Annotated in this window: 50 protein-coding genes, 1 pseudogene and 1 riboswitch (2 of these 52 only partly in view); of the genes and pseudogenes, 31 read left to right on the top strand and 20 right to left on the bottom strand. The window is 75.3% G+C overall.

Annotated elements, in window-relative coordinates; translation table 11 throughout:
* On the top strand, positions 1 to 241 hold the 3' portion of the coding sequence (groES, locus tag H2O74_RS13165; RefSeq protein ID WP_199422729.1) for a co-chaperone GroES. The gene continues 56 nt to the left of window position 1, outside the view; the window shows 241 of its 297 coding nt (coding positions 57-297); its start codon lies beyond the left edge, outside the window; its stop codon occupies positions 239 to 241.
* A gap of 136 nt (positions 242 to 377) precedes the next feature.
* Here the strand turns inward: groES and H2O74_RS13160 are convergent, their stop codons facing one another.
* Positions 378 to 668 (bottom strand): WhiB family transcriptional regulator, encoded by a 291-nt coding sequence (locus H2O74_RS13160; protein ID WP_182111994.1) that lies wholly within the window; start codon positions 666 to 668, stop codon positions 378 to 380.
* 319 nt (positions 669 to 987) lie between these two features.
* Here H2O74_RS13160 and H2O74_RS13155 point away from each other — a divergent pair, with 319 nt between their 5' ends.
* The 4 genes from H2O74_RS13155 (at position 988) to H2O74_RS13140 (ending at position 5238) form a co-directional block, all read left to right on the top strand.
* On the top strand, positions 988 to 1983 hold the full coding sequence (locus H2O74_RS13155) for a MerR family transcriptional regulator (RefSeq protein WP_182111993.1): 996 nt from the start codon (positions 988 to 990) through the stop codon (positions 1981 to 1983).
* Positions 1984 to 2109: 126 nt separating this feature from the next.
* Entirely contained in the window at positions 2110 to 2757 is a 648-nt protein-coding gene (locus tag H2O74_RS13150) for a response regulator transcription factor (RefSeq protein ID WP_182111992.1), read from the top strand.
* Between the two features lie 73 nt (positions 2758 to 2830).
* Positions 2831 to 4351 (top strand): IMP dehydrogenase, encoded by a 1521-nt coding sequence (gene guaB, locus H2O74_RS13145; RefSeq protein WP_182111991.1) that lies wholly within the window; start codon positions 2831 to 2833, stop codon positions 4349 to 4351.
* Complete coding sequence (locus tag H2O74_RS13140) at positions 4348 to 5238, top strand: inositol monophosphatase family protein (protein WP_182111990.1); 891 nt, start codon at positions 4348 to 4350, stop codon at positions 5236 to 5238. Before guaB ends, H2O74_RS13140 begins: the two co-directional genes overlap by 4 nt.
* Positions 5239 to 5275: 37 nt before the next feature.
* Here the strand turns inward: H2O74_RS13140 and H2O74_RS16725 are convergent, their stop codons facing one another.
* Together H2O74_RS16725 and H2O74_RS16720 are read right to left on the bottom strand one after the other, a co-directional pair.
* Complete coding sequence (locus tag H2O74_RS16725; protein WP_255491629.1) at positions 5276 to 5716, bottom strand: hypothetical protein; 441 nt, start codon at positions 5714 to 5716, stop codon at positions 5276 to 5278.
* A 128-nt stretch (positions 5717 to 5844) separates the two neighbouring features.
* Positions 5845 to 5994, bottom strand: a pseudogene (locus H2O74_RS16720) (DNA polymerase III subunit epsilon); the annotation flags it as partial.
* 162 nt (positions 5995 to 6156) lie between these two features.
* Here H2O74_RS16720 and H2O74_RS13130 point away from each other — a divergent pair.
* The 9 genes from H2O74_RS13130 (at position 6157) to H2O74_RS13090 (ending at position 16469) form a co-directional block, all read left to right on the top strand.
* A complete protein-coding gene (locus H2O74_RS13130) occupies positions 6157 to 6705 on the top strand; it encodes a type 1 glutamine amidotransferase domain-containing protein (protein ID WP_182111989.1) in 549 nt (182 codons plus the stop codon).
* 64 nt (positions 6706 to 6769) lie between these two features.
* Positions 6770 to 7894, top strand: coding sequence for a GuaB3 family IMP dehydrogenase-related protein (locus tag H2O74_RS13125; protein ID WP_182111988.1), 1125 nt, complete (start codon positions 6770 to 6772; stop codon positions 7892 to 7894).
* A gap of 146 nt (positions 7895 to 8040) precedes the next feature.
* Positions 8041 to 8802: a DeoR/GlpR family DNA-binding transcription regulator gene (locus tag H2O74_RS13120; protein WP_182111987.1), complete on the top strand. Its 762-nt coding sequence runs from the start codon at positions 8041 to 8043 to the stop codon at positions 8800 to 8802.
* A 62-nt stretch (positions 8803 to 8864) separates the two neighbouring features.
* Positions 8865 to 9905 (top strand): zinc-dependent dehydrogenase, encoded by a 1041-nt coding sequence (locus H2O74_RS13115; RefSeq protein ID WP_182111986.1) that lies wholly within the window; start codon positions 8865 to 8867, stop codon positions 9903 to 9905.
* Positions 9906 to 10049: 144 nt separating this feature from the next.
* Complete coding sequence (locus tag H2O74_RS13110) at positions 10050 to 11720, top strand: PTS mannitol transporter subunit IICB (RefSeq protein WP_182111985.1); 1671 nt, start codon at positions 10050 to 10052, stop codon at positions 11718 to 11720.
* Positions 11717 to 12175, top strand: a complete 459-nt coding sequence (locus tag H2O74_RS13105) for a PTS sugar transporter subunit IIA (protein ID WP_182111984.1) — start codon at positions 11717 to 11719, stop codon at positions 12173 to 12175. The genes H2O74_RS13110 and H2O74_RS13105 overlap by 4 nt, the downstream gene beginning before the upstream one ends.
* Complete coding sequence (gene pfkB / locus H2O74_RS13100) at positions 12175 to 13125, top strand: 1-phosphofructokinase (protein WP_182111983.1); 951 nt, start codon at positions 12175 to 12177, stop codon at positions 13123 to 13125. Before H2O74_RS13105 ends, pfkB begins: the two co-directional genes overlap by 1 nt.
* A gap of 47 nt (positions 13126 to 13172) precedes the next feature.
* Complete coding sequence (gene ptsP / locus H2O74_RS13095) at positions 13173 to 14864, top strand: phosphoenolpyruvate--protein phosphotransferase (RefSeq protein WP_182111982.1); 1692 nt, start codon at positions 13173 to 13175, stop codon at positions 14862 to 14864.
* Between the two features lie 9 nt (positions 14865 to 14873).
* The gene (locus tag H2O74_RS13090; RefSeq protein ID WP_182111981.1) at positions 14874 to 16469 is read left to right on the top strand and encodes a succinic semialdehyde dehydrogenase; all 1596 of its coding nucleotides are present in this window, start codon (positions 14874 to 14876) and stop codon (positions 16467 to 16469) included.
* Between the two features lie 54 nt (positions 16470 to 16523).
* Here H2O74_RS13090 and H2O74_RS13085 read toward each other — a convergent pair whose 3' ends face one another.
* The 3 genes from H2O74_RS13085 to H2O74_RS13075 form a co-directional block, all read right to left on the bottom strand.
* Positions 16524 to 17774 carry an acetate/propionate family kinase gene (locus H2O74_RS13085; protein ID WP_182111980.1) on the bottom strand — a complete coding sequence of 417 codons (1251 nt, stop codon included), beginning with the start codon at positions 17772 to 17774 and terminating at the stop codon, positions 16524 to 16526.
* Positions 17771 to 19879 (bottom strand): phosphate acetyltransferase, encoded by a 2109-nt coding sequence (gene pta / locus H2O74_RS13080; protein ID WP_182111979.1) that lies wholly within the window; start codon positions 19877 to 19879, stop codon positions 17771 to 17773. The genes H2O74_RS13085 and pta overlap by 4 nt, the downstream gene beginning before the upstream one ends.
* 98 nt (positions 19880 to 19977) lie before the next feature.
* Positions 19978 to 22464, bottom strand: a complete 2487-nt coding sequence (locus H2O74_RS13075) for a phosphoketolase (protein WP_182111978.1) — start codon at positions 22462 to 22464, stop codon at positions 19978 to 19980.
* A 203-nt stretch (positions 22465 to 22667) separates the two neighbouring features.
* On the opposite strand from H2O74_RS13075, the gene H2O74_RS13070 reads away from it, so the two are divergent.
* Positions 22668 to 23582, top strand: a complete 915-nt coding sequence (locus H2O74_RS13070) for an SURF1 family protein (RefSeq protein ID WP_182111977.1) — start codon at positions 22668 to 22670, stop codon at positions 23580 to 23582.
* Here the strand turns inward: H2O74_RS13070 and arfB are convergent.
* Genes arfB through H2O74_RS13055 form a run of 3 tightly spaced genes read right to left on the bottom strand, consistent with a single transcriptional unit; the run spans position 23539 to position 25442 of the window.
* Complete coding sequence (gene arfB, locus H2O74_RS13065) at positions 23539 to 23973, bottom strand: alternative ribosome rescue aminoacyl-tRNA hydrolase ArfB (RefSeq protein ID WP_182111976.1); 435 nt, start codon at positions 23971 to 23973, stop codon at positions 23539 to 23541. The two genes, H2O74_RS13070 and arfB, sit on opposite strands and share 44 nt — an antisense overlap.
* Before the next feature lie 30 nt (positions 23974 to 24003).
* Positions 24004 to 24543, bottom strand: a complete 540-nt coding sequence (locus tag H2O74_RS13060) for a DinB family protein (protein WP_182111975.1) — start codon at positions 24541 to 24543, stop codon at positions 24004 to 24006.
* 26 nt (positions 24544 to 24569) lie between these two features.
* Positions 24570 to 25442 (bottom strand): AraC family transcriptional regulator, encoded by an 873-nt coding sequence (locus H2O74_RS13055; RefSeq protein WP_182111974.1) that lies wholly within the window; start codon positions 25440 to 25442, stop codon positions 24570 to 24572.
* 38 nt (positions 25443 to 25480) lie between these two features.
* Here H2O74_RS13055 and H2O74_RS13050 point away from each other — a divergent pair, with 38 nt between their 5' ends.
* On the top strand, positions 25481 to 26053 hold the full coding sequence (locus H2O74_RS13050; protein ID WP_182111973.1) for a TIGR03086 family metal-binding protein: 573 nt from the start codon (positions 25481 to 25483) through the stop codon (positions 26051 to 26053).
* A 59-nt stretch (positions 26054 to 26112) separates the two neighbouring features.
* Here the strand turns inward: H2O74_RS13050 and H2O74_RS13045 are convergent, their stop codons facing one another.
* The 3 genes from H2O74_RS13045 to H2O74_RS13035 all read right to left on the bottom strand — a co-directional run bounded on the left by H2O74_RS13045 (position 26113) and on the right by H2O74_RS13035 (position 31166).
* Positions 26113 to 27507, bottom strand: coding sequence for an HNH endonuclease signature motif containing protein (locus H2O74_RS13045; RefSeq protein ID WP_182111972.1), 1395 nt, complete (start codon positions 27505 to 27507; stop codon positions 26113 to 26115).
* Positions 27508 to 27622: 115 nt separating this feature from the next.
* Complete coding sequence (locus tag H2O74_RS13040; protein WP_182111971.1) at positions 27623 to 29356, bottom strand: ABC transporter ATP-binding protein; 1734 nt, start codon at positions 29354 to 29356, stop codon at positions 27623 to 27625.
* Positions 29337 to 31166: an ABC transporter ATP-binding protein gene (locus tag H2O74_RS13035; RefSeq protein ID WP_182111970.1), complete on the bottom strand. Its 1830-nt coding sequence runs from the start codon at positions 31164 to 31166 to the stop codon at positions 29337 to 29339. The genes H2O74_RS13040 and H2O74_RS13035 overlap by 20 nt, the downstream gene beginning before the upstream one ends.
* Before the next feature lie 224 nt (positions 31167 to 31390).
* On the opposite strand from H2O74_RS13035, the gene H2O74_RS13030 reads away from it, so the two are divergent.
* The 4 genes from H2O74_RS13030 to guaA all read left to right on the top strand — a co-directional run bounded on the left by H2O74_RS13030 (position 31391) and on the right by guaA (position 34432).
* Positions 31391 to 31858 (top strand): hypothetical protein, encoded by a 468-nt coding sequence (locus H2O74_RS13030; protein WP_182111969.1) that lies wholly within the window; start codon positions 31391 to 31393, stop codon positions 31856 to 31858.
* 150 nt (positions 31859 to 32008) lie between these two features.
* Positions 32009 to 32332, top strand: a complete 324-nt coding sequence (locus H2O74_RS13025) for a DUF3817 domain-containing protein (protein ID WP_182114277.1) — start codon at positions 32009 to 32011, stop codon at positions 32330 to 32332.
* Positions 32329 to 32814: a hypothetical protein gene (locus tag H2O74_RS13020; RefSeq protein ID WP_182111968.1), complete on the top strand. Its 486-nt coding sequence runs from the start codon at positions 32329 to 32331 to the stop codon at positions 32812 to 32814. Before H2O74_RS13025 ends, H2O74_RS13020 begins: the two co-directional genes overlap by 4 nt.
* Positions 32815 to 32824: 10 nt before the next feature.
* Complete coding sequence (gene guaA, locus H2O74_RS13015) at positions 32825 to 34432, top strand: glutamine-hydrolyzing GMP synthase (protein ID WP_182111967.1); 1608 nt, start codon at positions 32825 to 32827, stop codon at positions 34430 to 34432.
* A gap of 1 nt (position 34433) precedes the next feature.
* Here the strand turns inward: guaA and H2O74_RS13010 are convergent, their stop codons facing one another.
* Positions 34434 to 35888, bottom strand: coding sequence for a GGDEF domain-containing protein (locus H2O74_RS13010; protein WP_182111966.1), 1455 nt, complete (start codon positions 35886 to 35888; stop codon positions 34434 to 34436).
* Positions 35889 to 35981: 93 nt separating this feature from the next.
* Here H2O74_RS13010 and H2O74_RS13005 point away from each other — a divergent pair, with 93 nt between their 5' ends.
* Together H2O74_RS13005 and H2O74_RS13000 are read left to right on the top strand one after the other, a co-directional pair.
* The gene (locus tag H2O74_RS13005) at positions 35982 to 37148 is read left to right on the top strand and encodes a glycosyltransferase family 4 protein (protein ID WP_182111965.1); all 1167 of its coding nucleotides are present in this window, start codon (positions 35982 to 35984) and stop codon (positions 37146 to 37148) included.
* A gap of 71 nt (positions 37149 to 37219) precedes the next feature.
* Entirely contained in the window at positions 37220 to 37669 is a 450-nt protein-coding gene (locus H2O74_RS13000; protein ID WP_182111964.1) for an aromatic ring-opening dioxygenase LigA, read from the top strand.
* A gap of 75 nt (positions 37670 to 37744) precedes the next feature.
* On the opposite strand, the gene H2O74_RS16715 is transcribed toward H2O74_RS13000, so the two are convergent.
* Positions 37745 to 38230, bottom strand: a complete 486-nt coding sequence (locus H2O74_RS16715) for a hypothetical protein (RefSeq protein ID WP_255491627.1) — start codon at positions 38228 to 38230, stop codon at positions 37745 to 37747.
* On the bottom strand, positions 38227 to 39762 hold the full coding sequence (locus H2O74_RS12990; RefSeq protein WP_182111963.1) for a PspC domain-containing protein: 1536 nt from the start codon (positions 39760 to 39762) through the stop codon (positions 38227 to 38229). The genes H2O74_RS16715 and H2O74_RS12990 overlap by 4 nt, the downstream gene beginning before the upstream one ends.
* Before the next feature lie 180 nt (positions 39763 to 39942).
* Here H2O74_RS12990 and H2O74_RS12985 point away from each other — a divergent pair, with 180 nt between their 5' ends.
* From H2O74_RS12985 to pcrA, 4 genes are all read left to right on the top strand, one after another.
* Positions 39943 to 41226, top strand: a complete 1284-nt coding sequence (locus tag H2O74_RS12985) for a PspC domain-containing protein (RefSeq protein WP_370525755.1) — start codon at positions 39943 to 39945, stop codon at positions 41224 to 41226.
* Positions 41223 to 41900, top strand: a complete 678-nt coding sequence (locus tag H2O74_RS12980) for a response regulator transcription factor (protein ID WP_182111962.1) — start codon at positions 41223 to 41225, stop codon at positions 41898 to 41900. The genes H2O74_RS12985 and H2O74_RS12980 overlap by 4 nt, the downstream gene beginning before the upstream one ends.
* A gap of 91 nt (positions 41901 to 41991) precedes the next feature.
* Positions 41992 to 43563, top strand: a complete 1572-nt coding sequence (locus tag H2O74_RS12975) for a methyl-accepting chemotaxis protein (protein ID WP_182111961.1) — start codon at positions 41992 to 41994, stop codon at positions 43561 to 43563.
* A 55-nt stretch (positions 43564 to 43618) separates the two neighbouring features.
* The gene (gene pcrA / locus H2O74_RS12970) at positions 43619 to 46138 is read left to right on the top strand and encodes a DNA helicase PcrA (protein WP_182111960.1); all 2520 of its coding nucleotides are present in this window, start codon (positions 43619 to 43621) and stop codon (positions 46136 to 46138) included.
* Positions 46139 to 46533: 395 nt separating this feature from the next.
* On the opposite strand, the gene H2O74_RS12965 is transcribed toward pcrA, so the two are convergent.
* From H2O74_RS12965 to H2O74_RS12955, 3 genes are all read right to left on the bottom strand, one after another.
* Positions 46534 to 47160 carry an OmpA family protein gene (locus H2O74_RS12965; RefSeq protein WP_182111959.1) on the bottom strand — a complete coding sequence of 209 codons (627 nt, stop codon included), beginning with the start codon at positions 47158 to 47160 and terminating at the stop codon, positions 46534 to 46536.
* Positions 47157 to 47795 carry a hypothetical protein gene (locus H2O74_RS12960; protein ID WP_182111958.1) on the bottom strand — a complete coding sequence of 213 codons (639 nt, stop codon included), beginning with the start codon at positions 47793 to 47795 and terminating at the stop codon, positions 47157 to 47159. The genes H2O74_RS12965 and H2O74_RS12960 overlap by 4 nt, the downstream gene beginning before the upstream one ends.
* Before the next feature lie 70 nt (positions 47796 to 47865).
* Positions 47866 to 48261 (bottom strand): hypothetical protein, encoded by a 396-nt coding sequence (locus H2O74_RS12955; RefSeq protein ID WP_182111957.1) that lies wholly within the window; start codon positions 48259 to 48261, stop codon positions 47866 to 47868.
* A gap of 171 nt (positions 48262 to 48432) precedes the next feature.
* Between H2O74_RS12955 and sucC the strand changes: the two genes are divergently transcribed.
* From sucC to H2O74_RS12940, 3 genes are all read left to right on the top strand, one after another.
* The gene (sucC, locus tag H2O74_RS12950) at positions 48433 to 49605 is read left to right on the top strand and encodes an ADP-forming succinate--CoA ligase subunit beta (protein WP_182111956.1); all 1173 of its coding nucleotides are present in this window, start codon (positions 48433 to 48435) and stop codon (positions 49603 to 49605) included.
* Between the two features lie 42 nt (positions 49606 to 49647).
* On the top strand, positions 49648 to 50538 hold the full coding sequence (sucD, locus tag H2O74_RS12945; RefSeq protein WP_182111955.1) for a succinate--CoA ligase subunit alpha: 891 nt from the start codon (positions 49648 to 49650) through the stop codon (positions 50536 to 50538).
* A 70-nt stretch (positions 50539 to 50608) separates the two neighbouring features.
* Positions 50609 to 52090 carry a DUF6350 family protein gene (locus H2O74_RS12940; protein WP_182111954.1) on the top strand — a complete coding sequence of 494 codons (1482 nt, stop codon included), beginning with the start codon at positions 50609 to 50611 and terminating at the stop codon, positions 52088 to 52090.
* Between the two features lie 18 nt (positions 52091 to 52108).
* Here H2O74_RS12940 and H2O74_RS12935 read toward each other — a convergent pair whose 3' ends face one another.
* Positions 52109 to 52609 carry a hypothetical protein gene (locus tag H2O74_RS12935; RefSeq protein ID WP_182111953.1) on the bottom strand — a complete coding sequence of 167 codons (501 nt, stop codon included), beginning with the start codon at positions 52607 to 52609 and terminating at the stop codon, positions 52109 to 52111.
* Positions 52610 to 52723: 114 nt separating this feature from the next.
* On the opposite strand from H2O74_RS12935, the gene purN reads away from it, so the two are divergent.
* Positions 52724 to 53356, top strand: coding sequence for a phosphoribosylglycinamide formyltransferase (purN, locus tag H2O74_RS12930; RefSeq protein WP_182111952.1), 633 nt, complete (start codon positions 52724 to 52726; stop codon positions 53354 to 53356).
* Between the two features lie 24 nt (positions 53357 to 53380).
* Positions 53381 to 53468: riboswitch (ZMP/ZTP riboswitch) on the top strand.
* Positions 53469 to 53524: 56 nt separating this feature from the next.
* Complete coding sequence (purH, locus tag H2O74_RS12925; RefSeq protein ID WP_182111951.1) at positions 53525 to 55162, top strand: bifunctional phosphoribosylaminoimidazolecarboxamide formyltransferase/IMP cyclohydrolase; 1638 nt, start codon at positions 53525 to 53527, stop codon at positions 55160 to 55162.
* Between the two features lie 41 nt (positions 55163 to 55203).
* On the opposite strand, the gene H2O74_RS12920 is transcribed toward purH, so the two are convergent.
* On the bottom strand, positions 55204 to 56050 hold the 3' portion of the coding sequence (locus H2O74_RS12920; protein ID WP_255491626.1) for an NAD(P)/FAD-dependent oxidoreductase. It continues 371 nt past the right edge of the window; only the last 847 of its 1218 coding nucleotides appear in the window; its start codon lies off the right edge, out of view; the stop codon is at positions 55204 to 55206.

The raw sequence follows: 56050 nt of genomic DNA, 5'->3' as shown, positions 1-56050 counted from the left end.
AGAGCAGACGACGGCCTCCGGTCTGGTCATCCCGGACACCGCGAAGGAGAAGCCCCAGGAGGGCGAGGTCCTCGCGGTGGGTCCGGGCCGCGTCGACGACAACGGCCAGCGCGTGCCGCTGGACGTCGCTGTCGGCGACACCGTGATCTACAGCAAGTACGGCGGCACCGAGGTCAAGTACTCGGGCGAGGAGTACCTCATCCTCTCGGCTCGCGACATCCTGGCCGTCGTCGTCAAGTGACGTCGGCCGCGCGCTGATCACCGCGCGCGCAGCACGCACGACGAAGCCCCGCACCAGCTGGTGCGGGGCTTCGTCGTGTGTCTGCCTGCCGGTGCCGAGCCGTACGCCGACGACGGCTCGGACCGGCCGGGAACGCTCAGCCGGCCTTGCGGAGCCGGTTCGCGAGCACGGCGGCGCGCTCCTCCTCGGAGAGCCCGCCCCACACGCCGTACGGCTCGCGGACGGCCAGCGAGTGCTCGCGGCACGTCTGCATCACGGGGCACGTGGCGCACACGGCCTTGGCGGCCTCGGCGCGGCGGCGCCGTGCGGAACCTCGCTCGCCCTCGGGGTGGAAGAAGAGGGTCGGGTCCGCGTCGCGGCACTTGCCCTCGTACTGCCACTCCCACAGGTCCATGACCGGGCCGGGCAGGCGCGAGATCTCCGTCATCGGGTCCTCCAGTAGTTCTCGGGTTGAGCCGCTGCGGGCACAGACCCAGTGGCGGTCATCGCGTCGGCGATGCGCCCAACCTAGAACCGCGTCAGAAGTTGGTCAACCCCCTTGGTCGAACTTGTTCGGCGGCGGGGCGCGCCTGCGGCAAGACCGCGCAGGCCGGTGCGCCGGTGGAGCGATTCCCGGGGGGCGCGACGCGTTCGGTCCCGCCGGTCCGGCGGGCCGGGTGGCGTACCGTGTCAGGAGTTGGGCACAATCGCGTCATGGTCATGACGCGAACCGTCGCGACGAGGACACGGGCGGAGGTGCTGGCGTCATGACCGGTCCCCAGGGCGAGCCGAGCCAGGAGCAGGGGACGGCCGCGTCAGGGCCCTCGCTCACCGTGGCCGCCGTCGCCCGCCGCCTCGGCGTGGCCCCCGCGACGCTGCGCACGTGGGACCGCCGCTACGGCCTCGGACCCTCGGAGCACATGGCCGGGGCGCACCGCAGGTACTCCGCGCACGACCTGTCGCGGCTGCTCGTCATGCGCCGCCTCACGCTGGAGGGCGTCGCGCCCTCGGAGGCGGCACGCGCGGCCCTGGAGAGCGACGAGGCCCCGGCGACCGCGCCGACCGGCCCCACGACCGCCGAGGTCCTCGACGCCTACTCCGACGCGGTCCCGATGGCGCCCGACCCCGCCGGCCTGGTCGCCGCGGCCGGCCACTTCGACAACGCCGCCGTGCGGTGGATGCTCGCGCGGGTGCACGCCCGGGACGTCATCGCCTGGTGGTCCGAGCTCGTGGCGCCGGCGCTCCAGCTGCTCGCCGAGCGCGCCGTCCTCGAGCGTCCCGGCGAGAGCGCGGCGCCCGTGCTGGAGGCGGCGGCCTTCGCCGAGCTCCGCAGCCGGGCCGCCGTCGCGACCGCCCGGCAGGGCTCGGCCTCCGGCGCGACCGGCACGCCGGACCGTCCGCGGCCGGCGGTCCTGGTGGTGCCGACCGCCGGCGGGGCCGACCTGCTCGCGCACTGCCTGGCCACGGCGCTGCAGGCCAGCGGGGTGCGGGCGCGCGTGCTGTCCGCCGGCGGGGAGGCTGCGATGGCGACGGCCGTGGAGCGCCTGGCGCCCGCGGCGGTCCTGCTGCACGTGGGGCCGGACGACGAGGCGGCCGAGCGCGCGGACCGCCTCGTCCGTGCGGTCGACGCCGCGCGTCCCGGGCTCCCGATCTTCGTGCAGCGCGAGGGCGCCGCCGCCTTCGAGCCGTCGACGGGGGTGCCGGTGCACCGGGTGCGCACCCTGACCGGCGCGCTCCACGAGGTGCTCGCGGTCGTCGGCTGAACGGTTCACCCGGGCGCAGGGCTAACGTCCGGGCCCCCGCCGGTCGATGAGGTCCTGGCGCGGCACCTCGCCGTCGCACCGTCGCCACGGCCCCTCGGGTGCCGCACGCGGACCGGAAGGAGGACGATGGCAGGCATCGTCGTGTGCCACGGCTCGTCCGCCGTGCGCGACCGGATCGTCTCCGCAGCCCACGGGGTGCCGGCGCTCGCGCCCGCCCGCGGCGCGGCCACCGCGGAGGAGCTCGTCGCCCTGGCGCGGCGCTCGTCGCCCGCCCTCGTGCTGCTGGACGCACACCTGCCCGGTGCCGGTCCGATCGAGGCCATGCGGCGCCTGCGCGCCGTCGGGGCCACGCCCGTCGTCATCATGCTCGCCGTCCCGGGCGACGAGATCACCCTCGACCGGGCGATCGCGCTCGGCGCCCGCGGCTACCTCGCGCCCGACGTGGACCGCAGCGAGCTCGTCGCCGTCGCCGCCCACAGCCTCACATCGGCCCACGTGCCCCAGCAGGCCGGGCACGCGCAGCGCACGGAGCAGGCGCCCGCGCCGCGTGCCGACGGCGACGCCGCCCCCGGCCCCGCCGTCGAGCTCACGAAGCGCGAGCTCGAGGTGCTGGCGGGCATGAGCCACGGCCGGTCCAACGCGCAGATCGGCGGGGAGCTCTTCCTGTCCGAGGACACCGTCAAGACCCACGCGCGCCGGCTCTTCCGCAAGCTCGGCGCGTCCGACCGTGCGCAGGCGGTCGCCATCGGCCTGCGCCGGGGCCTCATCCGCTGAGCCCGGCCCGACCCGGGCCGACGGTGCGTGGACGCCCGCCCCGGCCGCGCGGCGCGGCGCCTACCATCGAGAGGTGGACACGGAGACCTCGCCAGCGCACCCGGACCCCTTCGGCTTCATCGGCCTGACGTACGACGACGTCCTCCTGCTGCCCGGCGAGACGGACGTGATCCCGAGCGAGGTCGACACGACCTCGCGGCTGACGCGCGAGCTCAGCGTCGCCGTCCCGCTCGTCTCCGCCGCCATGGACACCGTGACCGAGGCGCGCATGGCGATCGCCATGGCGCGGCAGGGCGGCGTGGGCGTGCTCCACCGCAACCTGTCCATCGCGGACCAGGCGCACCAGGTGGACCTCGTCAAGCGCTCCGAGTCCGGCATGGTGACGGACCCCGTGACGGTCGGCCCGGAGGCCACGCTCGCCGAGCTCGACGCCCTGTGCGGCAAGTACCGCGTCAGCGGCCTCCCGGTCGTCGACGAGCAGCAGCGCCTGCTCGGCATCATCACCAACCGCGACCTGCGCTTCGTGGCGCCCGGCGACTTCACGACGCTGCGCGTGCGCGAGGTGATGACGCCGATGCCGCTGGTCACCGGCCCGGTCGGCATCTCGCGCGCGGACGCGGCGGCGCTCCTGGCCAAGCACAAGGTCGAGAAGCTGCCCCTGGTCGACGAGGACGGCGCGCTCCAGGGCCTCATCACCGTCAAGGACTTCGTGAAGTCCGAGCAGTACCCGCTGGCCACCAAGGACGGCGAGGGCCGGCTCGTGGTCGGCGCGGCGGTCGGGTTCTTCGGCGACGCCTGGGACCGCGTCACCGCGCTCGTCGAGGCCGGCGTGGACGTGCTCGTCGTCGACACCGCGAACGGCCACGCGCGCCTCATGCTCGACATGGTGCGCCGCATCAAGTCCGACCCGGGCACCCGCCACGTCCAGGTGATCGGCGGCAACATCGCGACGCGGGCCGGCGCGCAGGCGCTCGTCGACGCGGGCGTGGACGCCGTCAAGGTCGGCGTCGGGCCGGGCTCGATCTGCACCACACGCGTGGTCGCCGGCGTCGGCGTGCCGCAGGTCACCGCGATCTACGAGGCGGCCCAGGCGTGCAAGCCCGCGGGGGTCCCGGTGATCGGCGACGGGGGCCTGCAGTACTCCGGCGACATCGCCAAGGCGCTCGTCGCCGGCGCGGACACCGTCATGCTGGGCGGCCTCCTCGCGGGCTGCGACGAGAGCCCCGGCGACCTCGTGTTCGTCAACGGCAAGCAGTTCAAGCGGTACCGCGGCATGGCGTCGCTCGGCGCGATGCAGTCGCGGGGCGACCGGCGCTCGTACTCCAAGGACCGCTACTTCCAGGGCGACCTGTCCGACGACGAGATCATCACCGAGGGCATCGAGGGCCAGGTGCCGTACCGGGGCCCGCTCGCCGCGGTCGCGCACCAGCTCGTCGGCGGGCTGCACCAGTCGATGTTCTACGTCGGCGCCCGCACGGTGCCCGAGCTCCAGGCCCGCGGTCGGTTCGTCCGGATCACGCCCGCGGGGCTCAAGGAGTCGCACCCGCACGACGTCCAGATGATCTCCGAGGCCCCCAACTACTCGTCCCGATGACGGCGACCGGATCCCGCACCGACCCGCTCGCCGGCATCCCGGTCGAGGCCGTCACCGCCCTTGTCGAGGAGGTCGCCCGCACGGTCGTGCGGCCCCGCTTCCGGGACCTCGCCAGGGGCGACGTCAGCGAGAAGGGCCCCGGCGACCTCGTGACGGTCGTCGACGTCGCGGCCGAGGTGGCACTCGCCGAGGGACTCACCCGGCTGACGCCCGGCGTGCCGGTGGTCGGGGAGGAGGCCGTCGCGGCGGACCCCGCCCTGCTCGACGTCGTCGCGGACGCGGACCGCGTCTGGGTGCTCGACCCCATCGACGGGACGCAGGCGTTCGTCGACGGCGCGCCCGACTACGCCGTGATGGTGGCCCTCGTCGCCGGCGGGGAGTCCGTCGCCGGCTGGATCTGCCTGCCCGAGCAGGGACGCACGTACGTGGCGGTGCGGGGCGGCGGCACCTGGCTCGACGGCCGGCGCCTCACCGCGGCCGACGCCGACCTCCACGCCCTGCGCGGCGCCGCGGCGACGAAGTTCCTGCCGCGCGGTCCCGCGGAGCTGCCCGACGGCGTGCTCGCGCGCGTCGAGGCGGGCATCGCGGCGCTCGGGCCCGGGGCGGCGACGAGCGACCGGCTGTGGTCCGGCGCGGCGTACGGACGGATCCTCGCGGGCGAGGCGGACTTCGCCTTCTACTGGCGCACCAACCCGTGGGACCACGCCGCGGGCGCCGTGCTGGTGCGCGAGGCGGGCGGCGTGAGCCGCCGACCGGACGGCTCGGACTACCGCCCGGGCGACGACGGCGTCGGGCTGGTCGTGGCGTCGTCGGCGGAGGTGGCCGACGCCGTGGTCGCGGCGCTGCGTCCCGTGCTCCCCGCGGGCGAGGAGCCGGCCGCACGCTAGGGGTGCGCCGCCGCCGGGGTGTGTCCCCGGCGTCCCGTCACGCCGCGAGCGGGCGGGCGCGGCGCAGCGGCCAGGACAGGTCCGCGGTCCGGCGCTCGCGACCCGGTTCGGGTGGGCGCGCGTTGTAGCCCTGCGCCCAGGCGCGGTGCGCGTCGACCTGGAGGTCGTGGAGGTCGTCGAGCGCCATCGTCCCGATGGCCGGGAACGCGCGCGCCAGCGCGTCGAGCACGCCGATCGTGGCCGCGACGTCGACGTCGGCCGTGTGCAGCGCGCCCACGGGCCGCACCGCGTAGTGGTCGCACAGCGTGCCCAGGCGCCGCGCGCCCTCCCGTGCGCGGTCGAGGTGCCGGTCGAGCACGAGCGGGTCGAGGACGACGCGCACGTCCCGGCCGAGGCGCTCGCCCAGCGACGCGAGGCCGTGACGACGCAGCTCGGCGTCGAGCAGGGACAGGTCGAACGACGCGTTGAACGCGACCACCGGCTCGCCGTGGGAGAGCGCGTCGGCCAGCTCGCCGGCGATCTCCTCGAGCGCCGGTCCGGGGGCCGGCCGTGGCGCCGTGCGTGCTCGCTCGTGATCCCGTGGACCGCGGTGGCGTCCGGTGGGATCGGCACGCCGGGGTCGACGAGCCAGGTGGTCACCGAGGTCGAGCGTCCCTCGCGGCGCACCACCGCCGCCGTGACGATCCGGTCCTCACCGACGTCGACGCCGGTGGTCTCCGTGTCGAACCCGACGACGGGGGCCTGCGTCCAGCTCATCCGCACCTCCTGCGGCCAGCCTCGCAGCCGGCGCCGACACCCGCGGGGCAGGCGCGCCGGGCGCCCGCACGTCACGCGCGCCGCACGGGCGCCCGAGGTGCGGGGTGCGCGGCGGTGCCGCAGGCTCGTCGTGACCCCATCCCCACGGACGAGAGGACGAGCATGAGCCACCTCACCGGCAAGACGATCGTGTTCCTCACCAGCACCAAGGGCGTCGAGGAGCCCGAGCTCACCGAGCCGTGGAAGGCCGTGCAGGAGCACGGCGGCACGCCCGTGCTCGTGGCGCCGGAGGCGGGCGAGGTCACGGCCGTGAACAACGACCTCGAGCCCGGCGGCACCTACCCGGTCGACCGGACCGTCGCCGACGTCGGCGTGGACGACCTGGACGGCCTCGTGCTGCCCGGCGGGACCGTCAACGCGGACTCCCTGCGCCTGGAGGCCGACGCGATCGCCCTGGTCAAGGCCGTGGCGGAGGCGGGCAAGCCCATCGCCGCCATCTGCCACGGGCCCTGGGCGCTGGTCGAGGCCGGCGTCGTCGAGGGCAAGACCCTGACCTCCTACCCGAGCCTGCGCACGGACGTCCGCAACGCGGGCGGCACGTGGACCGACGGCGAGGCCGTGGTGTGCCGCGAGCGGTTCCCGCTCGTGACGTCGCGCACCCCGGACGACCTGCCGGCCTTCAACCGGGAGCTGCTCGCGCTCTTCGAGTGAGCCCGGACCGACCGCAGGGCGGGCGCCGGGGCGTCCGGCCCCCGCCCGCCGGTAACCTGGGGCCGTGAGCAACGAGATCGAGATCGGCCGCGGCAAGCGCGGGCGCCGCGCCTACTCCTTCGACGACGTCGCCGTCGTGCCCTCGCGCAGGACGCGCGACCCGGAGGAGGTGTCGGTCGGCTGGCAGATCGACGCCTACCACTTCGACCTGCCGGTCGTCGCGGCCCCGATGGACTCGGTGATGAGCCCCGAGACCGCCGTCGCGCTCGGCCGTCACGGCGGCCTGGGCGTCCTCGACCTCGAGGGCCTGTGGACGCGCTACGAGGACCCGACGCCGTTCCTCGAGGAGATCGGGACGCTCGACGCGTCCGCCGCGACCGCGCGGATGCAGGAGATCTACGCGGCGCCGATCATCCCGGAGCTCATCACCCAGCGGCTCCAGGAGGTGCGCAGCGCCGGCGTGACGGTCGCGGGCGCGCTGTCGCCGCAGCGGACCCAGCAGTACTGGAAGCACGTGGTCGACGCGGGCGTCGACCTCTTCGTCATCCGGGGCACCACGGTCTCCGCCGAGCACGTGTCCAGCCGGGCCGAGCCGCTCAACCTCAAGCGCTTCATCTACGAGCTCGACGTCCCGGTCATCGTCGGCGGTGCGTCCACCTACACGGCGGCGCTGCACCTCATGCGCACCGGCGCGGCGGGCGTCCTCGTCGGCTTCGGCGGCGGTGCCGCCCACACCACGCGGACGTCGCTCGGCATCCACGCGCCCATGGCGACCGCGGTGGCCGACGTCGCCGCGGCGCGCCGGGACTACCTCGACGAGTCGGGGGGCCGGTACGTGCACGTGATCGCCGACGGCGGCGTCGGACGCGCGGGCGACCTCGTCAAGGCCGTCGCGTGCGGCGCGGACGCCGTGATGCTCGGCGCGGCGCTGGCGCGCGCCGCCGAGGCGCCGGGCCGGGGCTGGCACTGGGGCCCCGAGGCGCACCACCCGGAGCTCCCGCGCGGCGAGCGCGTCGGCGTGGGCACCGCCGGGACGCTGCAGGAGATCCTCTTCGGCCCGGGCAAGCAGGCGGACGGCACCCTGAACCTGGTCGGTGCCCTGCGTCGCGCGCTGGCCACCACCGGCTACTCGGACCTCAAGGAGTTCCAGCGGGTCGAGGTCGTCGTCTCGCCGTACCAGCCGCACTGAGACGCCCGACGCACCACCGACAGAGCGCCGCGCCCCCACGGGGGCGCGGCGCTCTGTCGTTCTCGGCGGCGGGCGAGGGTTGACGCCGGACTGAAACGGAAGTAGACAAAGCCATATCAACACCCGAACGGGCGAGAGGCCAGGGCGTGTACGCGACGGAGCGGCAGCAGGAGATCCTCGTCCGGGCGCGCCTCGACGGCCGCGTCGAGGTCAAGGACCTCGCCGAGCAGCTCGACGTCACGCCCGAGACGGTGCGCCGCGACCTGACCACGCTCGAGCGCCGCGGGGTCCTGCGCCGCGTCCACGGCGGGGCGATCCCGGTCGAGCGGCTCGGCATCGAGCCGGCGGTCGCCGACCGCGAGGGCCGCATGGCGGGGCAGAAGGAGCGCATCGCCAAGGCGGCGCTCGACGAGCTCCCCGACGGCGGCGCCATCGTCCTCGACGCCGGCACGACGACGATCCGCCTGGCCGAGATGCTCCCGACGGACCGGGAGCTCACCGTGGTGACGCACGCCCTGCCGGTCGCGATGGTCCTCGCGTCGCGCCCCAGCATCACGCTGCACCTGCTGGGCGGCACCGTGCGCGGCCGGACGCTGGCCGCCGTCGGCCCGTGGGCCGAGCGCGCGATGGCCGACGTCTACGCGGACGTGGCCTTCCTCGGGACGAACGGGCTCACGGTGGAGCGCGGGCTCACGACCCCGGACCTCGCGGAGGCCGGCGTCAAGCGCGCCCTCGTCGCCGCCGCGCGCCGCACGGTGGTGCTCGCCGACCACACCAAGGTCGGGCGGGCCGACTTTGCGCAGGTCGCGCCGCTGTCGGTGGTGGACACCGTCATCACGGACTCGGAGCTCGAGCCCGACCTGGCCGAGGAGATCGAGGCGGCGGGACCGCGGGTGGTCCGCGCATGAGCGACGGCGCCCCACCGGCGCCACCCACGACGTCGCCCGGCGGCGTCCGACGAAGGAGAGAGATGGACGTCTTCCGCTTCTACGCCCCCGGCGACGTGCGCCTGGAGGACGCGCCCGAGCCCACGACGGCGCCGGGTGAGGTCAAGATCCGGGTCCGGGCGTGCTCGATGTGCGGCACCGATGTGAAGATCTCCACCTCGGGGCACCAGCGCATCGTCCCGCCGCGCGTCATGGGTCACGAGATAGCGGGCGAGATCGTCGAGGTCGGCGAGGGCGTCGACGCCTGGGCACCGGGGGACCGGGTCCAGGTCATCGCGGCGATCCCGTGCGGCCGCTGCGACTACTGCCGGGCGGGCGCGATGACGATCTGCCCGAACCAGGTCTCCATGGGCTACGACTTCGACGGCGGTTTCGCGCCGTACATGATCGTGCCGCGCGAAGTCCTCGCCGTGGACGGCCTCAACCGCATCCCGGACAACGTCTCCTTCGCCGAGGCCAGCGTCGCCGAGCCGTTCGCGTGCGCGATCAACGCGCAGGAGATCGCCGACGTGCGCAAGGGAGACGTCGTGGTCGTCGTCGGCTCCGGCCCGATCGGCTGCCTGCACGTCCGCCTCGCCCGGGCCCGCGGGGCGGCGCGCGTGCTGCTCGTCGAGCTGAGCCGCGAGCGCCTCGACCTGGCGGCCGCCGTCGTGCGGCCGGACGCGGCGATCTGCGCCTCGGACACCGACCCCGTGGAGGCCGTGCGCCACCTCACCGACGGCCGCGGTGCGACGGTCGTCATCACGGCCGCCGCGTCGGGCGCGGCGCAGGAGCAGGCGCTGCAGATGCTCGCCCCGCAGGGGCGCGTGAGCTTCTTCGGCGGGCTGCCCAAGGACCGGCCGACCATCACGCTCGACTCGAACCTCGTGCACTACAAGGAGCTCACCATCGTCGGGGCCAACGGCTCGAGCCCCGAGCACAACCGCCGGGCGCTCGCGCACATCGCCGACGGCAGCGTGCCGGTCGCCGACCTCATCACGCACCGGCTGCCGCTCGACCGGGTCGCCGAGGGCATCGACGTCGTCCGCACGGGCGCCGGCATCAAGGTCACGATCGAGCCGTGACGACGCCGGCCGCCTGGCGGCCGGCGGTGGGTGGGACCCGGGGCGGTGCGCCGCGCCGGCAGCGAAGGAGCAGGTCGATGACGATCACCGCCACCCCGGGCCCTGCCGGGACGCGCACCACCACGAAGGGAGTGTGAGTCGCCCATGTCCGCAACGACGGCCGAGGCCCCCCGCACCGTGAGCCGGGGCAAGGCTGCCCAGGTCCGCGTGCAGAGGCTGGGGGCGTTCCTCAGCAGCATGATCATGCCCAACCTCCCGGCCTTCCTGGCCTGGGGGCTCATCACCTCGCTGTTCATCGCCGTGGGCTGGACGCCCAACCCGATCCTCGGCGGCTACGGCAACGCCGACGTCATCGGCTGGCAGGGGGCCGCCACCGCCCTCGCGCAGGCCGAGGACGGCACCACGTTCCAGCAGTACGTCGGCCTGGTCGGGCCGATGATCACCTACCTGCTGCCGCTGCTCATCGCCAACGCGGGCGGCCGCGTGGTCTACGGGGACCGCGGCGCCGTCGTCGCGTCGATCGCCGCCCTGGGCATGATCGTCGGCAGCGCCGTGCCGATGTTCCTGGGCGCCATGATCGTCGGGCCGGCCGCCGCCTGGGTGATCAAGAAGGTCGACGCGCTCTGGGCAGGGAAGATCAAGGCCGGCTTCGAGATGCTGGTCGACATGTTCGCGGCCGGCATCGTCGGCGCCGCGCTCGCCGTGCTCGCCTTCTTCGGGATCGCGCCGATCGTCAGCTCCCTGTCGAGGTTCCTCGAGTCGGTCGTCGGCTGGCTCGCGGACAACAACCTGCTGCCGGTCATGAGCATCATCGTCGAGCCGGCCAAGGTGCTGTTCCTCAACAACGCGATCGGCAACGGCGTCCTCGTGCCGCTCGGCGCGCAGCAGACGGTCGCCGAGGGCCAGTCCCTGCTGTACCTCGTCGAGTCGAACCCCGGGCCCGGCCTGGGCATCCTGCTGGCCTTCACCTTCTTCGGGGTCGGGGCCGCGAAGAGCTCGGCGCCCGGCGCCGCCGTCGTCCAGTTCCTCGGCGGCATCCACGAGGTCTACTTCCCGTTCGTGCTCATGAAGCCGGCGCTGATCCTCGCGGCGATCGCGGGCGGCGCGACGGGCGTCGCGACGAACATGGTGCTCGGCACCGGGCTGCGTGGCCCGGCGGCGCCCGGGTCGATCATCGCCGTCCTGGCGGCGACCCCCCGGGGTGCGTTCGTCGGCGTGATCCTCTCGGTGGTCCTGTCGTTCACGGTGACGTTCCTCATCGCCGCGGTGATCCTGCGGGCCTCGCGCAAGCGCGACCTGGAGACGGGCGGGGGCGACCTCGGCGCGGCGATCGCGCAGACCGAGTCGAACAAGGGCCGGAGCAGCGCGGCGCTCGGGGCGCTCGCCGGCGCGGGTGCCGCGTCCCCCGCGGGGACCGGGCAGGCCGCCGACGGCGCCGTGACCACGAACGACGCCGTGACCACGAACGACGTGACCACGAACGACGCCGTGACCACGAACGGCGCCGCGACGCCGATCCGCTCGATCGTCTTCGCGTGCGACGCCGGCATGGGGTCGTCCGCGATGGGCGCGAGCATCCTGCGCGACAAGCTCAAGAAGGCGGGCCGCACCGACGTCACGGTGGTCAACACCGCGGTCGCGCGCCTCGAGGACGACGTCGACCTCGTGATCACCCAGCGCGAGCTCACCGACCGGGCCAGGCGGCACGCACCGAGCGCGCGCCACGTCTCGGTGGACAACTTCCTCTCCAGCCCCGTGTACGACGACGTCGTGCGCGAGGTCCGGGCCGCCGGCACCGAGGCGGCGCCGGCATGAGCGCGGGCCTGGGCGGCGGGTACGGCGTCCTGGCGCCGCACGACGTCGTCGTCGGCGCCGTGGCGGGCTCCAAGGTGGACGCGATCCGCGACGCGGGGGAGCGGCTGGTCCGCTCCGGCGCCGTCGACGCCTCGTACGTCGACGCGATGCTCGAGCGCGAGCGCTCGATCTCGACGTACATGGGCAACCACCTCGCCATCCCGCACGGGACCGACGAGGCCAAGGGGGCCATCCGGCGCTCGGCGCTGAGCCTGGTGCGCTACGACGAGCCCGTCGACTGGGACGGCAACCCCGTCCGCGTCGTCGTCGGGATCGCGGGCGTCGGCGACGAGCACCTCGCGATACTGTCGAAGATCGCGCTCGTCTTCGCGGACACCGACCAGGTGCAGCGCGTGCTGGACGCGCCGTCCGCGGCGGCGCTCTACGAGATCCTGGAGCAGGTGAACGAGGCCTGATGATCGTCACCGTCACCCCCAACCCGAGCGTGGACCGGACGCTCGAGCTCGACGCGCTCGCGGTCGGGGAGGTCAACCGGGCGCACGCGACGCACGTCCACGCGGGCGGCAAGGGCATCAACGTCTCGCGGGCGCTGGTCGCGCAGGGGCACGCCACGCGTGCCGTGCTGCCGGCCGGAGGGGGTGACGGCGACCTGCTCGTCGCCCTGCTGGCGGAGCAGGGCGTGCCCGCGCGCGCGGTGACGGTCTCGGGGGAGACGCGCTCCAACATCACCCTGGTCGAGCGCACCGGCGCCACGACCAAGGTCAACGCCCCCGGGCCGCCGCTCGGGACCGACGACGTCGCCGCGCTCCTGGCCGCGGTCTCCCGGGAGATCGCGGCCGGGGCGGGCGGCGTCGTCGGTGCCGGGAGCCTGCCGGCGGGCGCCGCAGACGACTTCTTCGTCCGGCTCGCCGCGCTCGCGGGCCGGCACGGCGTGCCCTGCGCGCTCGACTCGTCCGGCGCCCCGCTCGCGGCCGCGGTCGCGGCGGGGGGCCTGGACGTCGTCAAGCCCAACGACGAGGAGCTGGGCGAGCTCGTGGGGCGCGACCTCGTCGTCGTCGGCGACGTGGTCGACGCGGCGCGCGAGCTCGTGGCGCGCGGCACGCGCCAGGTCCTGGTGAGCCTGGGCCCCCACGGGGCGCTGCTCGTCGACGCGGAGCGGGTCGCCTGGGCCGGCGGTCCGGCGCTCGTCCCGGCCTCGACCGTCGGCGCGGGTGACGTCACGCTGGCGGGCTTCCTCGCGGCCGCCGGTGCCGCACCGGCGCGGCGGCTGGCGACCGCCGTGGCGTGGGGCCGGGCCGCCGTCCTCCTGCCGGGCACCGCGGTGCCCGACCCCGCGGACATCCGCCTCGCGGACGTGCGCGTCGTCGAGGAGCCGGACCCCGACCTCGCGCTCAAGGAGCTGTGACGCCGGTGGCGCCCGAGGGTGGCGGAGCCGGTGCGAGGATGGGTGCCATGAGCTCCTCCACGACCGGCGTCCTGCACGGCTTCGGCGTCGGACGCGGCGCCGTCGTCGGCCCCGTCGCGCGCGCGCACCCCGCGCCCGGCGTCGACACGGACGCGCCGCCGCCCTCCGACGTGCCCGCGGCGCTGGCGGCGGTCGACGAGGCGTTCACGGCCGTCGCCGCGGCGCTGCAGGAGCGCGCCGACGCCGCCGGGGGCACGATCGCCGAGGTGCTCGGTGCGACGGCGATGATGGCGAACGACCCGGAGCTGCGGGCCGGCGCGCGCCGGCGCGTCGAGGAGGGCAGCGCGCCCGACGTCGCCGTCGACCGCGCGGTCGGGGAGTTCGTCACCACCTTCAGCGCGCTCGGCGGCTACTTCGCGGAGCGCGTCACCGACCTCGTGAGCGTCCGTGACCGCGTCGTCGCGCGCCTCCAGGGCCGGCCGGAGCCGGGCGTCCCGCCCCTGGACGAGCCGTCCGTCGTCGTCGCGCTGGACCTCTCGCCCGCGGACACCGCCGCCCTGGACCTCGACAAGGTGCTCGGCATCGTCATCGAGCAGGGCGGCCCGACGGGGCACACCGCGATCATCGCGGGCCAGCTGGGCATCCCGTGCGTCGTGCAGGTCACCGGCGCGTCGGCGCTCGAGGCGGGGCGCGTCGTCGCCGTCGACGCGGCGGCGGGGACCGTGACGCCCGACCCGGACGAGGACGTCGTCGAGCGTGCCCGCGTGCGCGGGCGGGCACTCGCGGCGCTCGCGGAGGCGACCGGCCCGGGCGCGACGCGCGACGGGCACGCCGTCGGGCTGCTCGCGAACATCGGCACCGCCGAGGACGCCGAGCGGGTGGGCGAGGGCGTCGAGGGCGTCGGCCTGTTCCGGACCGAGGTCCTGTTCCTCGGGCGGACCAGCGCGCCCACCGAGGACGAGCAGGCCGCGACGTACGCCCGCGCGCTGACGGCGCTCGGCGGGCGCAAGGTCGTCGTCCGCACGCTCGACGCGGGGGCGGACAAGCCGCTGGCGTTCGTCACCCGGCCGGGCGAGGAGAACCCGGCCCTCGGCGTGCGCGGCTACCGCCTCGTGCGGACCGCCGAGGACCTGCTGCGGACGCAGCTGCGGGCGATCGCCCGCGCGGCCGCGGAGACGGGCGGTGAGCCGTGGGTCATGGCGCCCATGGTCGCCACGGTGGAGGAGGCGGCGCAGTTCGCGGCGATCGCGCGCGAGGAGGGTGTCGCGACGGTCGGCGTCATGGTCGAGGTCCCCTCGGCCGCCCTGCGCGCGCGCGACCTGCTCGCCGAGGTCGACTTCGTCTCGCTCGGCACCAACGACCTGGCGCAGTACACGATGGCCACCGACCGCCTGCTCGGCGAGCTCGGGGACCTGCTCGACCCCTGGCAGCCGGCGGTCCTGGACCTCGTCGCGTCCGTGGCGACGGCCGGCGTCGAGGCGGGCAAGCCCGTGGGCGTGTGCGGCGAGTCCGCGTCGGACCCGGCGATGGCCCTCGCCCTGGTCGGCATGGGCGTGACCTCGTTGTCCATGTCGCCCGCCGCGGTGCCAGGCGTCCGGTTCGCGCTGTCGCGGCACGACCTGGAGCGGTGCCGTGAGGTCGCGGCGGCGGCGCGGGCGGCGCGCACCGCCGTCGACGCGCGCGCGGCGGCGCTCGCGCTCGTGGATCCCGAGGTCCGCGAGGTCCTCGCCCTCGCCTAGCCTGGGCGGATGGCCGACGCCGACCTCGTGGACCCCGAGACCGACCCGGCGGCGACGTGGGCGCTGGAGCCCGACGACGTCGCCGCCCTGACGCGGCGGCTCGTCGCGAGCGGACCCCCCGTCCTGGTGCACAGCCCGCTCGACGGTGCGCCGCTCGCCGAGGTGCCGCAGTCCACGACCGGCGACGTCGCGCGCGCCGTCGCCGCGGCGCGACGGGCGCAGCGGGCGTGGGCCGCGGTGCCCGTCGCGCGGCGCGCCGCGGTGCTCCTGCGCCTGCACGACCTGGTGCTCGACCGGCAGTCCGAGGCCCTGGACCTCCTGCAGCTCGAGAACGGCAAGGCGCGCAGCAGCGCGTACGAGGAGGTGGCCGACGTCGCGCTGCTGGCCCGGCACTACGGGCGCCGCGCGGCGGCGTACCTGGCGCCGCGGTCCGTGCCCGGCCTCGTGCCCGGGCTCACCGCCGCGCGCGTGCTGCGCCACCCGGTCGGCGTGGTCGGCGTGGTGGCGCCGTTCAACTACCCGCTGAACCTGTCCCTGGGCGACGCGCTGCCCGCGCTCGTCGCGGGCAACGCGGTGGTGGTCAAGCCGGACCCGCAGACCACCCTCGTCGCGCTCTGGGGCGCCGCGCTGGCCCAGGAGGCCGGCCTGCCGCCCGGGCTGCTCCAGGTGGTCGCCGGCGGCGGGGAGGTGGGCGGCGCGCTCGTCGGCGCGGTCGACCACGTCGTCTTCACCGGCTCGACCGCGACGGGGCGCCGGGTCGCCGCGCAGGCCGGCGAGGCGCTGGTCGGTGCGACGCTCGAGCTCGGGGGCAAGAACGCGCTCTACGTGACCCAGGACGTGGACCTCGCCGTCACGGCGGAGGGCGTGGTCCGGGCCTGCTTCTCGAACAGCGGGCAGCTGTGCGTCTCGACCGAGCGCCTGCTCGTCCACGAGGCGGTGGCCGACGCGTTCCTCGCCGAGCTCGTCCCGCGCGTGCGGGCGCTGCGCCTCGGCGCCGCCCTGGACTACACGGCCGACGTCGGCTCGCTCACGTCAGCGGCCCAGCTCGAGCGCGTGCACCACCACGTCGAGGACGCCGTCGCCCGGGGCGCCGTCGTGCTCGCCGGCGGCGTGCACCGCCGTGACGTCGGGCCGTACGTCTTCGAGCCGACGGTGCTCGACCGCGTGCCCCCGGACGCCGTCGTCGCGGGCGAGGAGACCTTCGGGCCGGTCGTCTCCGTGCAGCGCGTGCGCGACGACGACCACGCGGTCGAGCTGGTGAACGGCAGCGACATGGGGCTGGCCGCGAGCGTGTGGTGCCGCGACGTCGCGCGCGCGCGGCGCATCGCGGCGCGCCTGGAGGTCGGCGCGGTGGGCGTCAACGACGGGTACGCCGCCGCGTGGGGGAGCACGGCCGCGCCCATGGGCGGCGTCAAGGCGTCCGGCCTCGGGCGGCGGCACGGGGTCGAGGGCGTCCACGCCGTGACGCGGACGCAGGCCGTCGTGGTGCAGCGGGGCACGCACCACGGGCTCGGGCTCGGGCGCCTCTACGCGCTGCCGGGCGAGCGGTGGACGCGCCTGTTCACGGGCGTGCTGCGCGCGGCGAAGACGCTGCGGCTGCCGTAGGGCCGGCCGGACGACGACGGGCGCCCACCGCGGGGTGGGCGCCCGTCGCCGGCGTCACTCGTGCGAGATGAGCGCGACGGCCTGCCGCGCGATCGCGAGCTCCTCGTTCGTCGGGACGACCATGACGAGGGTGGAGGTCCAGTCCGGCGAGATGATCGTCGGCTGGCTCTTGCGGCCCGCGTTGCGCTCCGGGTCCACCGCGATGCCCAGGCCTTCGAGCCCGGCCAGGGCGCGGGCCCGGACGATGTCGTCGTTCTCGCCGACGCCCGCGGTGAACGCGATGACGTCCACGCGACCGAGCACGGCGAGGTAGGCGCCGACGTACTTGCGCAGGCGGTGGATGTACACGTCCAGCGCCCGCGAGGCCGCCTCGTCGCCCGCCTCGACGAGCTGGTGCAGCTCGCGGAAGTCGTTCTGCCCCGCGAGGCCCTTGAGCCCGCTGCGGCGGTTGAGCAGGTCGTCGATCTCGTCGATCGACATCCCCGCGTTGCGGTACAGGTGGACGATGACGGCCGGGTCGATGTCACCCGTGCGCGTCCCCATGACCAGGCCCTCGAGCGGCGTCATGCCCATGGAGGTCTCGACCGCGACACCGCCGCGCACGGCCGACGCCGACGCGCCGTTGCCCAGGTGGAGCACGATCTGGTTGAGGTCGGTGACCCGCCGTCCCAGCACGCGCGAGACCTTGCCGGAGACGTACTGGTGCGACGTGCCGTGGAACCCGTACCGCCGCACGCCGTGCTTCTCCGCGACCTCGCGGTCGAGCGCGTACGTCGACGCGGCGTCCGGCAGGGTCTGGAAGAACGCGGTGTCGAACACGACCACGTGCGGCACGTCGGGCAGCAGCTGGCGCGCGACCTCGATGCCGCGCAGGTTCGCCGGGTTGTGCAGCGGCGCGAGCGGGGAGATCTCCTCGATCGCCTTGACGACGTCGTCGTCCACGAGCACCGGCTCGGAGAAGACGGCGCCACCGTGCACGACGCGGTGCCCGACGGCGACCACGTGCGCCTCGGCGAGGTCCGGGCCGGCCTCGGCGAACAGGTCGAGCACGGCCCGCAGGGCGGCGCCGTGGTCGGGCACCGGGTCGCGGCGCTCGGTGCGGATGCCGCCGAACGTGTGCCGGATGTAGCCCTCGGCCTCGCCGATGCGCTCGACCAGGCCGGACGCGATCGCCTCGCCGCCGACCGGGTTGACGAGCTGGTACTTCACCGACGACGAGCCGGAGTTGATGACCAGGACGCTGCCGTGCGCGCCGAAGGCGCTGTGGGTGCTCGGACGCTGTCCGACGCCGGGAACGGGGTTCATGCGCGTGCCTCCTCGGGCGACGTGGGGACCGCCGCCTGGGCGGCCACGTCCTCCTGCTGGGCCTGGATCGCGGTGATCGCGACCGTGTTGACGATGTCCTGGACGAGGGCGCCGCGCGACAGGTCGTTGACCGGCTTGCGGAGGCCCTGGAGCACGGGGCCGATGGCGACCGCGCCGGCCGTGCGCTGCACGGCCTTGTAGGTGTTGTTGCCCGTGTTGAGGTCCGGGAAGATCAGGACGGTCGCCCGCCCGGCCACGCTCGAGTCGGGCATCTTGGTCTTGGCGACCGAGGCGTCGACGGCGGCGTCGTACTGGATGGGGCCCTCGACGGACAGGTCGGGGCGGCGCTCGCGCACGAGCGCGGTCGCGGCGCGCACCTTGTCGACGTCGGCGCCCGTCCCGGACTCGCCCGTCGAGTAGGACAGCATCGCGATCCGCGGCTCGATGCCGAACTGCACGGCCGTCGCGGCGGAGGAGATCGCGATGTCGGCGAGCTGCGCGGCCGTCGGGTCGGGGTTCACGGCGCAGTCGCCGTAGACCAGCACGCGGTCGTCGAGGCACATGAGGAAGACGCTCGAGACGATGCTCACGCCCGGGACGGTCTTGATGATCTCGAAGGACGGCTTGATGGTGTGCGCCGTCGTGTGCATCGCGCCCGAGACCATGCCGTCCGCGATGCCGAGCTGGACCATCATGGTGCCGAAGTAGGAGACCGAGCCCACGATCTCCCGGGCCCGCTCGACCGTCATGCCCTTGTGCTTGCGCATCTCGGCGTACTCGTGCGCGAACCGCTCGTGCAGCTCGCCGTCGCGCGGGTCGATGATCGTCGCCGCGGTGATGTCGAGGCCGAGCTCGGTGGCCCGGGCGCGGATCGCGGGCTCGCTGCCGAGGATCGTGAGGTCGGCGACCCCGCGCTGCAGCAGCGTGCTCGCGGCGCGCAGGATCCGGTCGTCGCCGCCCTCGGGCAGCACGATGTGCTTGCGGTCCGAGCGTGCCCGGTCGAGGAGCTCGTACTCGAACATCAGCGGCGTCACGACGCTCGGGCGCGAGACGTCGAGTCGCTCGAGCAGCGTGGTGCCGTCCACGTGCTTGTCGAAGATCGCGAGCGCCGTGTCGATCTTGCGCTGCGACTCCGAGGACAGGCGCCCGCGGGTGCCGGCGGCGGCACTGGCCGTGCGGAACGTGCCCATGTCCGTCTGGATGATCGGCAGGCGCTGACCCAGGCCGTTGACCAGGCGGGCGACCGGCGACGGCGGGTAGAAGCCGCCGTTGAGGATGATCCCGGCGAGCGACGGGAAGCCCTCGGCGGCGTTCGCCATGAGCAGCCCGAGCAGGATGTCCGAGCGGTCCCCGGGGGTGATGACGACGGCGCCGTCGGTGAGCTTGTCGAGCAGGTGCTCGATGGACATCGCCCCGACCAGCAGGTCGAGCGCCTCGCGGGAGAGCAGCTCCTCGTCACCGGCGGCCAGGCGCCCGCCGACCGACTCCATGAGGGCGCGCACCGTGGGCGCGTTGAGGAGCTGGTTCTCGGGCAGCACCCACGCCGGGACGGCGGTGTTCAGGGCCGCGCGCACCGTGACGAGCTCCTGCGGCGCGCAGCGGTTCGCGATCACGCCGATGACCTCGGCGTGCTGCGCGCTCAGCTCCGCGAAGCAGACGTCGACCATGCTGCGGATCTCGTCCGGGCGACGGCCCAGGCCGCGGACCACCAGCAGCACCGGAGCGCCCAGGTTGACGGCGATGCGCGCGTTGTACGCGAGCTCCGTCGGGCCTGCGACGTCCGTGTAGTCGGTGCCGACGATGACGACGACGTCGCACTGCCGCTCGACCTCGTGGTACCGCGAGACGATGCGGGCGAGCGCCGCCTCGGGGTCCGCGTGCACCTCCTCGTACGTGACGCCCACGCACTCGTCGTACGACAGGTCGACGCCGTCGTGCGCGAGGAGGAGGTCGAGCACGTAGTCGCGCTGGCGCGTCTCGCGCGCGACGGGGCGGAAGACCCCGACCTTCTGCACGCTGCGGGTGAGGAGGTCCACCACGCCCAGGGCGACGGTGGACTTGCCGGTCTCGCCCTCGGCGCTGGTGATGTAGATGCTGCGTGCCACGGGTGTTCCTAACCTGTTGTCGCGCGGTTGGTGCCCGCCGGCCCGGGGTGGGGGCCCGGCGGTCGTGCCGATCTGATCATGCCCGGGTACGGGCGGGCCTACTCGTTGTCACCGCCGGTGACCGCCGCGCCGCCGAGCCCCTGCGGCCCGCCGACCTCGGTGCCGGTCTCGCCCGCGTCGGGCCAGACCCAGTCCCTGACCTCCGGGATGTCCTCGCCGTGCTCCCGGGTGTACTGCCGCGCCGCCAGGCGGGCGTCGACCATCTCCTGGCGCAGCTCGGCCGCGCGGGTCCCCAGGCCGGGGACCCGGTCGATGACGTCGATGACCAGGTGGTACCGGTCCAGGTCGTTGAGCATCACCATGTCGAAGGGCGTCGTCGTGGTGCCCTCCTCCTTGTAGCCGCGCACGTGGATGTTGCCGTGCCCGGTGCGGCGGTAGGTGAGGCGGTGGATGAGCCACGGGTAGCCGTGGTAGGCGAAGATCACCGGCTTGTCGGGCGTGAAGATCGTGTCGAACTCGCGGTCCGCGAGGCCGTGCGGGTGCTCCCGCTCGTCCTGCAGGCGCATGAGGTCGACGACGTTGACCACGCGCACGTTGAGGTCGGGCAGGTGCCGGCGCAGCAGGTCGGCGGCGGCCAGCACCTCGAGCGTCGGCACGTCGCCCGCGCACGCCAGCACGACGTCCGGGTCCTCGCCGCGCGCCTCCGTGCCGGCCCACTCCCAGATGCCGAGGCCGCGCGCGCAGTGCGCGATCGCCTCGTCCATCGTCAGGAACGTCGGCGCCGGCTGCTTCCCGGCCACCACCACGTTGATGTAGTTGCGGCTGCGCAGGCAGTGGTCGTAGGTCGAGAGCAGGGTGTTGGCGTCCGGCGGCAGGTAGATGCGGACGATCTCCGCCTTCTTGTTCATCACGTGGTCGATGAAGCCCGGGTCCTGGTGCGAGAACCCGTTGTGGTCCTGGCGCCAGACGTGCGACGTCAGCAGGTAGTTGAGCGAGGCGATCGGGCGGCGCCACGGGATGTCGCGGGTGACCTTGAGCCACTTCGCGTGCTGGTTGACCATCGAGTCGACGATGTGGATGAAGGCCTCGTAGCAGCTGAACATGCCGTGGCGGCCGGTGAGGAGGTAGCCCTCCAGCCAGCCCTGGCACTGGTGCTCCGAGAGCATCTCGACGACCCGGCCGGCGCGGGCCAGGTTGTCGTCCTGGGGCAGGATCTGCGCGTCCCACTGCTTGTCCGTCACCTCGAAGACGGCCTGCAGGCGGTTCGACGCCGTCTCGTCCGGGCCGAAGATCCGGAACGTCTCGGGGTTCGCCTCCACGACGGCGGCGAGCCACCGGCCGAGCACGCGCGTCGCCTCGGCGATGGTGCCGCCGGGGGAGGAGACCTCGACGGCGAAGTCGCGGAAGTCCGGCAGGCGCAGGTCGCGCAGCAGCAGGCCGCCGTTGGCGAACGGCGTCGCGCTCATCCGCAGCGCGCCCTCGGGGGCGAGGGCGGCGACGTCATCGACGAGCCGTCCGGTGGCGTCGAAGAGCTCCTCGGGGCGGTAGCTCTTCAGCCAGCCCTCGAGGACGTGGAGGTGCTCGTCGGTGTCGCGCGCGCTCGCGAGCGGGACCTGGTGGGAGCGCCACGAGTCCTCGACCTGCTTGCCGTCGATGACGGGCGGGCACGTCCAGCCCTTCGGCGTGCGCATGATGATCATGGGCCAGCGGGGCCGCTCGGCCAGCGTGCCCTCGCGGGCCGCCTGCTTGATCTCGGCGATCTGGTTGAGGCACTCGTCGAGCACGTGCGCCATGCGCTGGTGCACGAGCGCGGGGTCCTCGCCGTCGAAGCCGCCCGCGACGACGTACGGCGTGTGCCCGTACCCGCGCATGAGGTCGAGGAGCTCCTCCTCGGGGATGCGGGCGAGCACGGTCGGGTTGGCGATCTTGTAGCCGTTGAGGTGCAGGATCGGCAGGACGACGCCGTCGGTCAGCGGGTCGACGAACTTGTTCGAGTGCCAGCTCGTGGCGAGCGGGCCGGTCTCGGCCTCGCCGTCACCGACGACGGCGGCGACCAGGAGGTCGGGGTTGTCGAAGGCCGCGCCGTAGGCGTGCGAGAGGGCGTAGCCGAGCTCGCCGCCCTCGTGGATCGACCCCGGCGTCTCCGGTGCGACGTGGCTGGGGATGCCGCCGGGGAACGAGAACTGGCGGAAGAGCCGCCGCATGCCCTCGGAGTCCTGCGTGACGTCCGTGTAGACCTCGGAGTACGTGCCCTCGAGGTAGGTGTTGGCCACCAGCCCCGGGCCGCCGTGGCCCGGGCCGGTGATGTAGAGCGTCTGCTGCGAGCGCTCCTGGATCACGCGGTTGAGGTGCGCGTAGATGAAGTTGAGCCCGGGCGTGGTGCCCCAGTGGCCCAGCAGCCGCGGCTTGACGTGGTCGCGGTGGAGGGTCTCGGCGAGGAGCGGGTTGTCGAGAAGGTAGATCTGGCCGACGGAGAGGTAGTTCGCCGCGCGCCACCACGCGTCCACGCGCGCCAGCGTCTGCGCGGAGAGGGGTTCGACGTCCCGTCGGGGCCAGCTCGTCGGACGATCCAGGACCGAGGTCATGTGCGCTCCTCCTCGACGGGGCCGCCGGGGTGTCCGGCGGGCGTGATCAGCGTGCCGCGCCTCGCCCGTGATTCATGGGACGATTGTCCTGACAGGGCCTCGGTGCCGTGCGCTGTCCCCATGCCACCACATCGCGGCCGGGGCCGCACCCATCCGCGGGTACCGTGGGAGTGGCCCGCGAGCGCGGGCGGACGGGTGGATCGATGAGCGACGTCAGGGCCGGAGGCTCGCCGGTGCCGCCCTCGTACGTGCGCACGGCGCTCTCGCCGCGGATGCTGGTCCTGCTGGTGCTGCTGCTGGGTGCCGCCGCGGTGTGCGCGCGCCTGGGCGTGTGGCAGCTGGACCGCGCGGAGCTGCGCGGTGACGCCGAGCAGCAGGAGCGGCGCGCCGCGATCGCCGAGGCCGACCCGCTGCCCCTGCAGGACGTCCTGGAGCCGCAGTCCTCCTTCCGCGGCGAGCTCGTGGGGGAGAAGGTCGTGGCCTCCGGCGCGTTCGAGCCCGACCAGGTCCTCGTGCCGGGGCGCGCGCTCGACGGTCGGACCGGCTACCTGGTCGTCGCGCCGCTGCGCGTCGACGACGCGGTGCTGGCCGTCGTCCGCGGGTGGGTCGCCGAACCCGAGGCGCCGGAACCGCCCACCGACGCGGTCGAGGTCGTCGGCTTCCTCCAGGTGGGCGAGGGGGCGGGGATCGCCACGGACCTGCCCGCCGGGCAGGTCGACGCCGTGAGCCCTGCCGAGCTCGTCAACCGCTGGGGTGGCCCCATCTACTCGGGCTACCTGGTCGAGGCCTCCGCGCCGGACGGCGTCCAGACGCTGCCCCCGCCGACGCTCGCCGGCGGCGGGCTCAACATCCAGAACCTGGCGTACGCGCTCCAGTGGTGGATCTTCGGTGGCTTCGCCGTGCTGCTGTGGGCCCGCATGGTGCGCGACGAGACGCGGCTGGCCCGCGAGGAGATCGAGGGCGGGCCCGACGACGACGGACCCGGCGGGCCGGGCGGAGGCGGCGCGGGCGACGGTCCGGGCACGGGACCGGTCGCGGGACGCGACGAGGAGGACGTCCCGGAGGGCGCCGCCGTCAGTCCGGCGCGGACCCGCGTGGGGGCCGGCGCAACGCCTTGACGTCCCGGCGCCGGCGCTCCGCGGCGGCGCGGCGGGTGCGCGAGGCGCGGCTGGGCCGCGCGGCGCGGCGCGGCGTCTGCTCGTGCAGCGACTCGGCGACCAGCCGGGCGAGGCGCTCGGTGGCGGCCTGGCGGTTGCGGAGCTGGGAGCGGTGCTCGGACGCGGCGACCGTCAGCACGCCGTCGACCAGGCGCGGTGCGAGCGCCGCGACGGCGCGGTCCCGCACCTCGGCCGGCAGGGACGGCGTGCGCGCGAGGTCCCACGACAGCTCGACGCGCGAGTCGGTGGTGTTGACGCCCTGGCCGCCGGGCCCGCTGGACCGTGAGAACCGCCATCGCAGCTCGTCGTCGTCGACGACCACGAGGCCGAGGCGGGGCAGGTTCAGGTCCACGGCACCAGCCTGCACCCCGCCGCGCGGGGCTCAGTCACCCGTGGCGCCGTCGACGGCCTCCCGCAGCAGGTCGGCGTGGCCGTTGTGGCGCGCGTACTCCTCGACGAGGTGGACCAGGACCCACCGGAGGTTGGGCGTGCGACCGTCGCGCCAGCTGCGCACGGTGAGCTGGTCGAGCCCGCCCTCGTCGAGGGCGTCGGCGACGTCGCGGCGCGAGCGCTCGACGGCCTCGTGCCACATCCCGCGCAGCGCCTCGGGCGAGTCCTCGGCGGCCGAGTGCCAGTCCCAGTCCTCGTCGGCGGCCCAGTCGACGGTGTCCCAGGGCGCGTGCCGCTCCCGGCCGTGCAGGAACCAGGAGGACCAGTGGTCCTCGACGAAGGTGAGGTGCTTGAGGAGGCCGCCGAGCGTCATGGTGGACGCGCCGACCGTCGTGCTGAGCCCCGCGGCGTCGAGGCCCGCGCACTTCCACTCGAGCGTCGCCCGGTGGTACTCGAGGTAGCCGAGCAGCGTGCTCGTCTCGTCGGCCGCGACCGGCGGCTCGGGCCGCCCCTGTTCGTCGATGATCGTCATGGCCGGCATCCTGCCGCCTGCGGGGGCTAGGGCGCCTCGGTAATACCGCGGCGGTGCTGGGCCACGAACTCCCCGGGCGTGGTGCCCGTGGCCCGGACGAGGTCGTGGTGGAAGTGCGGCTGGTCCGCGTAGCCGAGGCGGGCCGCGACCTCGCTGAGGGTCGCCGTCCCGGCGCGCAGGTGCTCGGTGGCCTGGTGCAGCCGGCGACGCTGGATCAGCCAGCGGGGGGTGAGCCCGAGCCGCCGGTGCGCGAGCCGCTGCAGGGACCGCTCGCTCAGGCCGACCTCCGCGCACAGCTGCGTCACGCGGGTGAGGTCGTCCCGGTGCTCCACGAGGTCCACGATGCGGTTCACGAGGCGGCCCTCGTCGTCGACGGGCAGGTGGCGCCGCAGGACCTCCTCGCACGCGGCCATGGCGGCGCGGTGCGCGTCCGGGGAGCGCGGGTCGCCCGCCATCGCCGCGCGCACGCGCCCGACGAGCCGGGATGCGGGTTCGGCGCCGATCACCTGCTCGACGTCCACGTGACGGTCGGTGTGGTCCGCGACCGGTCCGCCGGTGAGCAGGTACCCGGCCGCGGGCCGGCACATCACGCCGACGGCCCAGCCGTCGCCCGTGAGGACCGTCGTGGACAGCCCGGAGACGGGGCCGTAGAAGCGGGCGTAGTCCGCGCTGACGACGAGCAGGCAGACGGGGTACTGCAGGACGCGCTGGGGTGCCTCCTCGCCCGGTGGGACGGACCACACGGGGATCCAGAACCGCAGTGCGAGGTCGGCGAGGTCGGGGCTCACCGGGTACCGGAACATCTCGTGGGAGGCGTCGTCGGGGCGCTTGAGGTGGGCGCGCTCGACCGCGTACGCCGCGTCAGCGCGGCCCGGCGGCGTCACCGTGTCGGGTTTCATCAAGAGCCATGATGGTGGCGCGGCCTAGCGTCCCGGGCATGGACACCACGTTGGAGCAGTACGAGACCGCCGACCGCCCGCTGACCGCCCTGATCGACGCGACGCCTCCGGACGCGTGGGACCGGCCCTCGCCGTGCGAGGGCTGGGCCGCGCGCGACGTGGTCGCGCACATGGTCGAGACCCAGCGCTCGTTCTTCGCGGAGCGCGGCATCGACCTGGGTGCCGCGCCCGACGTCGTCGCCGACCCCGCCGCCGCCTGGCACGCGCACGCCGCGCGCGTGCGCGCCGCGCTCGCGGACGAGGAGGTGGCCACGAAGGGCTTCGACGGGTTCTTCGGCCCGACGACGCTCGGGGCGGCGCTGGTGCAGTTCTACGTGTGGGACATGGTCGTGCACCGCTGGGACGTCGCGACGGCCGTGGGTGCCGACCCCGGGCTCACGGAGGCCGAGGTCGACCGCATGGAGGCCGGTGCCGCCGGCTTCGGTGACGCCCTGTACATGGAGGGCATCTGCAGGCCGGGCGTCGAGCCGGCCGCGGGTGCCGACCGCGCCACCACCGTGCTCGCCCGCCTGGGCCGGAGGACCGGCGTGCCCGCGCAGGGCACCGCCTGACGGGCGGGGAGGGCTGCACGCCGCACCTGCCGGGGCCGCGCGCTGCGTCCCGGGAGGGGTCAGCATGCGAGCGCCAACGCGTCGTCGCCCGGTGGTGCGCCGGTTCTACGCTCCACCGCCGCGGGGACGGCGCGTCCCGGTGGTCCGGCCTCGGCCGGTTCGGGCAGAACGGCGGGTCTGCCGTCGGGGTGTCGGAACTCGAACCCGTGGGGGACTCGGGTGATGCGTAGGTCGTGGGTGTGGACGTGGTCGTGGTGGTGCCAGCAGAGAAGGACGCCGTTGTCGGTGGAGGTGTCGCCGCCGCGTGACCACCACCGGATGTGGTGGATCTCGCCGAGGGTGGGTGGTGCGGTGCATCCGGGGTACTGGCAGTGCCGGTCGCGGGCGATGACCGCGCGGCGCAGCTCCTTGGTGTAGGTGCGCTCGTCCTGGCCGACGTCGAGGATCTGGCTCTCGGGTCCGAACACGATGCGGGTGACCTCGGAGTCGCAGGCGATGCGCGCCAGGACCGAGGGTGGGACCGGGTCGCCGGAGTCGAGCTCGGCGGGGTCGAGGAGATCGGCTTCGAGCCCGGTGCGCTGGGCGGGTGCGCCGTCGCCGTCGCGGGCGGCCGCGTCGGTGGCCAGGCGCTGGAAGGTGTCCCAGGAGACGTGGACGTTCAGGTGCGGGCGGACCTGTGCGCCGACACCGGTCAGGCCCTTGTCCAGGACCAGGCGGGCGAGGTCGACCAGCGCTTCGGCCTGGCGCTGCTCGACGGGCCGCTGGTCGTCCTTGGCCGGCACGCCGGCGATGGATCGGACGGCGGTGGCCAGGAGCTGACCGTTCTCGTGCGTGAGGAACCCCGCGACCGTGACGCCGTCGCCGCGCGGGGTCAAGGTGAGGCGCTGTAGCGCGACGGCCTGGCGGTGCTCGCGCTCGGCGGCCTGGTCGTCGAGCTTCGCGGCCATGCGACTGGCCAGCCGCCGGAACTCGTCGACCCCCAGGCGTTTGGCCTGGTCGACGAAGAACGCTTCGTTGCGGTCGGGCAGGTCGCTGGCCAGGGCGGCGCGCCGGGCGGGGGAGGACACCAGGCGGCTGAGCGCCTCGGCGTGGCCGCGCGTGATCTCCCCTGTCGCGACCGCGTCGCGGGCGACGGGCAGCTCACCCATGACCCGCCCGAGCTGGGCCTGGCGGTTCGCGTCGCCGTAGGCGATGCCCTCCCGGCGGGCCACGTGACCCGCGAGCGTGCGGTCCGCGCCGCCCAGGGCCCAGCGCCCGTCGGCCTCGACTGCGGCGAGGAGCACGGAGGATGCGAGGTGGATCTGGTCTCCGACCACCCGCAGCTCCTGGCGCACCGCCGAGGCCCGAGGCCCCTCCAGGCCGCTCAACGGCATCGCCGCCAGCGCGGCGGCGTCGGCGCGCAGCCGGGCGACCAGCGCGTCGAGGCCTTCGACCTCGCCACCCGCCTGGACCATCTCGCCCCCTGTGCACCGGTTCGCCGCCGATCGAACTAGTGTACTAACGGCCACCGACACGCACCAGGCATCGCCCGGGATCCGGACGCGCACGTGAGGCCGAGGGCCTGGCGCGTCAGTCCTGCTGCCAGGACCGCCACAGCGCGGCGTACTCCCCGCCCGCGGCGACGAGCTCGTCGTGCGAGCCGATCTCCGTGATCCGGCCGGCGTCGACCACCGCGACCCGGTCGGCGTCGTGCGCCGTGTGGAGGCGGTGCGCGATGGCGACGACCGTGCGGCCGGTCAGCACGGCCGAGAGCGACCGCTCGAGGTGCCGCGCGGCGCGCGGGTCGAGCAGCGAGGTCGCCTCGTCCAGCACGAGGGTGTGCGGGTCGAGGAGGACGAGCCGCGCCAGGGCGACCTGCTGCGCCTGCGCGGGCGTCAGCGTCAGCCCGCCCGAGCCCACCTCGGTGGCGAGCCCGTCGGGCAGCGCGTCGACCCAGGTGGCGTCGACGGCGGCGAGCGCACGGCGCAGCTCGTCGTCGTCCGCCTCGGGACGGGCCAGCCGCAGGTTCTCCTCGATCGTGCCGACGAAGACGTGGTGCTCCTGCGTCACGAGCGCGACGTGCCCGCGCAGGTCGTCCAGGGGCAGGTCGACCAGCGGGACGCCCCCCACCGTCACCGTCCCTCGCGTGGGCGGGTGGATGCCCGCGAGCATCCGCCCGAGGGTCGACTTGCCCGCGCCCGACGGCCCCACGACGGCCAGGCGCTCGCCCAGCCCCAGGTCGAGATCGACGCCGTGCAGGACGTCGTGGCCCGGCCGGTACGCATAGCGCACGCCCGAGGCGACGACGTGCTCGTCGGCCGGCACGGCGTCCGGCCTGGCGGTGCGGTCCGGTGCCACCTGCTGCACGCCGATGATCCGGGCGAGGGAGGTGGCGCCGACCTGGATCTCGTCGAGCCAGTAGATGAGCTCGCCGATCGGGTGCATCACCTGCAGCGCGTACACGGCGATGGTGGTGACCGCGCCGACGCTCACCGAGCCGGTCGACACCAGCCAGGCGCCCCACAGCACGGTGGCGACGACCGGCAGGACGAACGACAGGTCGATGCCGGGGAACAGGATGCTGCGCAGCCAGAGCGTGTGGCTCTCGGCGGCGAACGCCTCGCGCAGGTCGGCGTCGACGCGCTCGCGCCGGCGACGGCCCAGCCCCAGCGCATCCACGGTCCGCGCACCCTCGACCGACTCCGTGATCGTGCCGTTGAGCGTGGCGTAGGCGGCCGACTCGCGCAGGTAGGCGGGCGCCGCACGCCGCAGGTACCAGCGCGTGGTCAGGACCACGCTCGGGGCGCCGACGACCAGCGCCGCGGCCACCTGCCAGCTCACGGCGACGGCGGCCGCGAGCGTGAGCGTGATGGTCGCCGCCGAGACCAGGACGCGCGGCACGCCGAAGCGGATCGTGTGCTGGACGCGGTCGATGTCGTTGGTCGTGCGGGCCACGAGGTCACCGGTGCCGGCGCGCTCGACGGTCGACAGCGGCAGCCGCGTCACCGTGCCCACGAACTCCTCGCGGAGCTCGGCGAACACGGTCTCGCCCAGCACCATGGCGCCGCGCTGGGCGTAGCGGATCAGCACGGTCTGGGCGAGGACCGCGAGCACGAGGAACGCCACGGCCTGGTCGACGAACGACGCGCTGGTGCCGTGCGTCACCGCGTCCACCATGCGCCCGAGGAGCCAGGGGCCCGCCAGACCCGCGGTCGCCGCCAGGGTGTGGAGCAGCAGGACGCGGGCCAGCGCGGCCCGGTGCCGCCGCAGCAGCACCCCGGTGTGCGCGCGCAGCGCGGCGCTGTCAGCGACGGGCAGCTTCACGGCGCACCTCCTCGGTGGTCCCCTGATCGGTCTGGGTCTCGGCGTCGGCCGAGGCCCGGCTGACGACGGCGCGGTACGCGCGCCCCTGGGCCCCGGCGCCGGGCGCCAGGAGCTCGCGGTGCGTGCCCCGGGCGCGGACCACGCCGCCCGCGAGCAGGACGACCTCGTCCACGCGGTCGAGCACGAGCGGGCTCGACGTCACGACGACGGTCGTGCGCCCTGCCCGGTAGGCGGCCAGCCGCTCCGCGATGCGCGCCTCGGTGTGCGCGTCGACGGCCGACGTCGGCTCCACGAGCACGAGCACCTCGGGCTCGGTCAGCAGCGACCGGGCCAGCGCCACGCGCTGGCGCTGGCCACCCGACAGCGAGCGGCCCTTCTCGGCGACTTCGCCGTCGAGACGCCCGGGGAGCGCGTCGAGCACGTCGTGCGCGTCGGCGGCCTCGAGCGCCGCGAGCAGGCGCTCGTCGCCGTCGTCACCGGCCCCGTCCCGGACGGCCAGCTCGTCGCGCAGCGTGCCGGTGAACAGGTGCGGCGTGGACTCGGCGACCACGATGCGGCGGTGGACCTCGGCCAGCCCCAGCTCGGCGAGGGGGACGCCGCCGAGGCGCACCCGGGCACCCGCGTCGGCGTTCTCGGTGCCCAGCAGCCCGAGCCGGGTGGCCACGGCCGCGGTCTCGTCCGGGTCGGCGCTGACCAGGGCCACGACGCGTCCCGCGGGCACCACCAGGCCGGTGTCCTCGTCGACCAGGTCGTTGGTGGCGGGCATGGCGGTGGGTCGGCCGGCCGTCGCCGGCCCGGCCTGCTCCGCCTCGGCGCCGGTCACCGGGACGCGCAGCACCGTGAGGATCTTGCGCACGCCGACGACGGCGCGGGTCATGGTGTGCAGGAACTGCGTCGCGGCCTGGAGGGGCTCCGTGAGGAACGCGGCGTAGCCGTAGAAGGCGACGAGCTGCCCGGGCGTGATCTCGCCGGACAGCGCCAGGCGGGCGCCGAACCACACGACCGCGGCGAGGAACAGCCCCGGCAGCAGGGCCTGCATCGCGTCGAGGAGCGACTGCGTCTGCGCGACGCGCACACCCGCCTCGCGCACGCGCTGGGACTGCGCGCGGTACCGCCCGGCGAAGACCTCCTCGCCCCCGATGCCGCGCAGCACGCGCAGGCCCGAGACGGTGTCGGCACCCAGCGTGGTGAGCCGGCCCGCGGCCTCGCGCTGGGCCGCCTGGCGCTTCTGCAGCGGCCGCACGAGCAGGGCCAGCACGCCGGCGACCGCGGGCAGCCCGACCAGGACGGCGACGCCGAGCGTCACGGAGCTGTTCAGCAGCAGGAAGGCGACGACGACGTACGCCACGACGCCGCCGACGAAGCGCGACGTCGTGTAGTACACCTCGCCGACGCGCAGCGAGTCGGAGGCGACGGTGGAGACCACCTCGCCGGTCGGCAGCTCGGCGGTCACGGCGTCGCCCGTGCGGCTGACGTGGTGCCCGACCAGCTGCGAGGTCCGGAACGCGCCCCGGAGCCAGTTCTCGACCTCGAGCCGGTGCCCCACGACGTTGCAGACGACGAGCACGAGGCCGACGCCGAGCAGGGCCAGGGTGCCGAGCAGCAGCTCGCGCGAGAGGCCGTCGTCGAGGCCGCCGTCGACGACGCGGCCCAGCATGTACGGCAGCGCCGCGAGGGAGACCGACGAGCCGATGGCCATCACGGCGGCGGCGACCATGAGCCCGCCCTGGCGTCGCGCCACCCACCAGAGGTAGGCGGCTGCGGACGTCAGGGGAGGGGTGCCGGGATCGGCGTAGGGAAGCTGGCGCACGGTCAGCAACGGTACGTCCCACCTGCGACATCACCTGACCGCTTTATGTACCGCAGCACGGCACGCCGCGAGCGGCGCCGGCTCGAGTGGATCCCCTTCGCGCGCGGCTGGTTCTCCTCTACCTTGTGAGCATGATCGATGGCGCGCCGCCCCCGCCCGGACCGGGGCACCGTCCGACCGGACGCCCGGATCAGCCGGGACGCCCGCGGCCTCCGCAGCGTTCGTTGGGTGCCGGCCGCCTGCTGCTCGCGTGGCTCGCCGGCGTCGTGACGATCGAGCTGCTCGGCATGGCGCAGAACGTGCTGCTCTTCAGCCTGGTGGACATCGACCTCGCCATCGTGGCGGGCTACGCCACCGGCCCGGTGCTCGCGGCCCTCGGTGCGGTCGTCGCGGTCCTCGTGCTCGCCGCCGGCGGCCGCGCCGGGGGGCGGCCCTGGTGGCACTGGCTCCTGGCCGGTGTGCCGCCGGTGCTGGTGGTGCAGGTGCTCGGCGTGGTCGTCTGGCTGCTGACGTGGGGGTACCCGGTCGACGCGTCGCTGCTGCTCCACGTGATCTCTCCCGACGTCGTCGCGCTCGCCCTCGACGCGCTCGGGGTGCTGCTCGCCGCGGGCGTCGCGGTCGGCGTCGGCGCGGTCCTGCAGCGGTCCGCCGCCGGGCGGACGCCCGTCATGGGCACGACGGCGCCTCACTAGACGCGGGAGGGTGAGCGACGCCGCGCGTGGCCCCGGGCGGGTCGGCCGGTGCGGCAGGATGGGCGCAGCGATCGGCCGGACGGAGGGGTTCGCGTGGCGGGCAAGGACTGGGTGACCAAGGCGACCGGAGCGCTCACGCGCTACCGCGTGATGGCGTGGGTCACGGGCGTGATGCTCCTGATCCTCGTCGTCGAGATGACGATCAAGTACGCGATCCAGCCCGGCGACGACGTCCTGCGCTGGATCGAGTGGATCCCCTTCGCCCACGGCTGGGTCTACGTCGTCTACCTCGTGACGGTGATGGACCTGTGGTCGACGATGCGCTGGCGCTTCGGCCGCCTGGTCGCGATGGTGCTCGGGGGCGTCGTCCCCGTGATGTCGTTCGTGGTCGAGCGCCGGGTCCACACCGACGGCGAGGCGCAGGTCGCCACCGGGCGCCCCGTCGCCCGCACCACCGCCGGCGCACGCCGGTGACCGCACCCCTGCCCCAGCGCGCGGTACCCGCGCTGGGCGCCCGGCGGGTCGCGCTCGCGTGGTTGGTCGGCGTGCTGGTCGCCCGCGTGATCGCCACGGGCGCGGGGATGGTCGCCATCCTGTTCCAGGGGACGGTGCCGGGGTTCGGCCTGTACGCGGCGCTGACGGTCGCCGGCGTCGTCGCCGGGCTGGTCGGCGTCCTCATGGCCGTCCTGAGCTTCAGCCTGCCGCCGGGGCGGGCCGCCGGCCGGCCGCTGTGGCACTGGGTTGTCGCCGGCGTCCCGGTGCTGGTGGTGGGGACCGTCGTCGACGTGCTGGTGACCTTGGCCTCCACGGGCCACGTCTACCTGGACGTCGAGCGCGTGGCAGTGCTCGCGGTCGAGCTGGTGCTCGGGACCGGCCTCGCGCTCGGCGTCGGCGCGGTCCTGCAGCGGTCCGCCGCGGGGCGGACGCCCGTCATGGGCACGACGGCGCCTCACTAGACTCGGGAGGGTGAGCGACTCCGCGCAGCCGGCTTCCCCGACCACCCCGACGCCCGACGAGGCGGGACCCGTCCTCGTCGTCGACTTCGGCGCCCAGTACGCGCAGCTCATCGCGCGCCGCGTGCGCGAGGCCAAGGTCTACTCCGAGATCGTTCCGCACACGGCGTCGGTCGAGCAGATCCTCGCCAAGAAGCCCTCCGCGGTGATCCTGTCCGGCGGTCCGGCGAGCGTCTACGCCGAGGGTGCGCCGGCCGTGGACCCGGCCCTGTTCGAGACCGGCGTGCCCGTGCTCGGCATCTGCTACGGCTTCCAGGCGATGGCGCAGGCGCTCGGCGGCGACGTCGCGCAGACCGGTTCGCGCGAGTACGGCGGCACCCACGTCAGCGTGCCGCAGACGGGCGTGCTGCTCACGGGCTCACCCACGGAGCAGTCGGTGTGGATGAGCCACGGCGACGCCGTGCACGCCGCGCCCGAGGGCTTCAGCGTCCTGGCGACGTCGTCGGGCTCGCCGGTGGCGGCGTTCGAGGACCGCGAGCGCCGGCTCTTCGGCCTGCAGTGGCACCCCGAGGTCAGGCACTCGCCGCTCGGCCAGCACGCCCTGGAGAACTTCCTGTACCGCGGCGCGGGCCTGAGCCCGGACTGGACGGCGGGCAACGTCATCGCCGAGCAGGTCGAGCGGATCCGCGCCCAGGTCGGCGACGCCCGCGTGATCTGCGGGCTCTCCGGCGGCGTCGACTCCGCCGTCGCCGCCGCGCTGGTCCAGAAGGCCGTCGGTGACCAGCTCACCTGCGTCTTCGTCGACCACGGCCTGCTGCGCAAGGGCGAGGCCGAGCAGGTGGAGACGGACTTCGTGGCCGCCACCGGCGTCCAGCTCAAGGTCGTGGACGCGCGCGAGCGCTTCCTCGGCGCGCTCGCGGGGGTCACGGACCCCGAGACCAAGCGCAAGATCATCGGCCGCGAGTTCATCCGCGTGTTCGAGGCCGCCGCGCGCGAGGTCGTGCAGGAGAGCGGCGCGCACGGCGAGGAGGTGCGCTTCCTCGTGCAGGGCACGCTGTACCCGGACGTCGTCGAGTCCGGCGGCGGCGAGGGCGCGGCCAACATCAAGTCGCACCACAACGTCGGTGGCCTGCCGGACGACCTGCAGTTCGAGCTCGTCGAGCCGCTGCGGTCGCTGTTCAAGGACGAGGTCCGCGCGGTCGGGGTCGAGCTCGGCCTGCCGGACGCGATCGTGTGGCGCCAGCCCTTCCCCGGGCCCGGCCTCGGCATCCGGATCATCGGCGAGGTCACGGCCGAGCGCCTCGACGTGCTGCGCGAGGCCGACGCCATCGCGCGCGAGGAGCTGACGCGCGCGGGCCTGGACCGTCAGATCTGGCAGTGCCCGGTCGTGCTCCTCGGCGACGTCCGCTCGGTGGGCGTCCAGGGGGACGGCCGCACCTACGGCCACCCGGTGGTGCTGCGGCCGGTGACGTCCGAGGACGCCATGACGGCCGACTGGGCGCGGGTGCCCTACGACGTGCTGGCGACGATCTCGACGCGGATCACCAACGAGGTCCGCGAGATCAACCGTGTGACCCTCGACGTCACGAGCAAGCCGCCGGGCACGATCGAGTGGGAGTGACCTACCCCCGCGGCGCCTCCGCGGCCTGACGCCCGCGCTTGCGCGCGTACATCCGGGCGTCCGCGACGGAGAGCAGCTGCTCGGCCGTGACCCGGTCGCCCGGCCTCACCTCGGCAGCGCCCAGGCTCGCGCCCGCGGAGGTCACGACGTCGCCGAGGTGCACGGGGGCGTCGAGCGCGGCGTCGATCCTGGCCTCGGCCTCGGGCCGCACGAGGTCCGGCTCGCCCTCGAGCACGACGACGAACTCGTCGCCGCCGAAGCGCCCGACCAGGTCGCCCGCCCGGACGGCGGCGCGCAGGCGCTGCGCCACGGTCACCAGCAGCGCGTCGCCGAGGCGGTGGCCGTGCCGGTCGTTGACGAGCTTGAAGTCGTCCAGGTCGACGAAGAGCACGACGGCGCCCGCGGCACGGCGGTCGGCGACGCGCCCCAGCACCGCCTCCAGGTGGTCGTCGATGGCGCGCCGGTTGGGCAGGTCCGTGAGGTCGTCGTGCGTCGCGAGGCGTGCGAGCCGCGCCTCGGCCGCCGCGTGGAGCCGGGCGAGCTGCCCGACGCGCAGCATCGCGAGGGGGACGACGAGCAGCGACGCCGCGACCAGCAGCAGCACGTCCGCCCGCCCCTGCAGGGCCGTGATGCCCGCCAGGACGGGGTTGAGGGCCAGCACGGCGCCGAGCAGCACGAGCCGGGCCGTCGTGAGCCGGCCGTCCCGGGGCGTGCTCGGGGCCACCAGGTGGGCGTGCGCCGGGTGGGCCGCGCCCGCCGCCACCGCGACGTAGCCGATGATCCAGAGCACCTCGACCCACCGCGCCGTGGCGCCCGTGACGGGGTCCGTCGTCAGGAGGAGCGCGGCGTTGCCGACCAGGGTCGCCAGGACGGCGACGAGCAGGTAGGACAGCGTCGGCCGGGCCTGACGCGAGGTCATGACCGCCCGGACGACCGCGCCCGCGATACCGGACACGATGAGGACCACGACGACGTTGTAGGTCCTCGTCCCCGCGGTCGCGTCGAGCCTGGTCAGCGCCGGGCTCAGCGCCGTGACCCACACCAGGCTCGCGCCGGAGAGCGCGATGAGGACGGCGTCGACGATGCCGCCGACGTCGGTGCGGGCGTAGCGGGACGTGATGAGCAGGGCGGCGACGAGCAGTGCGGCGTACCCGAGCGGGAGCGTCGCGAGCGAGAGCAGGCCGGTGGCGGCGGGCCGACCGGCCAGGCCCACCTGGCGCAGGGACTCGACGTTGTGCAGCGCGAGGAGCACCAGGGCCGCGAGGGCGAACCACCACATCGTCGGGTCCTGGACCCGGCGCCGCACGAGCAGCCACGCCAAGAGCGCGGCGGGGACGAGCCCGGACAGGACCACGGCCGTGAGCCCGACCGCGGGGCCCGAGACGAGCGCGACCACGGACAGCAGGCCGGTGAGCCCGGCGAACCCCGCGTGCACGTGGATCGGCCGGGTACCCATGTCGTCCTATCGGCAGGTGCGGGCGGGACGGGAGGGAACCGGGTGGACGTCGCGCGGCCCCTCGCGACACCGGCCGGGGCTAGCCTGCCCATTGTGCGCATCTTCCACGTGTCCGACTGCTACGCGCCCCGCACCGGCGGGATCGAGTCGCAGGTCCGCGACCTCGCGCGCGCCCAGGTCGCGGCCGGGCACGAGGTGCACGTCCTGACCGCGACGCCCGGGCCCGCCGGGGAGCGGGGCGGGGTCGCCCACGACGACGACGGCGTGGTGGTCCACCGCCTCGGGGCCCGGATGCCCTTCGACCTGCCCGTGAACCCGGCGGCGCCGCCGCGCGTGCGCGCGCTCCTCGACGACCACCGGCCCGACGTCGTCCACGTGCACGCGGGCGTCGTGTCGCCCTTCGCGTTCGACGGGGCGCGCGTGGCCCTGGCCCACGGCAGCCCGCTCGCGATCACCTGGCACTGCATGCTCGACGGCGCCGTGCCGCTGCTGGGCGCGGCCGTGCGGCGCAGCCGGTGGGCGCAGGCACCCGTGGCGCTCTCGGCCGTGAGCTCGGCCGCCGCCGAGCGGGTCCGCGACGCCTTCGGCGCGCCGGTCGCCGTCGTCCCCAACGGGATGGACCTCGAGCGCTGGGCGCCGGCGGCCGCCGCCGGGGGCGGCCCGGTCGGGGGCCCCGTGCGGTGCGTCGCCACGATGCGCCTCGCCCCGCGCAAGCGCGGGGGAGCCCTGATCGGCGTCGTGGAGGACGCCACGATGCAGCTGCCGGCCGGCGCGCTGCGGGTCGACGTCCTGGGCGACGGCCCGCGCCGCGCGGCGATGCAGCGCAGCATCGAGCGGCGCGACCTGGCCGACGTCGTGACGCTGCGCGGCCGGGTGCCGCGCGAGGAGGTGCGTGCCGCCTACGCGGACGCCGACGTCTTCCTGGCCCCCGCCGCGCTCGAGGCGTTCGGCATCGCGGCGCTCGAGGCCCGGACCGCCGGCCTCGTCGTGCTCGCCCGGCGCGGGACGGGCATCGCCGAGTTCGTCACCGACGGCGAGGACGGCCTGCTCGTGGACGACGACGCCGCCATGGCCCGCGCTCTCGTGTCGCTGGCCCGGGACCGTGGCCTCCTCGGCAGGTTGCGCGAGAACGCGGTGCGACGGCGTCCCCGGTTCGACTGGCCGACGACGCTCGCGGCCGCGGAGGCCGAGTACGCCCGCGCCCGCGTCCTCGCGGGGGCCGTGTCCCCCGGTCGGGCGCCCGGTCCTTTGGCACAGTAGGGAGCGGAGCCGCGGCGAACGGCCCCGCGTGCCGGTCCGCCGGTGCGGCACTGCTCCCGAGAGGTGTCACCATGTCCAGCACCAAGCCGGTCCGTGTCGTCGGCCTTCTCTCCATGATCGCGGGCGTCGTCCTCATCGTCGCCGGAGCGGCCACGTGGGTGATGGTCCGCACCCAGCTCGTCGACGAGAACATCACCGTCGCCGACGACGCCCAGATGTTCGGGGGCGAGCTCGTCGACGGCCCCCTGGACGCCTACTACCAGGCCGACATCATCAACACCCACGCGCTTGCCGCGTCCGACGGCAAGACCTACGCCGAGCTCGAGCAGGACGACCCGGTGCGCGTCACGATGATGAACGCGTCGTTCCTGCGCAGCTCGCTCTTCACCTCCGTCATCGCCTTCGGCGTGGCGGCCTTCGCGGCGGGCATGGGCCTGCTCTTCCTGCTCATCGGCTACGCCCTGCGTGCCCTGGCTCCGGCCGGTGCGCAGATCGTGCGGCCGACGGGTCCTGCCGCCTGACAGAGTCCGCATGGCGAAGGCCGCACCGGACCCGGTGCGGCCTTCGCCATGTCGGCCCGAGGGTCAGCCCGACGGTCAGCCTCGGCGGCGGCGCCCCGTCAGGAGCGACCCGACGAGCAGGGCCACGCCGGCGGCGGCGACCAGGATGATCAGCGCCAGCTCCAGGTCGAACCAGACCCCGGAGGCGAACGCGACGAGGCCGAGCCCCACGGCCGCGACGACCAGGCCCCACACGACTGTCCCGACGCGGATCCCGTCCGCCTCGACCACCGGCGCCCCGACCAGCGTCGTCTCGGCCGGCGGCGTGGCGACGGGCTCGCGCGCGACCTCCTCCCCGGGCAGCCACGGCGTCGCGGCCGGCTCGTGCGCGACCCGCTCCTGGGCGGCCGGCTCGTCGACGTGCGACTCGTCGCTCGCGCGGCCGGTGGCGTCGGTGGGGTTCGTGCTCGCGGTGGGGTGCTCGGTGGTCTCGTCCACGGTGTCCTCCGGGGTCTGCGTGGTCGGCTGCGGCTCGCCCGCCTCGTGCGGCGGGTCGGCGGGGTGCTGGTCCTCGGCGCTCATCGGCCGTCACCGACCTCGACGCGGCCGGCGGCCAGGTCGATCTCGAGGCGCAGGACGGGCTCGGTGCCGGCCGTGACCTCGTCGGACCGGTACGTGCGCTCGCTGGCGGCCCCCATGCCGTCGTAGACCTTGTCCCCGAACCAGTAGACCTGGCCGGCGAGGACCAGGACCTCGGCCTCGACGGTCGCGCCCTGCGGCACCACCACCCTCACGTCCCCGGCGGCGACCTCGATCGGTACGACGACGGTCTCGCCCTCCTCGAGCGGCAGCTCGGTGAGGTCGAGCCTCACGTCGCCCGCGCCGACGGAGTAGCCGGCCTCGGCCTCGGCCACCGACGTCGGCGTCCGGTCCACACTGCCGACCGCGGTGCCGTCGCGGCCCTCCCAGCTCCAGTCGGTCCCGCCGTCGTCCCTCGAGCTCGCGAAGGTCCCGGCCGGCAGCAGCACGATCGTCAGGAGGACGGCGAGCCCGCCGAGGCCACCGGCGCGCCGGCCGCGGAGCCCGGCCACGATGATCGCGACCCCCAGGAGGGTCACGGCGACGGCGCCGGACGTCAGGAGGACCGGACCGGTGAAGGTGCCCACCCGGCTCGCGTAGAGCAGGCCTGCGAAGACGAGGAGGGCGAGCGCGGCCACCAGGGCGAGCGTGGCGGGACCCGGCCCCTGCGGGCGCCGCCGGGTCGCCACGGGCGCGGCGTACGGCACGGCGGCCGGGGAGGACGCAGGGCTCGCGGCGGTCGGGTACGCCGTGGTCGAGGGCCCGGCCGTCGGGTACGCCGTGGTCGAGGGCCCGCATGCCGGGTACGCGGCCGTCGCGTCGTCGGTGATCGGGCGCTCGGTGGTCGACGTCGTCGCGTACGGCGCGGTCGGGTACGGCTCCGTCGGGTACGGCGCGGTCGGGTACGACCCGGTCGGGTACGGCGGCGACGTCGGGGAGGGCGCGTTCGGGTACAAGGTCGTCACCGGTCCTTCGGTACGGCGGGTGCCGGCAGGCCCCGCGGGTGGGGTGGGGCGGGGACCGGCACGGTTCGCGCCCGTGACCACGAGGACCACGACGATCGCGACGGCGCTCACCCACAGCAGCGGGTGCCACCAGCCGAGGTCGAAGCCCCACCACGGGCCGGCACCCCAGCCGTCGCTCGCGGACAGGCCGGCGACGAGCATCGCGATCCCGCCGACCACGGCGGCGTCCACGTCACCGCGGAAGAGCTGCTGGAGGTGGATCCGGCCGTCCGACTGCTCCGGCAGGAGCAGCCAGCCGATCGCGTACACGACGAGCCCGAGGCCGCCCAGCAGCACGCCCACGGCGAGCAGGCCGCGCGTGACCAGCGGGTCGATGCCGAACCGGGCGGCGAGGCCCCCGGCGACGCCACCGATCCACCGGTCCTGCGTGCGGACCACGCCGAGGCGCCGGACGCTGTCGAAGAACGAGTCCAGCCCGGTGCTGGGCGGCGCACCGGTGGGCGGGGGCGGCGGCGGCGGCGAGCTCTCGGCGCCCGGAGGTCGTGCGGTGGGATCGTGCTTCTCGTCCATGGCAGCCATGCTCGTCCGTCGCGCGGCCCGCGGGTATCGGGGCCAGCCCTGACCGGACCCTGAACCCTGACGGCCCGACCCTGAGCGGGCGGGTGCGCGGACCCGGAACCTGACCCGGGGACCTCGGTGCGGCGCCGTCAGCCGTCCCGGTGGCGGCGTCGGACGTGTGACGATGCTCCCGTGACCACGAGCACGTTCCCGGGACCGCGGGGGCCGGTGGCCGCCGGCACGCCGGCGCGCACGCGGCTCCCGCTGCGCCGCCCGCCGCGCGGGCGCGTCGTGGGCGGCGTGTGCGCCGGCCTGGCGGCCCACCTGGAGGTGCCGGTCGCGGCGGTGCGCGCCGTCATGGTGCTGCTGGTCCCGTTCGCGGGGGCGGGTGCCCTGCTCTACGTGTGGTTCTGGGTGACCGTCCCGGGCGGGGACCCCGCCATCGCGGCCGCCGAGGAGCGCCCCGCGGTGATGTCGCGGCTCGCGCCACGGCTGAGCGCGCCGGGCCGGCGCGTCCCGCTCACGGACATCGGCGTCGGCGTGCTGCTGCTCGGCGCGGCCGGCCTCCTCATCGCGATGCGGTCCGGCGCGGCCGTGGACCAGACGTGGGTGCTCCCGACGCTGATCCTGCTGGGCGGCACCGCCCTCGCCTGGAGCCAGCTCGACGCGCTGCAGCGCGACCGTGCCCTGTCCCGCACGGGCGGGCGGGGGCGCGTGAGCGTGGTCCGGCTCCTCGGCGGCACGGTGCTCGCGGGCGCCGGCGTCTTCCTGCTCGTCGGGCAGGACGAGCCGATGGACGCGCTCGTGCGCTCGGCCGTCGCGGCGCTCGCGGTGCTCACCGGCGCCGCCGTCGTGCTGGCCCCCTGGGGCCTGCGCCTCGTGCGCGAGCTGGGCGACGAGCGCGCCGCCCGCGCGCGCGAGTCCGAGCGCGCCGACATCGCGGCCCACCTCCACGACTCCGTCCTGCAGACGCTCGCGCTGATCCGGGCTCGCGCCGACCAGCCCGACGACGTCGCCCGTCTGGCCCGTGCGCAGGAGCGCGAGCTGCGCGCGTGGCTCTACGACGACCGCCGCGTGCCGGGCACCTCGCTGGCCGCGGACCTCAAGCAGCTCGTCGGCGAGATCGAGGACGGCCGGGGCGCGACCATCGAGACCGTCGTCGTCGGCGACGTGGTGCCCGACGACGCCACGGACGCCCTGCTGCAGGCGACGCGCGAGGCGCTCGTCAACGCCGTCGTGCACGGCCGTCCACCGGTGTCGCTGTACCTCGAGGTGGGCGGAGGCACGGTCGAGGTGTTCGTGCGCGACCACGGGGACGGCTTCGAGCTGGCGGAGGTGCCGGCCGACCGCTTCGGCGTGCGGGAGTCGATCATCGGGCGGGTGCACCGCAGGGGCGGCACCGCCACCGTGCAGAGCCGGCCGGGACGGGGCACCGAGGTGCACCTGTGCCTGCCGACGGAGGAGGAGAAGCCATGACCAGCGCCGCAACCACGGGCGCGACCCCGCTCGACGTCGTCCTGGTCGACGACCACCTGATGTTCCGGGCGGGGGTCAAGGCGTCCCTCGACGGGTCGATCCGCGTGGTCGGTGAGGCGGACGACGTCGACGGCGCGGTGGCCACGGTCCGTGCGCTGCGCCCGCCCGTCGTCGTCCTCGACGTGCACCTGCCGGGAGGCATGGGCGGCGGCGGGGCCGAGGTCATCACGGCGTGCGCGGACCTGCTGCCCACGACGCGGTTCCTCGCCCTGTCGGTCTCCGACGCGGCGGAGGACGTCGTGGCCGTGATCCGCGCCGGCGCGCGCGGCTACGTCACCAAGGCGATCTCGGGGCCGGACCTGTGCGACGCCGTGCGGCGCGTCGCGGGGGGCGACGCCGTCTTCTCGCCGCGGCTCGCGGGGTTCGTCCTGGACGCCTTCGGCGCGGCGGCGGGCGACGTCGCCACCGGGGACGACGAGCTCGACCGGCTCAGTGCCCGCGAGCGGGAGGTGATGCGCCTCATCGCGCGGGGCTACAGCTACCGCGAGGTCGCCTCGGAGCTGTTCATCTCGATCAAGACCGTCGAGAGCCACGTCTCCGCGGTGCTGCGCAAGCTCCAGCTCTCGTCCCGGCACGAGCTCACGCGGTGGGCCGCCGCGCGTCGCCTGCTCTGAGACGGCCGGTGGTCACGCACCGGGTGTGACGTAGGCCTCATCCGCGGGCTCGCGGCGCCGATGGGACCGCACCCGAGCGTTGGAGTCCGCCGTGAAGCGTCTGTCCTCCCTGTCCGTGACCGCGCGGCTCGCCGTCATGGTCCTCGTGCTGGCCCTGGGCCTGGGCGTGCTGGTCGCGGTGGCCTCGGCCCAGGTGGAACGTCGGATCATGGCGGAGCGGCAGGCCGCGACGCGCACGGTCGTGGAGACCGCCCTCGGGGTCCTCGCGCACCACGGCGCCCTCGCGGAGGCGGGTGACCTGTCCACGGAGGAGGCGCAGGACGCCGCCGTGCGCGCGGTCAGCACGCTGCGGTACTCCGGCGAGGAGTACTTCTGGATCAACGACATGCACCCGACCATGGTCATGCACCCGATGAAGCCCGAGCTCGACGGCACGGACCTCACCGAGAACGCGGACCCGGACGGCAAGCACCTGTTCGTCGAGATGGTCGAGGTCGTCCAGGCCGAGGGCTCGGGCTTCGTCCACTACCAGTGGCCCAAGCCGGGCGCCGAGGACCCGCAGCCGAAGGTGTCCTACGTCGTCGGGTACGAGCCCTGGGGCTGGGTCATCGGCTCGGGCGTGTACGTCGACGACGTCCGGGCGGTGGCGCTCCAGGAGGCGGGGCGGCTCCTGCTCAGCGGCGCGCTCGTCGTGCTCGTCGCCGGCGGCATCGCGCTGGTCATCGGGCGCTCCGTCGTGCGCCCGATCCGGCAGGCGACCGAGCTGCTGAGCAGCGGGGACGTCACCACCCGGCTGCCGGTGGGCCGCGGTCGCACCGAGCTCGAGCAGCTCGCGACCGCGCTCAACGGCGCGCTGGACCGCTCCGCCGCCGTGGCCGACGGGGTGGGCGAGGCCGTCGGCCGCCTGGACGAGGCGGCCGCCCAGCTCGTCGCGACGAGCGACGGCCTGGCGGTGGAGGCCGAGCGCACGACGCGGCGCACCGCCTCGGTGAGCCGCACCGCGCAGGAGGTCAGCACGGGGATCGACGCCGTCGCCGCCGGGACCCACCAGATGGGCGCGTCGATCGGGGAGATCGCGCGCAACGCGCACGCGGTCGCCAGGATCGCGGAGGAGGCGGTCCAGGCGGCGGACGCGACGAAGGGCACGGTCGAGGCGCTCGGCGCGTCGTCCACGCAGATCGGCTCCGTCGTGAAGGTCATCACGGCGATCGCGGAGCAGACGAACCTCCTCGCGCTCAACGCGACGATCGAGGCGGCGCGCGCCGGCGACGCCGGCAAGGGTTTCGCCGTGGTCGCGGGTGAGGTCAAGGAGCTCGCGCGCGAGACGGCGCGGGCCACCGGCGACATCTCCTCGCAGGTCGACTCGATCCAGGGTGCTGTCACCCGTGCCGCGGACGAGATCACGCGGATCGGCGTGATCATCGCGCGGATCAGCGAGTTCCAGACGACCATCGCCGGCGCCGTCGAGGAGCAGACGGCGACCACGGCGGCCATGGCGGCCGGCGTCGCGCAGGCGGCCGACGGCGGCCGCGGCATCGCCGACGAGCTCGACGCGGTCGACGCGTCGTCCCGGCGCACGTCGAGCGAGCTCGACGCGATCCGCGACGCCGCGCGCGACCTCGCCGCGACCTCACGCCGCCTGCGCGAGCACGTCACCGTCTGACGACCCGCCGGACGGTGCCCGGGCTGTGGGTGGTCGCGCCTACGCTGGAGGGGCGATGAACACCCTCTTCTCCGACCTGCCGCTGCCCGGCCTGCACCGCTCCGAGACCGCGCTGCCGCGCGTCGTCCCCCCGCGCGAGGACGACGCCGCGCCGTCGGCGTCCGACGACGGCGCCCGCCCCTCGGGCGACGGTGGCCGACCCCACGACCGCGGGGTGGACCAGGAGCGTGCGGACGCGCTGCTCGTGGGGATGAACCCCGAGCAGCGGGAGGCGGTGCTGCACACCGGGACGCCCCTGCTGATCGTGGCCGGCGCCGGCTCGGGCAAGACGCGCGTGCTCACGCACCGCATCGCGCACCAGCTCGCGACCCGGCGCGCGCGGCCCTCGGAGATCCTCGCGATCACGTTCACCAACAAGGCCGCGGCCGAGATGCGCGAGCGCGTCGAGCAGCTGGTGGGCCCCGCGGCGCGCTCGATGTGGGTCTCGACCTTCCACTCCGCGTGCGTGCGGATCCTGCGCAAGGAGCACGCGGCGCTGGGGCTGCGCTCGTCCTTCTCGATCTACGACTCGGCGGACTCGCAGCGGCTCATCACGATGGTCGCGCGCGAGCTCGACCTGGACCCCAAGAAGCACCCGGCCAAGGCGCTCGCGGGCAAGATCTCCAACCTCAAGGACGAGCTGGTCGACCCGGCGACGTACGCCGCGTCGTCCGGCGCGGCGTCGGGCGAGGCCAACCAGTTCGACGAGGCGCTCGCGGCGGTCTACTCGCGCTACCAGGAGCGGCTGCGCCAGGCGCACGCGCTCGACTTCGACGACCTCATCATGCGCACCGTGCAGCTGCTGCAGGGCCACCCGGAGATCGCGGAGCACTACCGGCGGCGGTTCCGGCAGATCCTCGTCGACGAGTACCAGGACACGAACCACGCGCAGTACGTGCTGGTCCGCGAGCTCAGCCGGCCGTCGGCCGGCCTCGGGCCGGGCGAGCTGACGGTCGTGGGCGACGCCGACCAGTCCATCTACGCCTTCCGCGGCGCGACGATCCGCAACATCCTCGAGTTCGAGGCGGACTACCCGGACGCGCGCACGATCCTGCTCGAGCAGAACTACCGCTCCACCCAGACGATCCTCTCGGCCGCGAACGCGGTGATCTCGCGCAATCCTGGCCGCAAGCCCAAGCGGCTGTGGACGGACTCGGGCGCGGGGCCTCAGATCGTGGGCTACGTCGCGGACAACGAGCACGAGGAGGCGCGGTTCGTCGCCGAGGAGATCGACCGGCTCGGCGACTCCGACGGCGTGCGCCCGGGCGACGTGGCGGTCTTCTACCGGACCAACGCGCAGTCGCGCGCCCTCGAGGAGGTGCTGATCCGCGTCGGCCTGCCCTACAAGGTCGTCGGCGGCACCCGGTTCTACGAGCGCCGCGAGATCAAGGACGCCGTCGCCTACCTGCGGGCGCTGGCCAACCCGGACGACGACGTCAACGTGCGTCGCGTCCTCAACGTCCCCAAGCGCGGCCTGGGCGACCGCTCCGAGGCCATGCTCGCGGCCTTCGCCGAGCGGGAGCGCATCTCGTTCGGGGCGGCGCTGGAGCGTGCCGACGAGGCGCCGGGCCTGGGCACCCGCGCGGTCACCGGCCTGCGGGCGTTCGCCGAGATGATGGCCGACCTGCGCGCGCTGGCCGCGACCGCCGGGCCGGCGGAGGTGCTGGGCGCGGTGCTCGACCGCACGGGCTACCTCGCGGAGCTGCGGGCGAGCGAGGACCCGCAGGACCAGTCGCGGGTCGAGAACCTCGCCGAGCTGCACGCCGTCGCGACCGAGTTCGAGCAGGCCGAGCCGGAGGGCGACCTCGCCGACTTCCTCGAGCGCGTCTCGCTCGTCGCGGACTCGGACCAGATCCCGGCCGACGACGGCGACGGCGACGGCGGGCCCGGGCAGGGCGTGGTCACGCTCATGACCCTGCACACCGCGAAGGGCCTGGAGTTCCCCGTCGTGTTCGTCACCGGCTGGGAGGACGGCACCTTCCCGCACATGCGCTCGCTGGCGGACCCGGACCAGCTCGAGGAGGAGCGCCGGCTCGCGTACGTCGGGCTCACCCGGGCCCGGCAGCGGCTCTACGTCTCGCGCGCCGCCGTCCGCACCGCCTGGGGCGTGCCCAACGAGTTCCCCGCGAGCCGGTTCCTCGACGACGTCCCGGAGGACCTGGTCGACTGGCGCCGCAAGGAGTCGAGCATGGCGGCCCTGCGGGCGGGGGGCAGCGGCTGGGGGAGCGGCGCGTCGGCGTGGGGCGGGCGCGGTCGCCGGTCCGACGACGACGGCGGCGCCGTCATCGGCAGCGGCAGGGTCTCGACCCGGCGGGTCCCGCCCTCGCCGCCGTCGTCCCCGAGCTTCGGCAAGGGCGCGCCGCGGGGCGAGGCGCCGAGCCTCGTGGTGGGGGACAAGGTCACGCACGACTCCTACGGCCTCGGGACGGTCGTCACCGTCGAGGGGTCGGGGCCGAACGCGGTCGCCAAGATCGACTTCGGTGGCAGCGGCGTCAAGCGCCTGCTCCTGCGCTACTCCCCGGTGACCAAGCTCTGACGCAGCCCGGCGCCGCCGATCCCGACCGAGCACGTCCGTCTCGGCTCACTACGTCCGTTCCGACTGAGCACGTCCTCTGCGGCGGACGTGCTCGGTGGGAACGGACGTGCTCGGGGCGGGGTGAGGGCGGCAGGCGCCCCAGGTGCCCGTCGAGGTCACCCCGCCGACGTTGACTCCGCAGACGCAGGCCGCCGTCGGCCGCCGGCCGCGCCTCCGCCCAGCGGCGGCCCTGCGGGCGTCCGTCTCGGCTGACTACGTCCGTTCCGACCGAGCACGTCCTCTGCGGCGGACGTGCTCGGTGGGAACGGACGTGCTCGGGGCGGGGTGAGGGCGGCAGGCGCCCCGGGTGCCCACGCCGACGTCGACTCCGCCGACGCGGCGTGGGCGGCCTGGGGTCAGCCCTGGTCCGCCAGGACGACGTCGATCTCGACGCGGCGGTTGAGCGCCCGCGCCTGCGCCACCTGCTCCGGCGTGCCGGTCTCCTCCGCGACGGGCTCGCGCTCGCCCCGGCCCTCGACGGCGAGCTCCACGCCGGGAAGGATGCCGGCGAGCACCTGCTGCACGGACGCGGCCCGGTCGCGCGAGAGCCCCTCGTTGTACGCGTCGGAGGCGACCGAGTCGGTGTGGCCCACGATCGTGACGGACACCACCTGCGCGTCGGCGAGCGCCGCCGCCACCTGGGCGAGGTCCTCCTGCGCGCGCGGGGTCAGCACCGCGGAGTCGACGTCGAAGTAGACGTCCGACGCGAGGGTCCACCGCTCCGTCTCGAGCGCCTGGTCGCGGCCCAGCGCGCCGTCCACGCTCGCGGTGCGGGTGATGAGCGGGCTCACGCTGCCCTGCAGGGGGGCCACGCCTTCCGTGAGCGGCGAGACGGGCCCGACGTCGACCGTGGCCGTGCCGGGCGGCAGGGCCACCAGGCCCGGGCCGCCCTCCGGGGGCGACGGCGTGGCGCCGGAGACGAGGACGACGGCCAGGCCGACGCCGACCAGCGGAGCGCGCCGGACGCGGAGCGGACCGCTCACCGCGTGAGCTCGACGTCGTCGAACGAGCCGACGCCGGGGATCTGCACGGTGACGTGCGTGACGTCCTCCGGCGGCGCCGTGAAGGCCGTGGTGAGGACCATCTGCTCACCGCCGCCGACGAACTTGCTCGACAGGCCGCTGCTGCAGGCGCAGGTCCCCGTGTCGTCGTAGGCGGCGCGGTGCAGGAGGCCGTTCGCCGTGTCCACGACCGTGACGCCGTCGGTCGTGAAGCCGAGGTCCGGGTCGGCCGACCCGGTCTCCGTGTCGCCGTCGGCGAGGGGTGCGTGGGCCGAGCCGTCGTCGAAGAAGTGCGAGAGCTGCCACTTCCCGTCGGAGAGGTTGCGGACGGTGAACAGCACCGTCATGACGTCGCCGCTCACCGTCACCGCGTTGAGATCGACCTCGGCCGAGACGTCCCCGTCGGACGTGGCGCGAGTGGCGATCACGGACAGCGGCTCGATGGCGACGGGCTCCTCCTCGCCGGCCGCGGACTCGAGCTCCTCGACCGTCTCCTGCGGCGAGGCCGTCTCCTCGGTCTCCGGTGCCTTCTCCGCGTCGTCACCACCGCCCGCCGTGCACCCCGCGAGGGCGAGGGCGGTCAGGACGGTCAGGGCGTGGGCGGGTCGCAGACGCATGCAGGCTCCAAGGGTCGGGGGTGCGCGCGAGCGTAGCCGACCCTGTGACGTGCGCCACCCGAGGACCGGCTCACGCGTCGCGGGCGATCTCCACGGCCTCGGGCAGGCTGAGGTGGGGCAGCTGCCGGCGCACGTCCCGCACGGCGGCCACCTCCCCGTCGCGCTCGCGGACCGCGCGGACCTGCGCCACGTCGAGCCGGGCGAGCGCGCCCTCGAACGACCCGTACTCGGCCAGCGCCCGGCGCCGACGCCGGGCCCGGTCGACGGCGCCCCAGGCGTAGCTGCCGCCCCCGACGACCAGGAGGAGTGCCGCGCAGCCCACGGCGACGCGGGCGTCGCCGCGCGTGACGAAGAGGGCGAGGAAGAAGACGACGACGGCCGAGCCGCCGATGCCCGCGACCGCGAGGGCGACGTCGCGGCCGGTGGCGGGTCGGCCGCCCAGCGGCGGCCTGGTGCTCTGTGACATGCGTCCCCTCGTCGCTCGTGCCCGTGGCACCGAGGGTAGCGACGATCTCTCGATGTGAAGAGACCTCTCCGGCGCGACTACGATCGGCCGGGCGGCCACGCGTGGGCGCGGCCGGGCCGCCGGACGCGCACCCTGAGGGCCCGCGCACACGACGACGGAAGGTGGAGCAGGGTGGACCTGTTCGAGTACCAGGCACGCGATGTCTTCGAGAAGCACGGCGTCCCCGTGCTGGGCGGCGTCGTCGCCCGGACCCCCGAGGAGGCCCGCGCCGCCGCGGAGCAGCTCGGCGGCGGAACCGTGGTCGTCAAGGCGCAGGTCAAGACCGGCGGGCGCGGCAAGGCGGGGGGCGTCAAGCTCGCGCACTCGCCCGACGAGGCGGCGCAGCGCGCCGAGGAGATCCTCGGCCTCGACATCAAGGGCCACGTCGTGCGCACGCTCATGGTCGCGCAGGGCGCGCAGATCGCGGAGGAGTACTACTTCTCCGTGCTGCTGGACCGGGCCGAGCGCCGCTACCTCGCCATGGCCAGCGTCGAGGGCGGCATGGAGATCGAGCAGCTCGCCGTCGAGCGCCCCGAGGCGCTGGCGCGCGTCGCGGTCGACCCGATCGTCGGCATCGACGAGGCCAAGGCGGCCGAGATCGTCGCCGCTGCCGGCTTCGCGGCCGACGTCGCGCCGCAGGTCGCCGAGGTCATCCAGAAGCTGTGGACCGTGTACGCGGAGGAGGACGCGACGCTCGTCGAGGTCAACCCGCTGGTCCGCACGAAGGACGGCGCGATCGTCGCGCTCGACGGCAAGGTGACGCTCGACGGCAACGCCGCGTTCCGCCACCCGGAGCACGCCGAGCTCGAGGACGCGGCCGCCGCTGACCCGCTCGAGGCGCGCGCCAAGGAGTCGGACCTCAACTACGTCAAGCTCGACGGCGAGGTCGGGATCATCGGCAACGGTGCCGGGCTCGTCATGAGCACCCTGGACGTCGTCGCCTACGCCGGCGAGGGCCACGGCGGCGTCAAGCCCGCCAACTTCCTGGACATCGGCGGCGGCGCGTCGGCCGAGGTCATGGCCGCCGGCCTCGACATCATCCTGTCGGACCCGCAGGTCAAGTCGGTGTTCGTCAACGTGTTCGGCGGCATCACGGCGTGCGACGCCGTGGCCAACGGCATCGTGTCCGCGCTCGAGATCCTCGGCGACGCGGCCACCAAGCCGCTCGTCGTGCGCCTCGACGGCAACAACGTCGTCGAGGGCCGGCGCATCCTCGCCGAGGCCGCGCACCCCCTGGTCACGCTCGCCGAGACGATGGACGGCGGCGCCGACAAGGCGGCCGAGCTCGCCCACGCCGCCGCCTGAGCGCCCCCCGAAGCCGAACCAGCGAAGAGACGAGAGAGATTCATGGCGATCTTCCTGACTGAGACCTCCAAGGTCATCGTCCAGGGCATGACGGGCTCCGAGGGCCAGAAGCACACGACGCGCATGCTGGCGTCGGGCACCGCCGTCGTCGGCGGCGTGAACCCGCGCAAGGCGGGCACGAGCGTCGACTTCACGGTCGGGGAGGGCACGACCTCGGTGCCGGTCTTCGGCAGCGTGCGCGAGGCCGTCGAGGCCACCGGCGCGGACGTGTCGGTCATCTTCGTGCCACCCGCCCACACCAAGGCCGCGGTCCTCGAGGCCGTCGACGCGGGCGTGCCGCTCGTCGTCATCATCACCGAGGGCGTGCCGGTCGCGGACACGGCCGAGTTCTTCACGGCCGCGCAGGCCAAGGGCGTCCGCCTCATCGGCCCGAACTGCCCGGGCCTCATCAGCCCCGGGAAGTCGAACGTCGGGATCATCCCGGCGGACATCACGGGACCGGGCAAGATCGGCCTCGTGTCGAAGTCCGGCACGCTGACCTACCAGATGATGTACGAGCTGCGGGACTTCGGGTTCTCGACGGCGATCGGCATCGGCGGCGACCCCATCATCGGCACCACGCACATCGACGCCCTCGCGGCGTTCGAGGCGGACCCCGAGACCGAGGCCATCGTCATGATCGGCGAGATCGGCGGCGACGCCGAGGAGCGCGCGGCCGCGTTCATCAAGGAGCACGTGACCAAGCCGGTCGTCGGCTACGTCGCGGGCTTCACCGCGCCGGAGGGCAAGACCATGGGCCACGCCGGCGCCATCGTGTCCGGCTCGTCCGGCACCGCGCAGGCGAAGCAGGAGGCCCTCGAGGCCGCCGGTGTGCGTGTGGGCCGCACGCCCAGCGCGACGGCCGAGCTGATGCGCCAGATCCTGTCCGCCTGACCACGCGGACCCCGCCCGACACGCCCGCCCCCGTCCCCGGGGGCGGGCGTGCGTCAGCGACCATGGAGCAGTGAGCCGTCCTCCCGCCCCGCGCCCGCGCACCGCAGGTGCGCGCCCGGGGGCACCGGCCGCGCGTGGCTCGCACGTCCCGCAGGGCGGAGCCTCGCCGGCTGCGTCGGCGGCGACCACGGCACCCGCGCGGCCGACCCCCGCGCGGAGCACGGCCACCGCGCGGGCCGCGGCCGGCGTCCGGAGGCTGACCTCCGGCGCACGGGCCCAGGGCCAGGGCGCGCCGCGCTGGGTCTCCGGGTTCCTCGCCGGTGTCCAGGGGGCGCTGCTGTCCCTGCTCGCGGTCGTGATGCCGGCCCTCGCGGCCTACGTCGCGACGTCCGCCGACCCGGCCGTCGACGGCATCGCCTGGACCCGCTCGGCGGCCGTCGGTGCCGCGTTCTGGCTCATGGGCCACGGTGGGGTGGTCGTCGCCGGGGGCACGCCGGTGACGCTCGTGCCCCTGGGCATCACCGCCCTGGCCCTGTTCTGCGGCTACGCGTCGGCGCGCCGCTCGAGCCACCGCACGGTGTCCGCGTGGCTCGCCGGGATCGGCGGCTACGCGGCGGTCGTGCTCGTCGTCCTCCTGCTCGCGGGCCCCAGCGGTCCGCTCGGTGCAGGCCTCGGCGCCGTCCTGCGGCTGGCGGTGGGCACGGCCGCCGTCGCGGCCCTCGGGCTCGGCGCGGGCACCGCCCGTCCCCGCCGGGTGCGCGCGGCGACCCAGCGCTGGTGGTCGCGCGTGCCCCATCCCGTGCGCAGCGGTGTCGTCGCGGGCACGGCCGGCGCCGCGCTGCTCCTGGGCGCCGCCGCGCTGCTGGCGGCGTTCTGGGTCCTCTCCGGGCGTGCGGCCGCGGGAGACGTCGTGGCGGGGCTCGGGGTCGACACGTTCGGCGGCCTGCTGCTCGCCGTGGCGCAGACGGCCGTCGCGCCGAACCTGGCCGTCTGGGCCCTCGGCTGGCTGGCCGGCCCGGGCTTCGCGGTGGGCGCCGGCACGCTCTACGCGCCGAGCACGGTGGTCGCCGGCCCGCTGCCCGCCCTGCCCGTCCTGGGGGCGCTGCCGGTCGAGAGCGGCGGGCCCCTGGCCTGGGCGCCGCTGGTGCTGGTGGTGGCCGGTGCCGTGGCCGGGCTGCTCGTGCGCCGTCGCCTCGTGGTCGTCCGCGCGCGGGACCCCTTCGTCGCCGTCCTGGCCGCGGGCCTGACGACGTCGCTCGCGTGCGCCGCGCTGAGCGCCCTCGGGGGCGGCGCCATCGGGCCCGGCCGGCTCGCGGTCGTGGGTGCCGCACCGGGTGCCGTGGCGGCATGGGTCCTGGGCGGTGCGCTCCTCGGGGCGTTCGTCGTCGCGGTACCGACGGACCCCACCGTCCGCGCCGCCGCTCGCCGGGCGTGCGGGCAGGGGTGGGCGCGCCTGCGGGGTCGCGCCGACGTGGACCTCACGGCGGGAGGCGCCGGCGCGGGAGCGGGCACCGACGACGCCGCACCGGCGGGCGGTCCCGCGGAGCGCTGAGCGGGCCGCCGACGCGGCTCAGGGCGTGGCCGCGCGCTCCAGCACGTCGCGCAGGGACTGCTCGTACTCGGCCTGGCACCGGTCCTGCGCCGAGATCGTCAGGGCGTCGCGGCGGCACTGCTCGAGCTCGACCTGCAGCGGCCACAGCGCGAGCATCGTCCCGAGCGAGAGCACCATCACCGCGGAGAAGCCGATGCCGAGCCCGAGCAGCGGCACGACCGCGCCGCGCAGCCCCGCCCGCCAGACGGCCATGAGGGCGCGGATCCCGACCACGACCGCCGCGACGGCGAACCCGACGGCCGCGGCCTGCCAGGGCAGCGGCAGCGAGGTGACGACCAGGGTCGCCAGCAGCAGCAGGCCGAAGTGCGTCACCCGGCGGCTGGCCGCGCGGGCTGCCTCGGGGTCCGGCGGCCGCGGCGGCACGCGGCCGGGGGGAGGGGCGCCCGCGGGCTGCCTCGGCTGCTCGGGCGCGGCGGGGCGCTCCGGTGGCCTGACGCGGGCGTCGGGTGGGGACGTCATCGTGCGGCTCCTCGTCCTCTCACCGGTGTCGCGGGGCGGCCGCGGGAGCGGCTGGCGCCAGTCTCCCACCGGCCGCCCCTGCTCCGGGCGGCCGACCACCGCTAGGGTCGCGCCGTGCGCGCCACTCCCGACGTCGTCCCGCCCGGTTCCCGCATCGTCGTCCTCGTCTCCGGGGGCGGCAGCAACCTCGCGGCGCTGCTCGAGGCGCACCGCGACCCCGGCTTCGGGGGACGGGTGGTGGGCGTGGTGAGCGACCGCGACGGGATCGGCGGGCTCGAGATCGCGCGGGCCGCGGGCGTCGCGACGGCCGTCGTGGCGCCGCGGGACTTCCCCGACCGCGAGTCCTGGGACCGCGGGATGGCGCACGCCGTCGGCGTCTTCGAGCCCGCGTGGGTGGTCAGCGCCGGGTTCATGCGCATCCTCGGGGCGCCCTTCCTCGACCGCTTCGGGGGCCGGGTCATCAACACGCACCCGGCGCTGCTCCCCGCGTTCCCCGGCGCGCACGGCGTGCGGGACGCGCTCGCGCACGGGGTCCGGGTCACGGGGTGCACGGTGCACCTGGTGGACGCCGGCGTCGACACCGGCCCGATCATCGCCCAGCGCGCCGTCGAGGTCGCCGAGGACGACGACGAGGCCTCGCTGCACGAGCGCATCAAGGCGGTCGAGCGCGCCCTGCTGGTCGACGTCGTCGGGCGCGCCGCGCGCTCCGGCCTCGCGGTGGAGGGGCGCCGGGTCCGCCTCGGCTGACCGGCCCGTCCGCGCGGTAGCATCGGCCCCGGCCGTGACTGGCGACCAGGTGGAGCACCACCGGGGAGCGGCCGAAGTCCCCTGCAGCGCACCGCCCGCCTGGGTGCCTGGGTCCGATGAGCGTCACCCCCTGGGGTGCCGCACCGCACCGACCCGGGAGAACCGCGCATGAGCGCCCACCTCACGCCCCTCGAGCCCGTCGCCGACCCCACGGCCGAGGCCACCCGCCGCCCCCTGCGCCGCGCGCTCGTGAGCGTCTACGACAAGACCGGACTGGCCGAGCTGGCCACCGCGCTGCACGACGCCGGCGTCGAGATCGTCTCGACCGGCTCCACCGCGTCGACGATCGCGGCCGCCGGCGTGCCGGTCACGCGGGTCGAGGAGGTTACCGGCTTCCCCGAGTGCCTCGACGGCCGGGTCAAGACGCTGCACCCGCGCGTGCACGCCGGCCTGCTCGCGGACACGCGCCGGCCCGAGCACGTGGCGCAGCTCGCGGAGCTCGACGTGGCCGGCTTCGACCTCATGGTCGGCAACCTCTACCCGTTCGCGGCGACCGTGGCCTCGGGCGCGGCGCCCGACGACGTCGTCGAGCAGATCGACATCGGCGGCCCGTCGATGGTGCGGGCGGCCGCCAAGAACCACCCGAGCGTCGCCGTCGTCGTCGACCCGGCGCGCTACGGCGAGGTCGTCGCGGCGCTCGGGGCCGGCGGCTTCACCCTCGCGGAGCGGCGGGCGCTCGCGGGCGCGGCCTTCGCGCACACGGCCGCGTACGACGTCGCCGTCGCCTCGTGGTTCGCGAGCGCGTACGCGCCCGACGCCGTCGGCGCCGAGTCCGGCTTCGGCGCGTTCGCGGGCGCGACCTGGGAGCGGTCGGCGGTGCTGCGCTACGGCGAGAACCCGCACCAGCGGGCGGCGCTCTACGTGAACCCGGCCGCCCCCGGACTCGCGCAGGCCGAGCAGCTGCACGGCAAGGAGATGAGCTACAACAACTACGTCGACGCGGACGCCGCCTGGCGCGCGGCCCACGACCACGCCGAGCCCGCCGTCGCGATCATCAAGCACGCCAACCCGTGCGGGATCGCCGTCGGGCCCGACGTCGCCGAGGCGCACGCCAAGGCCCACGCGTGCGACCCCGTGTCCGCGTACGGCGGCGTCGTCGCGGCCAACCGCACGGTCACGGCGGCGATGGCCGAGCAGCTCTCGCCGGTGTTCACCGAGGTCGTCCTCGCCCCGGACTTCGAGCCGGCCGCCCTCGAGGTGCTGACGCGCAAGAAGAACGTGCGCCTCCTGCGGGTCGCCGGTCCGGCCAACACCGCTCCGGTCGAGATGCGCCCGGTCACGGGGGGCGTCCTGCTGCAGACCGCCGACCGCGTGGACGCCGTCGTCGAGGGCGGTGGCGACGACCCGGCCGCCTGGACGCTGGCGGCGGGGCGGCCCGCCGACGACGCGACCCTCGCCGACCTCGCCTTCGCGTGGCGGGCGGTCCGCGCCGTGAAGTCCAACGCGATCCTGCTCGCCCGGGACGGGGCCTCGGTCGGCGTCGGGATGGGGCAGGTCAACCGCGTGGACTCCTGCCGGCTCGCCGTCGAGCGCGCGAACACGGGCGGCGCCGAGCGCGCCCGCGGCGCGGTCGCCGCCTCCGACGCCTTCTTCCCGTTCGCGGACGGGCTGCAGGTCCTCCTCGACGCGGGGGTCCGGGCGGTGGTGCAGCCGGGCGGCTCGGTGCGCGACGCGGAGGTCGTCGCGGCGGCCGCGGCGGCCGGGGTGACGCTCTACCTCACGGGCACGCGGCACTTCGCGCACTGAGCCTGCGCTGACCGCACTGCGCGACGGCGGCGGCTCTCGCCTCAGGCGAGCGCCGCCGCCTTGAGGGGTCGCGCGTCGTCGGCGGCAGCGTCGCGGTCGAGCCGGGGGAGCGCGGGCCCGGTGAAGAGGCGGCGGGCCGTCGCGACGTCCCGCGGGCGGTCCACGGCGAGCACGGCGCCGAGCTCGGACGAGCCGGGGCGGAACCAGAGCGCGGTGAAGCCGTCGTCGCCGCGTCGCAGGACGACGTCGTCCGTGGGCAGCGGGTGCCCGTAGAGGGCCAGCTCGTGACCGAGCTGGGTCGAGAAGACGTACGGCGCCGGGTCGTCGACGGGCCCCGCGGGCACCCCGAGCAGCGTGCGCACCGCCGCGGCCGGGCCCCGCAGGGCGCCGTCCCAGTGACCACCGGACACCCAGCCGTGGCGGGGCGAGCGGCGCCGGGCGACGTCGCCGACCGCGACGACGTGGTGCAGCGGGCCGTCGGCGCGCACGACGCGGTACCGCTCGTCCACCACGAGCGCGCCGTCGGGCGCCACGGGCAGCGCGTCCCCGAGCCAGCCCGTGCGCGGCCTGGCGCCCACGGCGACGAGCACGACGTCGGCCGGCACGGTGCGCCCGTCCTCGAGCACGACGGCGTCCGCCCGCACCTCGTCGACGCGCGTCCCCAGCAGCAGCCGGACCCCGGCCGCCGCGTACCAGGCGGTCGTCAGGGCGCCCACCTCGCCCAGGGCGGCCTCGAGCGGCGCGTCGGCCGCCTCGACGACCGTGACGTGCGCACCGGCCCCGGCCGCGACGCCCGCCACCTCGGCGCCGATCCAGCCCGCGCCGACGACGACGAGGCGTGCGCCCGGGCGCACCGCGGCGCGCAGGGCCTCGGCGTCGACAGCCGTG

Source organism: Actinotalea sp. JY-7876, from assembly GCF_014042015.1.
Taxonomy (GTDB): domain Bacteria; phylum Actinomycetota; class Actinomycetes; order Actinomycetales; family Cellulomonadaceae; genus Actinotalea.
The sequence above is the reverse complement of the archived record's forward strand: the minus strand, read 5'-3'. Positions and strand labels throughout refer to the sequence as shown.

Excerpts from the sequence above, each read along its gene's own strand:
- H2O74_RS13160 (WP_182111994.1), bottom strand. The coding sequence starts at position 668 with ATGACGGAGATCTCGCGCCTGCCCGGCCCGGTCATGGACCTGTGGGAG.
- H2O74_RS13155 (WP_182111993.1), top strand. The coding sequence starts at position 988 with ATGACCGGTCCCCAGGGCGAGCCGAGCCAGGAGCAGGGGACGGCCGCG.
- H2O74_RS13150 (WP_182111992.1), top strand. The coding sequence starts at position 2,110 with ATGGCAGGCATCGTCGTGTGCCACGGCTCGTCCGCCGTGCGCGACCGG.
- H2O74_RS13140 (WP_182111990.1), top strand. The coding sequence starts at position 4,348 with ATGACGGCGACCGGATCCCGCACCGACCCGCTCGCCGGCATCCCGGTC.
- H2O74_RS13130 (WP_182111989.1), top strand. The coding sequence starts at position 6,157 with ATGAGCCACCTCACCGGCAAGACGATCGTGTTCCTCACCAGCACCAAG.
- H2O74_RS13115 (WP_182111986.1), top strand. The coding sequence starts at position 8,865 with ATGGACGTCTTCCGCTTCTACGCCCCCGGCGACGTGCGCCTGGAGGAC.
- H2O74_RS13110 (WP_182111985.1), top strand. The coding sequence starts at position 10,050 with ATGTCCGCAACGACGGCCGAGGCCCCCCGCACCGTGAGCCGGGGCAAG.
- H2O74_RS13105 (WP_182111984.1), top strand. The coding sequence starts at position 11,717 with ATGAGCGCGGGCCTGGGCGGCGGGTACGGCGTCCTGGCGCCGCACGAC.
- pfkB (WP_182111983.1), top strand. The coding sequence starts at position 12,175 with ATGATCGTCACCGTCACCCCCAACCCGAGCGTGGACCGGACGCTCGAG.
- ptsP (WP_182111982.1), top strand. The coding sequence starts at position 13,173 with ATGAGCTCCTCCACGACCGGCGTCCTGCACGGCTTCGGCGTCGGACGC.
- H2O74_RS13090 (WP_182111981.1), top strand. The coding sequence starts at position 14,874 with ATGGCCGACGCCGACCTCGTGGACCCCGAGACCGACCCGGCGGCGACG.
- H2O74_RS13085 (WP_182111980.1), bottom strand. The coding sequence starts at position 17,774 with ATGAACCCCGTTCCCGGCGTCGGACAGCGTCCGAGCACCCACAGCGCC.
- H2O74_RS13075 (WP_182111978.1), bottom strand. The coding sequence starts at position 22,464 with ATGACCTCGGTCCTGGATCGTCCGACGAGCTGGCCCCGACGGGACGTC.
- H2O74_RS13070 (WP_182111977.1), top strand. The coding sequence starts at position 22,668 with ATGAGCGACGTCAGGGCCGGAGGCTCGCCGGTGCCGCCCTCGTACGTG.
- H2O74_RS13060 (WP_182111975.1), bottom strand. The coding sequence starts at position 24,543 with ATGACGATCATCGACGAACAGGGGCGGCCCGAGCCGCCGGTCGCGGCC.
- H2O74_RS13055 (WP_182111974.1), bottom strand. The coding sequence starts at position 25,442 with ATGAAACCCGACACGGTGACGCCGCCGGGCCGCGCTGACGCGGCGTAC.
- H2O74_RS13050 (WP_182111973.1), top strand. The coding sequence starts at position 25,481 with ATGGACACCACGTTGGAGCAGTACGAGACCGCCGACCGCCCGCTGACC.
- H2O74_RS13045 (WP_182111972.1), bottom strand. The coding sequence starts at position 27,507 with ATGGTCCAGGCGGGTGGCGAGGTCGAAGGCCTCGACGCGCTGGTCGCC.
- H2O74_RS13025 (WP_182114277.1), top strand. The coding sequence starts at position 32,009 with ATGGCGTGGGTCACGGGCGTGATGCTCCTGATCCTCGTCGTCGAGATG.
- H2O74_RS13010 (WP_182111966.1), bottom strand. The coding sequence starts at position 35,888 with ATGGGTACCCGGCCGATCCACGTGCACGCGGGGTTCGCCGGGCTCACC.
- H2O74_RS13000 (WP_182111964.1), top strand. The coding sequence starts at position 37,220 with ATGTCCAGCACCAAGCCGGTCCGTGTCGTCGGCCTTCTCTCCATGATC.
- H2O74_RS16715 (WP_255491627.1), bottom strand. The coding sequence starts at position 38,230 with ATGAGCGCCGAGGACCAGCACCCCGCCGACCCGCCGCACGAGGCGGGC.
- H2O74_RS12990 (WP_182111963.1), bottom strand. The coding sequence starts at position 39,762 with ATGGACGAGAAGCACGATCCCACCGCACGACCTCCGGGCGCCGAGAGC.
- H2O74_RS12980 (WP_182111962.1), top strand. The coding sequence starts at position 41,223 with ATGACCAGCGCCGCAACCACGGGCGCGACCCCGCTCGACGTCGTCCTG.
- pcrA (WP_182111960.1), top strand. The coding sequence starts at position 43,619 with ATGAACACCCTCTTCTCCGACCTGCCGCTGCCCGGCCTGCACCGCTCC.
- H2O74_RS12960 (WP_182111958.1), bottom strand. The coding sequence starts at position 47,795 with ATGCGTCTGCGACCCGCCCACGCCCTGACCGTCCTGACCGCCCTCGCC.
- H2O74_RS12955 (WP_182111957.1), bottom strand. The coding sequence starts at position 48,261 with ATGTCACAGAGCACCAGGCCGCCGCTGGGCGGCCGACCCGCCACCGGC.
- sucD (WP_182111955.1), top strand. The coding sequence starts at position 49,648 with ATGGCGATCTTCCTGACTGAGACCTCCAAGGTCATCGTCCAGGGCATG.
- H2O74_RS12935 (WP_182111953.1), bottom strand. The coding sequence starts at position 52,609 with ATGACGTCCCCACCCGACGCCCGCGTCAGGCCACCGGAGCGCCCCGCC.
- purH (WP_182111951.1), top strand. The coding sequence starts at position 53,525 with ATGAGCGCCCACCTCACGCCCCTCGAGCCCGTCGCCGACCCCACGGCC.